Raw genomic sequence first — 57,671 nt, 5'->3', positions numbered from 1 at the left:
ACGTGCGGCACGACGAGGACTCCCGGGGCGCGCCACAGCGGGTGATCCTCGGGCAGGGGCTCGGGGTCGACGACGTCGAGCGCGGCGCGCAGCCGCTCAGACTCCAATTCGGCGACGAGCGCGTCGGTGTCGAGCACGGTGCCGCGCCCCACGTTGACGACGAGAGCGCCGTCGGGCAGCAGTGCGAGCTCGTCCGCTCCGATCAGACCCTTCGTCGGTTCACCGCCGGGAAGCGTGATCATGAGGATGTCGGTGCGCGGCAGAAGCTCGGGCAGCTCGTCGATGCCGTGGACGTGCACCCCGTCTTCGTCACGGGCGCGGGATGCGACCGGGACGACGGTCGTCTCGAACGGCAGCAGTCGGGATGCCACGGCCTTGCCGACCCCGCCGTAGCCGAGGACGAGAACGGTCCGATCGGCGACGCTGCGGCTGAACTGCGGCGCCCAGCGCGCCGACTCCTGGTTGCGGACGTAGTCGGCCAGGTCGCGTTGCGCGGCGATCGTGAGGCCAACCGCGATCTCGGCGGTGGCGGCCTCGTGGACGCTCGACGCGTTCGCGAGCCGTGTGCCCTCCGGCAGGAAGGAGCCCATGCCCTCGTAACCGATGGACTGACTCTGGAGCACGCCGACGCGGAGGCCCTCGAGCGCCGCGAGCAGTCGCTTGCCCGACATGTACGGCGGGACGACCATGTCGAACGCGTCGCGGGGCGCGGGGGAGCGGAGGTCCCACACCACCAGGTCGACGCCGTCGGGAACGGCGCCGATGTCGGCCGCCAGTTCGTCGGTGGCCACGCTGACGACGACGGTGCGGGGGGATTCGCTCATGCCCCCACGCTACCGACCCGGGCCGAAGTCCGGGTCGAGGTGCGCGCTCGGGCCGGGCTCAGACGCGCGCGAGGACCGCCGCGACGGCCGACGTGAAGAACGTCAACCCGTCCGTGCCCGAACGCATCGCGTCGGAGGTGTTCGGCCCGAAGCCCGGCTCGACGGCGTGCTCGGGGTGCGGCATCAGGCCCACGACGTTGCCGCGCTCGTTCGTGAGTCCGGCGATGTCGTCGAGCGAGCCGTTGGGGTTCACGCCGCGGTAGCGGAACGCCACGAGACCGTCGCCCTCGATCTGCTTCAGCGTCTCAGCCGAGCAGGTGAAGCCGCCGTCGGCGTTCTTCAGCGGGATGACGATCTCCTGGCCCGCTTCGAACCCGCTCGTCCATGCCGTGTCGGCATTCTCGACGACGAGGCGCTGGTCGCGGCGGATGAACTGCTGATGCGCATTCCGGATCAGACCGCCGGGCAGCAGGTGCGCCTCGACGAGCATCTGGAAGCCGTTGCAGATGCCGAGGATGGGCATGCCCTTCGCGGCGGCATCCTTCACCTCGGCCATGATCGGGGCGAGGGCGGCGATGGCGCCGGCGCGCAGATAGTCGCCGTAGCTGAAGCCACCGGGCAGCACGAGGGCATCGACGCCGTCGAGATCGTGCGAGCCGTGCCACAGGGCGACGGGCTCACCGCCGGCGAGGCGGACGGCGCGCTGCGCGTCGCGGTCGTCGAGCGATCCCGGGAAGGTGATGACTCCGACGCGCGCGGTCACTCCACGACCTCGATGTTCACGACATCCTCGATGACCGAGTTCGACAGGATCTCGTCGGCGATCCGACGCGCGGTCTCGAGCGTCGCGTCGTCGGTGCGGTCGACCGTCAGCTCGAAGCGCTTGCCGATGCGGACGTCGGAGAAGCCTGAGACGCCCAGGCGGCTGAGGGCACCCGATACCGCCTTGCCCTGCGGATCCAGCAGCTCGGCCTTGGGCATGACGTCGACGACGATGGTGGGCATTGCTCGCTCCGGAGGTCGCGGGATGGGTGCGCGACCAGTCTACGGGTGGGATGCGCGCCTCGTTCGCCGCATCCCGCCGGCCTCGTGACCAGATCGTGACCAACGCCTGCGGGATCACTCTCTTGTGGTCCTGGGAGCGCTCCCGTATGGTCATGGGCAATCGGTGAGAGCGCTCCCAAAGTCGGGTGCGCAGCGCCGCGCACCAGATACCGCAATCACGAAGGAGTGACACGTGAATTCACGCGCCCTGCGGCGGATCGGCCTCGTGGCCGGCGTCGCAACCACCTCGGCTATCGTCCTCGCCGGATGCTCGGGCGGGGGTGACCAGTCCGCATCCGGAGGCGACTCCGACACCGTCACCCTCGCGACGTTCAACGACTTCGGGTACACCGACGAGCTGCTCGCCGAGTTCACGGAGGAGACGGGCATCAAGGTCGTCCACAACAAGGCGGCGACCTCGAACGACGCACGCACCAACTTCTTCCAGAAGCTGGGCAAGACCGGCCTCGCCGACGTCGAAGGCGTCGAGGTCGACTGGTTCCCCGAGATGATGCAGTACTCCGACCTCGTCGCGCCCGTGCCCGACGACCTCGCCGGTCGCTGGCTGGACTGGAAGGAGAAGGCGGCGACCGATGCCGAGGGCAACCTCGTCGCCTACGGCACCGACGTCGGACCCCAGGCCATCTGCTACCGCTCGGACCTGTTCGAGGCGGCAGGCCTCCCGACCGATCGTGCCGAGGTCGCCGCGCTCTTCCCCACCTGGGACGCGTTCTTCCAGGTCGGCAGCGACTACGTCGCCAAGACCGGCCAGCCCTTCATCGACTCGGCCAACTCCGTCCTGCAGGGCGTCGTGAACCAGCTCGAGACCGCGTACGAGGAGCCGGACGGCACCGTCATCGCGACAGAGAACCCCGACATCCGCGCGGCGTACGACACCGTCGTCGACAAGGCGATCCCGATCGCCGCCTTCCCGGGCCAGTGGACCGAGGACTGGTACGCGTCGATGGCCAGCGGCGAGTTCGCGGCGATGCTGTGCCCGCCGTGGATGCACGGCATCATCGAGGGCGAAGCGCCCGACATCGCCGGCTGGGACATCGCCAACGCGTTCCCCGAGGGCGGCGGCAACTGGGGCGGCTCGTACCTCGTCGTCCCCGCAAACGGCAAGAACGTCTCGAACGCGCAGAAGCTCGCCGACTGGCTGACCTCGCCCGAGACGCAGATCAAGGCGTTCAACAACGCCGGCACGTTCCCGAGCCAGCCCGAGGCGCAGTCCAGCCCCGACCTGACCGGGTTCGTCAACGCGTACTTCAACGACGCGCCGACGGGTGAGATCGGGATCGACCGCGCCAACGCGATCACCGTGACGACCTTCAAGGGCCCGAAGTACTTCCAGTTCCACGACGCCCTGGGCAACGCGATCACCCGTGTCTTCGACGGCATCGAAGACAAGGAGACCTCCTGGAACACCTGGGTGAACGAGGTCGGAAGCTTCTGACCGGCACCCGCCGGGGCGCGCCGCACCGCCGGTGCGCCCCGGCGCTTCCCCCTCACGCACCCGAAGGACGATCGTGACCACGACTCAGCAGCGCCCGACGACGAGCGCCCCCCGAAACGACGACGGCGGTCGTCCTCCGCGAGTGATCTCGTTCTCGCAGAAGCTCAGCAAGTGGGATCTCCGCTTCTCGCCGTACCTCTACATCTCGCCCTTCTTCATCATGTTCGCGATCGTGGGGCTGTTCCCCATCGCGTACACCGCGGTGATCTCCTTCATGGACTGGGATCTCATCCGCGGCGAGGGCGAGTTCATCGGATTCGACCAGTACATCTGGATCCTCTCCCAGCCCCACTTCTGGACGGCGCTGCGGAACACCTTCAGCATCTTCCTGCTCTCGAGCGTGCCCCAGCTGGTGCTCGCGATCTTCATCGCTGCCGTGCTCGACCGGAACATCCGCGCCAAGACCTTCTGGCGCATGGCCGTGCTCGTGCCCTACGTCGTCGCCCCCATCGCCGTCGGCCTCATCTTCAACGCGATGTTCGCCGACCAGTCCGGCTTCATCAACGGCATCCTGCAGTCCATCGGCATCGGCGCCATCCCGTGGCATGTCGAGCCGTTCTGGAGCCACATCGCGATCGCGACGATGGTCAACTACCGCTGGATGGGCTACAACACCCTCATCCTGCTCGCGGCCATGCAAGCGGTGAACCGCGACTTCTACGAGGCCGCCACGGTCGACGGCGCGGGCCCCGTGCGCCAGTTCTTCTCGATCACCCTGCCCTCGCTGAAGCCCACGCTCATCTTCGTCATCATCACCGCCACCATCGGCGGCCTGCAGATCTTCGACGAGCCCCGCGTGTTCGACCAGGCCGGTCGCGGCGGGTCGGCGCAGCAGTGGCTGACCATCACCCTCTACCTCTACGACGTCGGTTGGGGCCAGTGGAACTTCGGTCGGGCCGCGGCCATGGCGTGGATCCTGTTCGTCATCATCGTGCTGATCGGTCTCGTCAACCTCGTCGTCACGCGCACCCTCGTCCGAGACGAGGGACTGCGCCGCGAGCTCAGCAAGCGGCAGCACAAGCAGCAGGCCAAGCAGGCGCAGCGCGCGCTGAAGGAGAACCAGGCATGAGCACCATCGGCACTCCCGCTCCCCTCGCCACGGTGGCGGACGGCATCCCGACCGCGCGCGAGCAGCGTCGCGGAGCCCGCACCCGCCGCATCCGGGGCAGCCGTCCGGGCTTCTGGACCTATGCCATCCTCGGCGCCGTGTTCCTGTCGGCGGTGTTCCCGCTCTACTGGTCGTACGTGATCGGGTCGGGCGACTCCACGACGCTGCGCAAGCCCTTCCCGTGGATCCCCGACGGAAACTTCATCGACAACGCCGTCTCGGTGATCAGCAACCCGGCGGTCAACTTCTGGCCCGCGCTGTGGAACTCGATCTACAGCTCGTTCCTCATCGCCGCAGCGGTCGTCATCACCTCGACGCTCGCGGGCTGGGCGTTCGCGAAGCTGCGCTTCCACGGGGGACCGGCGCTGCTGGTCTTCGTCATCGCGACGATGGCCGTGCCGCAGCAGCTGGGCGTCGTGCCGCTGTACATCCTGTTCTCCGAGCTCGGCTGGACGGGCCAGATCGGCGCGATCATCATCCCCGCCCTCACGAGCGCGTTCGGGGTGTTCTGGATGACGCAGTACCTGCGCCAGGCGGTGCCCGACGAGCTCATCGAGGCCGCGCGCGTCGACGGCGCGTCGATGATCCGCACGTTCTGGACCGTCGGCATGACGGCGGCGCGACCCGCGGCGGCGATGCTGTTCCTGTTCACCTTCGTGGGCGCGTGGAACAACTTCTTCTGGCCGTTCATCGTGCTCGACCGGCAGAACCCGACGCTTCCCGTGGCGCTGTCGCTGCTGCAGTCGAACTACTTCGTCGACTACTCGGTCGTGCTCGCGGGCGTCATCCTCGCCACCATCCCGCTGCTGCTGCTGTTCATCTTCGCGGGCAAGCAGCTCGTCAGTGGCATCATGGCCGGGGCGGTGAAGGGATGACCCTGAACCTCGACCGCACCCAGCAGGAGACCATGAACGTTTCGCGCAGCTTCCCGACCGGCTTCCTCTTCGGAGCAGCCACCGCGGCCTACCAGATCGAGGGCGCAGCCTTCGAGGACGGACGCACCGCATCGATCTGGGACGCGTTCGGCCGCGTCCCGGGCGCCGTCATCAACGCCGACAACGGCGACGTCGCCTGCGACCACTACCACCGGTACCGGGGCGACGTCGCGCTGATGAAGGACCTCGGTCTCGACACGTACCGGTTCTCGACGTCGTGGTCGCGCGTGCGTCCCGACGGCGGCGCCCTCAACCCGAAGGGCGTCGACTTCTACGAGCGGCTCGTCGACGAGCTCCTCGGCGCCGGCATCATCCCGTGGCTGACGCTCTACCACTGGGACCTGCCGCAGGCCATCGAGGACCGCGGCGGGTGGACGCTCCGCGAGACGGCTGACCGCTTCACCGAATACGCCCTCGACATGCACGACGCCCTCGGTGACCGTGTGCACCACTGGACGACGCTCAACGAGCCGTGGTGCTCGTCGTTCCTCAGCTACACCGCGGGCATCCACGCCCCCGGCCGGTTCGACATCGGCGACGGGATGCTCGCCGCGCACCACCTGCTGCTCGGCCACGGGCAGACCGTCGCCGAGCTGCGGGGGCGCGACGCCTCGCTGTCGCTCGGCATCACGCTGAACCTCACCGTCGCCGAACCGGCCGATCCCGCCGACGCGGCCGACGTCGACGCCGCGCGCCGTATCGACGGGCAGTTCAACCGCTGGTTCCTCGATCCGATCTTCCGCGCCTCCTACCCGGGTGACATCGTCGCCGACATCGAGAAGGTGGATGCCGCGGGCGTCGCGCGCTGGCGCGACGCCGTGCTCCCGGGCGACGAGGCCGTCATCGCCCAGCCGCTCGACGCGCTCGGCGTGAACTATTACCACGGCGAGTTCGTGGGCGGGCGGCCCGACCCGAACCCGCCGACGCCGGGGGATGCGCCGACCGACCGCGAGACGGGATCGCCGTGGCCGGCCGGACACGACATCCACTGGCACGAGCGGGGCCTGCCGCGCACGTCGATGCACTGGGAGGTGCAGCCCGCCGGGCTGACCCAGCTGCTCGAGCGCGTGTGGACCGAGTACGCGCAGCCGGCGGGGACGGTGCTCTACGTCACCGAGAACGGCGCCGCCTACGACGACGAGCTCGTGATCGACGGCGGGGAGAAGACCGTGCCCGACGCCGAGCGCACCGAGTTCCTGCGCGCGCACCTGGGCGCGATCCTCGATGCCCGGGATGCCGGTGTCGACGTGCGCGGATACTTCTACTGGTCGCTGCTCGACAACTTCGAATGGGCCTGGGGCTACGAGAAGCGCTTCGGCATCGTGCGGGTGGACTACGACACCCAGGAGCGCACTCTGAAGGACAGCGCGAAGGAGTATCGTCGGGTCATCGCAGCCCGTGCGATCGACGTTCCCGCTGCGGCGGACGCCGCCCGGACCGTCGTCCCGAGGTAGCCCACCTGTGATCTCCGACCAGAACCGGACGGCCGCGACCATCGAAGAGGTCGCGGCCGTCGCCGGTGTATCGCGCTCGACGGTGTCGCGCGTCGTCAACGGCTCGACCGCCGTCAGCCCCACGGCCCTCGAGTCGGTGCGCCGCGCGATCGCCGAGCTGAACTACGTGCCCAACCGCGCGGCGCGATCGCTCGCGAGCCGGTCGACGATGGCGATCGCGCTCGTCGTGCCCGAAGACACGACCAGGCTGTTCGGCGACCCGTTCTTCGCCTCGGTGGTGTCGGGCATCAACTCCCGCATCAGCCGGAGCGACTACGTGCTCAACCTGATCATGGCCAGCGCGGACCCCGGCGACAAGACCGCGCAGTACGTGCGTAGCGGCGCCGTCGACGGAGCCATCATCGTCTCGCACCACACGAGCGACACCTTCATCGAACGCATCGCCGCCGCGGTTCCCGTGGTCTACGGCGGTCGCCCGGTGCGCTCGCGCGGCGGCGACTACTACATCGACGTCGACAACGTCGCCGGTGCGCGGGATGCGACGGCGTACCTCGTCGGCCGCGGATGCCGTCACATCGGGGCGATCACGGGTCCGCCGTCGATGCCGGCCGGTGTGGACCGCGCGGAGGGTTACCGCATCGCGATCGCCGAGGCGGGGCTCGCTGCGGCACCCGTCGTGGAGGGCGACTTCACGGTCGAGTCGGGAGCCGTCGCGATGCGCGCGATCCTCGCCGCGGGCGAACCGCTCGACGGGCTCTTCGTCGCCAGCGACCTGATGGCGCGCGGCGCCATGCAGGTGCTCGCGGCCGAAGGCATCCGTGTTCCCGACGAGGTCGCGGTGATGGGCTTCGACGACTCTCCCGTCGCCCTGACCACCGAGCCGCAGCTCACGACGATGCGTCAGCCGTCGTTCACGCAGGGCGAGCGCATGGCCGACGTCCTCATCGCGCGGCTGGCGGGTATGTCACCGCCCGAGGTGACGATCCTCGACACCGAGCTCGTCATCCGCGGCTCCGCCTGACCCGGCCTGCGCTCAGCGCCGAGTGCACGGCTTAACGCCGAGCGCACGGCATCCGCACGCAGGGAACGCGTCCGCTCGGCGGCATCCCGTGCACTCGGAAGCGGGTGGCCGGGTCAGGCGACGGCGGCGTGGAGGGTGTTGTTCCAGGGGTCCTCGAACGCGAGGGTGCGACCGTCGTCGCGGATCGCGATGCCGTGGTGGCGGAGCCGCTCGGTGAGCGCGCCGAGGTCGTCGGATGCCGGCAGCGAGAGGTCGACGCGTCCGAGCCCGAGCGCGGGCATGCGGGGGCCCGCGCCGCGCGAGTTCCAGACGTTCATCGCCATGTGGTGGTGGTAGCCGCCCGCGCTCACGAACAGTGCCTGATCGCCGAGCGACGCGGTCGCATCGAAGCCGAGCGCGTCGATGTAGAAGGCGCGCGCCGTCGCCACATCGCCGACCGAGAGGTGTACGTGCCCCACACGGGCGGGATCGGATGCCGCCGGGCCGGCCCCCGCCGCCCTGTCCAGCGCCGCCGCGTCGAGGTGCTCGCTCAGGAACGCGTTCGGATCGAGGTACAGGGTGCCCATCTCGACCTGCCCGTGGGTCCACGACCAGGTGCTGCGGTCGCGGTCCCAGTAGAGCTCGATGCCGTTCCCCTCGGGGTCGGTGAAGTAGAACGCCTGGCTCACGAGGTGGTCCGCGCTCCCGGTGAACGTGGCAGGCGCGTGGCGCGCGACGCTGTAGAGGGCGGCGGCGAGGGCCGCCTGCGTCTCGAAGAGGATCGCCGTGTGGAACAGGCCCGCCGAGCCGGGGGTCGCGTGCCGCAGCGCGGGCTCGTGCCGGAGGATCACGACCGGCCGGCCGGCGCGCCCGAGGGTGACGGTGTCGCCCTCCGCGGCGATCACCTGCAGCGTGACGACGTCGCGGTAGTAGCGCGTCATGGCATCGAGGTCGCCGACCAGCAGGGTGACGGCGCCCATGGTCGTGGCATCCGCCAGCTTCTCATTCATGTGCATATACAACCGCGAGGCCCAGCCCCTCATTCCCCATGCCGCGGCCCCGAAAGCACGGCCTGACGCCGAATGCACGGCATCCCGGCGTCGGAAAGTCGTACTTTCGACAGGATGCCGTGCACTCGGGCTTGCGAGCGGGATGGGCCTACCGGGGGTCGCCGCCCAGGGGGCCGACCGCGGGGAGGGGGCCGCCGTCGTCGGCGCCGGTGTTGCGCAGGCGCGCGATCGCGTTGCCGGCGTGGTAGATCACGAGGGCGGCGATGGTGCCGAGGACGATCGCGCCGAACTGCAGTGCGCCGAGGTTCATCGCGAAGCCGGCGATGGCGATGACGAACGACACCGCGACGGTGTACTGGTTGACCGGGCGCGAGAAGTCCACGCGGTTGTCGACCCAGATCTTGATGCCGATGACGCCGATCAGGCCGTACAGGGCCGTGGTCACGCCGCCGAGCACGCCCGCCGGGATGGTGTTGAACACCGCCCCCACCTTGGGTGAGAAGGCGAGCAGGATCGCGACGATGCCCGCCACCCAGTACGCCGCCGTCGAGTAGACGCGCGTGGCTGCCATGACGCCGATGTTCTCGCCGTAGGTCGTGGTTCCCGAGCCGCCGAAGCCGCCGGCGAGGGTCGTCGCGACGCCGTCGGCGATGAGCGCGCGGCCGGTGTGCTTGTTGATCGACGGGTCGTCGGTCATCGTCGCGACGCCGCGGACGTGGCCGACGTTCTCGGCGATGAGCACGAGGACGACCGGCAGGAACATCGGCACGATCGACCAGGCCGCGGCATCCCCGATCGCCACGAGGTGGAAGTCGGGGAGCCCGAACCAGGCGGCCGCCTCGACGGCCTCGAACTCGACCTGACCGGTGACCGCGGCGACGACGTAGCCGACGATCACACCCAGGAAGATCGAGATGCGGCCGAGGAACCCGCGGAACAGCACGCTGAACAGGATGACGGCGCACAGGGTCACCGTGGCGATCTCGGGCTGCAGCTGGAAGTTGTTCCACGCGGCGGGCGCCAGGTTGAAGCCGATGAGCGCCACGATCGCACCGGCGACCACCGGCGGCATGAGCTTCTCGATCCAGCCCGTGCCGAAGGCCTGCACGATGAACCCGACGGCGGCGAGCAGCACGCCGGCGACGACGACGCCGAGGAGGGCCTGCGTGATCTGCTCGGCCGTCTCGAGGCGGTTGCCGCCGTTGAGCGCCGTGATCGGCGCGATGAACGCGAACGACGAGCCCAGGTAGCTGGGCAGCTTGTTGCGCGTGATCAGCAGGAAGACGAGCGTGCCGAGACCGGAGAAGAGCAGGGTCGTCGAGACGGGGAAGCCGGTGATGATCGGCACGAGGAACGTCGCACCGAACATCGCGACGACGTGCTGCGCACCGATGGCGATGGTGCCGGGCCAGTTCAGGCGCTCGCCGGGCTTGACGACGGCGCCGCGCGCGACGGTGCGACCGTCGCCGTGGAGGGACCAGATGGGCATGGGACTCCTCGGAAAGGATGAGCGATTCGGGATGGAGCGCGAGAGCGGCCCCACCCTACCTGGGAGATCCCTGGACGCCTGGTCGGCGCTCCGCGGAGTGCTGCAGGCGGGACGTCGCGGCTCAGCCCGGGCGGCTCAGCCCGCGAGCGTGTCGAGCAGCTCGCGGTACTTCGCCGCGGTGCGCTCGACGATGTCGTCGGGCAGCGCCGGGGGAGTGCCGGTCTTGTCCCACGCGTCCGCGAGCCAGTCGCGGACGATCTGCTTGTCGTAGCTCGCCATGCGCTCGGCCGGTGTCGAACCCGTGCGCCAGACCTCGGCATCCCAGTAGCGCGACGAGTCGCTCGTGAGCACCTCGTCGGCGAGGGTCAGCACACCGTCGGCGTCGAGGCCGAACTCGAACTTCGTGTCGGCGAGGATGAGGCCCTTCTTCTCGGCGAGGGCGGCGGCCCGGGTGTAGATCTCGAGCGAGGCGTCGCGCAGGGCCGCGGCGGTCTCGGCGCCGACGAGCTCGACGGAACGCTCGAACGAGATGTTCTCGTCGTGCTCCCCGAGCGGCGCCTTGTAGGCCGGGGTGTAGATGGGCTCGGGAAGGCGGTCGCCGTTCTGCAGGCCGTTCGGCAGCGGGATGCCGCACACGGTGCCGCTGGCCTGGTACTCGGCCCAGCCCGATCCGGTGAGGTAGCCGCGCACGACGCACTCGATCGGCTGCATGTCGAGTTCGCGAACGATCATGGCCCGGGCGGCGACCGCGGCCGGAGGTTCGAGGCCGAGGATGTGGTTGGGGATCGGGCGTCCGCCGTCGCGCCCGGCGAGCTGCGCGAACCACCACAGGCTCAGCCGGGTCAGCAGCTCGCCCTTGCCCGGGATGCCGGGCTCGAGCACGTGGTCGAACGCGCTGACGCGATCGCTCGCGACCACCAGCATCCGGTCGTTGACTCCGTCGGCGGGGCGGTACAGGTCGCGGACCTTGCCGGAGTAGACGTGCTTCCAGCCGGGCAGATCGAGGGCGCTCACCCGGCCATTATCCCGGAGCCGCCGTGGGTCTCGCGCGGTCGGTTCTGGCGCTCCAGAAAGGCGCGTATAGTCCACATGGACTAATCGAGAGGGGGGTGCCGTGCCGGATGCCGTCGACCGACTCACCCCGCTGGGGCTGATGCTGCTCGCGCTGCTGCACGAGGACGACATGCACGCCTACGAGATGGTCCGTCTGCTGCGCGAGCGCAAGGCCGATCGCCTCGTCGCGCTCACGCACGGCACGATCTACCACACCGTCGCGCGCCTCGAACGGCAGGGTCTCATCGAAGAGGTCGGTACGGACCGCGAGGGCAACCGTCCCGAGCGCACCACCTACCGGCTCACTGTCGCAGGTGCCGAGATGCTCTTGGCCTGGGTCCGGCGCGAGCTGCCCGCCATCGACCGCCCCGAGCGCTTCCGCGTCGCACTCGCCGAGGCGCACAACCTCGACCGCGCCGAGGTGGCCGCACTTCTCAGCGAGCGTCGTGACGCCCTCGCGGCATCCCTCGAGGCGCACCGCAACGCTCGCGATCACGCGATCGAGCGCGGTTCGTATCCCCAGTTCCTGATCGAGGTGCACCGCGAGACGGCTCTGCTGTCGGCGGATGTGGCCTGGCTCGACGAAGCGGTCGAGTTCATCCGTCGTCCCGACACCGTGTGGGGGGTCGTCGACCTGGCCCCCACCGACCGCTATCTGGCACAGAGAGAAGCCGCCCGCGCATGAGCGAGAAGACCAGCACCGCCCGCACCCCCGAGGGTGCAGCATCCCCCATAAATCCCTGGCCGGCCCTGTGGGCGATGGTCATCGGGTTCTTCATGATCCTCGTCGACACGACGATCGTGTCGGTCGCGAACCCGGCGATCAAAGCGGCGCTCGACCCGGCGACGAGCAACCTCGACAACGTCGTGTGGGTCACCTCGTCGTACCTGCTCGCGTACGCGGTGCCGCTTCTGGTCACCGGGCGTCTCGGCGACCGCTTCGGCCCGAAGAACATCTACCTGATCGGACTCGCGATCTTCACGATCGCCTCCCTCGCGTGCGGACTCTCCGGCTCGCTCGAGGTGCTCATCGTCGCTCGCGCCGTGCAGGGTCTCGGCGCCGCGCTCATGACCCCCCAGACCATGGCGGTCATCACACGGACCTTCCCGGCGGAACGCCGAGGCGCCGCGATGGGCCTCTGGGGCGCGACGGCCGGTGTCGCCACTCTCGTCGGTCCGCTCGCGGGCGGCCTGCTCGTCGACGGCTTCGGGTGGGAGTGGATCTTCTTCGTCAACATCCCCGTCGGCGTCGTCGCCTTCGTTCTCGCATGGCGCCTGGTGCCGCAGCTCGAGACGCACCCCCACCGCTTCGACATCGTCGGCGTGGTGCTCAGTGCGATCGGACTCTTCCTCATCGTCTTCGGCCTGCAGGAGGGCGAGCACTACGACTGGGCCGCCGGTGTCTGGATCATGATCGCGGCAGGGCTCGTCGTGATGGCGGTCTTCGTCTGGACGCAGGCCCGCACCAAGACCGAGCCCCTCGTGCCGCTCGGGCTCTTCCGCGACCGGAACTTCGCGATCTCCAACCTCGCGATCGCCGCGGTCGGCTTCACCGTCACGAGCATGGCCCTGCCGATGGCCTTCTTCACGCAGCTCGCACGCGGCCTCACCCCGACCGAGTCGGCGCTGCTCCTCGTGCCGATGGCGGTCCTCTCGGGTGCGCTCGCGCCCCTGGCCGGCCGCATCCTCGACCGCGTCGACCCGCGCCTGCTTCTCGTCCCCGGGCTCACACTCATGGTCGTGGGTCTCGTCGGCTATGCGCTGCTGATGAACACGGAGGCGCCGGTGCTGCTGCTGCTCATCCCCGCCGCGGTGATCGGCGTCGCCAACGCGGGGATGTGGGGCCCGCTCGCCACGACCGCGACGCGCAACCTGCCGCCGCGTCAGGCCGGCGCCGGCTCGGGCATCTACAACACGACCCGCACGGTCGGGTCGGTGATCGGATCGGCCGCCATCGCGGCGTACATGCAGTCGCGCCTCGAGGCGAACCTGCCGGGCGCCGGGGATGCGGCGGGCGGCGACTTCGGCGGGGGCGGCGCGATGCCTCCCACGATCGCCGAGGGGTTCTCCGCCGCGATGGCGCAGGCGATGGTGCTGCCCGCCGTCGTCATCGCGGTCGCTGTCGTGGTGGTGCTCTTCCTCAAGCGTCCCGCGCACCTCGCGCAGCGCTGACTCCGCCCGGATCGGACCCGCGGCCGCGCAGAACTCCTGCTGGCCGTGGGTCGGTCGTGTTGCCCATACGCTTACCCGGCGACGCGCGCGGCGATGTCGGTGCGGTGGTGCGAGCCCGCGAGCGTGATCTCCGAGAGAGCGCGGTAGGCGCGGTCGCGGGCTTCGGCGAAGTCGGCGCCGAGGGCGACGACGTTCAGCACGCGGCCGCCCGTGGCGACGAGCCCGTCGACCGTCTCTGCGGTGGCGGCGTGCGCGAGGTGCACGCCCTCGACGGATGCCGCGGCGTCGAGCCCCCCGAGCGGGCGTCCGGTCACGGGCTGCTCGGGGTAGCCCTCGCTCGCGAGCACCACGGTGACGGCGGCATCGCTCGAGAACGTCGGGTCGGGCTCGGACTCGAGGCGTCCGCTCGCCGCGGCCATCAGCAGCTCCGAAAGCGATGACGTCAGCCGCGCGAGCACGACCTGGGTCTCCGGGTCGCCGAAGCGCGCGTTGAACTCGATGACCTTGATCCCCGAGTCGGTGAGGATGAGGCCCGCATACAGCAACCCGATGAAGGGGGTGCCCTCGGAATCGAGATGGCTGATGACGGGGTCGGCGACGGTTCGGGTGACCTCGGCGACGAAGTCGGCCTCGCTCCCGAAGCGATCGGCGAGCCACGGCAGCGGCGAGTAGGCGCCCATGCCGCCGGTGTTCGGGCCGGCGTCGCCGTCGTACGCGCGCTTGTAGTCCTGCGCCGGGCTGAGCGCACGGACGGTGTCGCCGTCGGAGACGAAGAACAGCGACACCTCGGGGCCGGCGAGGAACTCCTCGATGAGCACCGGCCCGCTCGGAAGATAGGTGTCGGCGTGTGCGAGGGCGGCTTCGCGGTCGTCGGTGACGATCACGCCCTTGCCGGCAGCCAGGCCGTCGGCCTTGACGACGTGCGGAGCACCCAGCTGGTCGAGCGCGGTCTCGACCTCGGCGCGGCTGCGAGCGCGCACCGCGCGGCCGGTGGGGACGCCGGCCTCGTCCATGACGCGCTTGGCGAAGGCTTTCGAACCCTCGAGCTGGGCGGCGACCTTGCCCGGCCCGAACACGGGGATGCCGCGCTCGCGCAACGCGTCGGCGACGCCCGCGATCAGCGGTGCTTCCGGTCCGACGACGACGAGGTCGACGTTCGCGCTGCCGGCGAACTCCGTCACCGCCGCCGGGTCGTTCTGGTCGAGGCCCGGCACGAGTTCGGCGTCTCGGGCGATCCCGGCGTTGCCGGGAGCCGCCAGCAGTTCGTGGCCCGCTCCTTCCGCGGCGAGAGCGAGGATGATGGCGTGCTCGCGCGCGCCCGAGCCGAGGACCAGGATCTTCACCCGGCCAGCCTACCGACCGGGCTAGCGTGGAACCCATGGCCCGCAGCATCCTCACCGCCGACGGCCGCGCCGCGCTCGCTGCGGTCGCGGCTGCCGAGGCATCCGGCGACAAGCCCGCCCGCACTGACCTGGCCACGGCCGTGCGCTACCTGTTGCAGCTGCTCGTCGAGAAAGCGCCGGGCAATTCGGTCGAGATGCGCGTGCCGCCCTTCGGCGCCGTACAGGTCGTCGAGGGGCCGCGTCACACGCGCGGCACTCCGCCCAACGTCGTCGAGACGGATGCCGCGACCTGGATCGCGCTGGCCACGGGCGATCTGGCCTGGGCGGATGCCGCTGCGGCGGGCCGACTGCGCGCGTCGGGCACCCGGGCCGACCTCACTGCGCTGCTGCCGTTGCGCCCGTGAGCCGGCCGCGCCTGACCCGGCGCATCACGAGCAGGCCGGTCGCGACGATCGCCGCCGCGAGCGCGAGCAGTGCGTAGAGACTCCACGGCAGGGCGACGGTGCCGATGTCGACGGTCACCGGCGCGACCGATCCGGCGCCGAGTCCCACTCCTTCCGGAGTGACCGTGAGGGTGCCGCCGACCCAGCCGAGGGACATCACCGGCAGCTCGCGGCTGACCTCGACGATCGAACCCGGAATGATCTCGCGCAGCTGGACGGGCGCGGCATCCGCGTCGAAGAGTCCGAGCGGGCCCGCGACGGCGAGCGTCTCGACACCCGTGATGCGCGTGTTCCCCGGGTTCTCGAGGGCGTAGGACACCGAGAGGGTGCCGGAGGCGAAGGGGTTCCATGACGGCGTGTACACCGTCGACACGTCGGTGATCGCGGCTGCCGGGCTCAACTCGCCGGCGACGCGCAGGTTGACGCGGGTCCCGAGCCGGCGGTCCACCGACAGCGATGCGGAGGCGTCGGTCGTGACGAGAGAGGTGACGATGCCGGCGGCGTGGTCGCCGGGACGCGCGTCGGCGGGCACGGAGATGGTGAAGGCGATGTCGGCCTGCTGGCCGGGCTGGAGCTCGACGGCGGGGGAGCCGATGGTCACCCACGTGCCGGCGCCCTCGGAGGGCGTGCCGTCGACGAGCACATCGATCTCACCGCTCGAGGTGGTGAAGGCGTCGGCGGCGTACACCGACAGCGGCAGGGCCGCGGTACCGGTGTTGACGACGACCATGGTGTCGCTGATCACGGTGCCCGGCGCGACGTCGTAGGTGAAATTGCCGCGGCCGACGCCGTTGTCGTTGTCGGCCGTCTCGACGGTCCACCCGACCGTGCCTGCCGTGCTGGTCGGGGCTGTCGGGGCGTGCGTGCCGGAGGTGGCGATCGTGTCGGACGCGGCAGCGCCGGCGGGGAGTGCTCCCGTCGCGACGATGGCTCCGGCGACTGCCAGGGCGAGGAACGAGCGGATGCGGCGGCGTGCGGTCACGGACGTCTTTCGGGGTCGGAGGGGTCGGGGCCCCAGCACGATGCCAGGGCCCCGGGAGTGTCACTGCAGGGCGGTGACGGTGAGCTTGCTGGTGTAGGCGCCGGCGGGGGTGTCGCCGGGGATGACCAGGGACAGGTCGGCACCGACGGTCGCGCTGGCTGCGGCGGTCGAGGAGGCGAGCACGCGCGAGGACGCGAGGCCGGCGCCGCCGAGGCGCGACGAGGGCACGTCGGCTCCCTTGGCGACCGTCGCGCCGCCCTCGACGACCTTCGGCGTCCAGCCGAGCAGGTCTGCCGAGAACGATCCGCCGCCGGTCGAGGCGAAGTCGCTCGCCTGCCCGGAGATGCTCCAGGTGTAGGGCGACGTGCCACCGGTGCGGGTGTCGGTCACCACGATGTTGGTGAGCGACCCCGTCGCGACGAAGTTGCCGCCCTCCGCAGTCGCGGTGCCGAGGTCGGCCGGCGAGGATCCGTCGAAGCTCCAGCCGAACGAGCCGGTGGGCTCCTCGACCTGCTCCGGGACCTCGACGACGACATCGCTCGCGCCGGCGAAGGTGATCGGGGTGAACGTCTCGAAGGGCGCGTAGGTGGCACCGCTGCCGGCGTAGGTGTAGACCCCGTAGTTGCCGGCGAGCAGGTCGCGGGCCTCGGTGGACGAGACGTTCAGCTCGGCCGTGAAGGTGCCGTCGGCCGCGAGCTCGATCGCGCCGGCCGCGGCGCCGCCCACGGCGGCGTGGCTCTCGGCAGGCAGTGCCCACTTGGTGTCGACGCGTTCGGTCCGTGCCGAGGCGGGAGCTCCGGCCGAGGGCTTCCACACGTCGGCGAACTTGGCGAAGGTGACGTACGCGCCGACGAACTGGCCCGCGAGCGGCGGACGGCTGCCCGTCGTGGCGGCGCCGGCCGGCAGGAAGCCCGAACCGGTCACGGTGATCGTCTCACCGGCGCGGTCGATGCCCGAGGTCTTCGAGACGGTGACCGTGGGCGACGAGGGCTGAGCCGTGGCGGTGTACGACACCGAGAGCGGCGTCGTGGGCTTGCGCACATCCGCGGCACCGCCCGACGAGTACCAGTAGCTGCCCTGACCGGTCAGAACCTGGAAGTCGACGAACGGCTGCGGGAAGGCGCCGGCGGAGGCTCCGGTCGTCACCTGGGGGGTGCCCGACCCGGTGTCCACCGTCTTGCCGAGGTAGTCGGGCGTGACGGTGAAGCCGTCGGCGTCGACCTCCACCCCGGTGAGCGTCGCGATGACGACATCCTCGGCGGGGGCGATCTGCTCGAACAGGTCGGGGTCGTCCATCGAGGTGCCGTAGCCGCCGAGGGTGGCGGTGATCGTCCCGGTGCCGTCGGCGGCGACGCTCAGGTGCGGATCGGTGATCCACGACCGCGTCATGCCCGAGTAGTACGCCGACGTGAACGTGCCCGTCCACTGGATCTCGGCGGTGCCGGCGACGGGATCGACGGTGCCGGTGCCGGCCGCGATCTCGACGACATGGCCCGAGTTGTTGCCGGCGCCGGTGGTCAGGCGCGTGCCGTTCACGTCGGTGCTCAGACCCGCGAAGGTCGCGTCGGCGTAGCTGCCGTCGGGCTGCTGCTTGAGGATCTCGACGTTGCCCTCGGACTGCTTCCAGTTCGTGGCCGTGACCCGGTCGGCGGACGACGCAGCGCTGACGATGCCGGCGCTGAAGAGGTTGTAGGTGCCCGGTGCGAACGCCGCCGCGTGCGACTCGGCGTTGATGCCCCACCGGAAGACGGCATCGGAGACGGTGGTCTCGGCGGCGTTCGCCGGAGCGGCGACGAGCACGCCACCCAGGGCGAGCGCACTCGCGGTGACGAGGGCGGCGATCGGCCGCCCCCGTCGACCGCGACGCGTGGTCGGAGATTCCATGGTTGATCCCTTCGTGATCTGGCTGCCTCGGTCGCTCGGACATCGGGTACCGGCGACATGCGTGCGCATGCATCTGGGAGGCTAGGCAAGGCTCACCTAACCACGACGCGACGAGATGGTGCAAGATATAGGGCAGGCTTACCTAACCCGGGGGAGACGCATGGGCCGGAGAATGTCGCGCGCGGTCAGCGCGCTCGCCGTGGCGCTCGCCGCGACGCTGATGCTGTCGTCGTGCGACGCGGCTGGGCCGGCCGGGGGAGCGGACGCCCCCACGACGCCCCCGCTGGCGGAGGTCACCCCGCTGTCGGATCCCGCCGCGTGGGAAGGGCCGTCGACCGCTGTCGCAGCACAGGCGTCGGTCGACCCGATCACCGACGGCGAGCAGGTGCTGCCGGCCACCGTGATCGATGCGCAGGGCACCGAGGTGTCGATCACCGACACGTCGCGCATCCTCACGCTCGACATCTACGGGTCTCTCTCGCGCATCGTGTTCGAGCTCGGCCTGGGCGACTCGGTGGTCGCGCGAGACACCTCCAGCGGGTTCGCCGAGGCAGCCGGGCTGCCCGTCGTCACCGAGAACGGCCATGACCTCAACGCGGAGGCGATCCTGGACGCCGCGCCGACGGTCATCCTCACCGACACGAGCCTCGGTCCGTGGGACACGATCCTGCAGATGCGGGACGCGGGCATCCCGGTCGTCGTGGTCGACTCCCACCGCTCGCTCGAGAACATCGGCGATCTCGTGCAGCAGGTCGCGGGCGCTCTCGGCGTACCGGAGCGCGGCGCGGCCCTGGCCGCGCGCACGACCGCGGAGGTGGACGCGAAGATCGCCGAGATCGCCGCCGTCGCGCCCGCGGACCCGGCGGAGAAGCTGCGGATGATGTTCCTCTACGTGCGCGGCCAGTCCGGCGTCTACTACCTCTTCGGCGAGGAGTCCGGCGCCGACAGCCTGATCGAGGCGCTCGGAGGCATCGACATCGCCGGCGAGATCGGGTGGCAGGGCATGCGTCCGGTCACCGACGAGGCGCTGGTCGACGCGAACCCCGACCTGCTGATCATGATGACGAAGGGCCTCGAGTCCGTCGGCGGCGTCGACGGACTCGTCGAGCACCTGCCCGCGGTCGCTCAGACCGAGGCCGGACGGCACCGCCGCATCGTCGACATGTCCGACACGACGGTCCTCAGCTTCGGCCCCGCCGCGGCGAGTGTGCTCGATGCGCTCGCCGTCGCCGTCTACGCGCCCGAGGCGGCCGGGTGAGCGTGGTCGCCTCCGAACCGATCGCGCCCGAGCCGGTCGACGCGACACGCGCCCTGCGCGGCGCGGCGCATCCGTCCGGGGCGCGGAAGCGTCGGATCCCGGTGCTGGCCACCGGTGTCTTCACCGGGATGACGCTCGCCCTCATCGCCCTCGCGGTCGTCTCGGCCGGGAGCGGTCAGCTCGTGATCCCGCCCGATCAGGTCGTGGGGGCATTCGCCCGCGCCTGGAACGACGCGATGAGCGCGGCGGGGCTCGGCGCCCTGTCGGTGCCCGACGGCGCGGCGATGTCCCACGTCAACGGCGAGGCGACGCTCTGGCTCATCCGGATGCCGCGGCTCATCATGGCCGTGCTCGTCGGCGCGACCCTCGCCACGGCCGGCGTCGTCATGCAGGGAGTGTTCCGCAACCCGCTCGCCGAGCCCGGGGTGATCGGGATCTCGTCGGGGGCCGCGGTCGGCGCGTCCGCCGCGATCGTCTTCGGGCTCACCTTCGCCGGCCCGCTCACCCTGCCGCTGCTGGCGTTCGTGGGAGGACTCGCCGCCACCGTCATCGTGTACTCCTCGGCCCGTGCCGACGGGCGTACCGAGGTCGTCACGCTCGTGCTCACCGGCATCGCGGTCAACGCCGTCGGCGGCGCGGCGATCGCGCTGTTCACCTACCTCGGCTCGACGCAGGAGCGCGAGCAGATCGTCTTCTGGCAGCTCGGATCGCTCAACGGCACGCGTTGGCAGGACCTCGCGGTCGTCGCGCCGCTGGCGCTCGTCGGCATCGTCGCGTGCTTCTTCTTCGCCGGCAGCCTCGACCTGCTCGCCCTCGGCGAGCGGCAGGCCGAGCATCTCGGGGTGCGCGTCGAGCGCCTGCGAGTGGCGGCGATCGTCGTCATCGCGCTGCTCACGTGCGCCGCAGTCGCCTTCGTCGGCATCATCGGGTTCGTCGGGCTGGTCGTGCCGCACCTCATGCGGATGATCCTCGGCCCGGCGCACCGGCTGCTGCTGCCCGCATGTGCGCTGGGCGGGTCGGTGCTCCTGCTCGCCGCAGACCTCGTGGCGCGCACAGCGGTCCCGGGATCCGAGCTGCCGATCGGCATGATCACCGCGCTCATCGGCGGGCCGTTCTTCTTCTGGCTGCTCCGCCGCACCCGCCGCCGCTCGGGGGGATGGGGATGAACGTCGTCCTGCGAGCCCGGGGCGTGTCGGCCGAGGTCGGCGGACGACGCGTGCTCGAGGGAATCGATCTCGAGCTGCGGGCCGGCGAGGTCCTCGTCCTCGTCGGGCCCAACGGCGCCGGCAAGTCGACCCTCCTCGCCGTGCTCGCAGGAGATCGCGCTCCCCGCGAGGGCACGGTCGAGCTCGACGGCGCGGTCCTGGACACGTGGCCGGTCGCCGAGCGCGCCCGGCGGCGATCGGTGCTGACCCAGAGCAACGACGTGTCGTTCCCCTTCCTCGCGCACGACGTCGTGCGGATGGGGCGCGCGCCCTGGCGTCGCCGCCCGGAAGCCGAGCGCGACGACCTGGCGGTCGCCGAGGCCGTCGTCGCGGGAGAGGTCGAGCGCTTCGCGGATCGGCCGGTGACCGGGCTCTCGGGCGGGGAGCGGGCGCGCGTCGCCTTCGCGCGCTCGTACGCCCAGGAGTGTCGGATCGCGCTGCTCGATGAGCCGACGGCGAGCCTCGACATCCGTCATCAGCACCGGGTGCTCCAGCGCACGCGTCAGCGGGCTGCCGCCGGCGGCGCCGCGATCGTCGTGCTGCACGATCTCGGCCTCGCGGGCGCGTACGGCGACCGCATCGCCCTGCTCGAGAACGGCCGTCTCGCCGCCCACGGGACACCGCGCGAGGTGCTCGATCCGGCGATCCTGACGCGGGTGTACCGGCATCCCATCGACGTCATCGAGGGTCCGCGCGGCGCGCTGCTCGTGCTCGCCGACACCGATGCCCCCGACCGCGGCGAGCCCCAGCCCGCCGCCCCGTCCGCGGATCCCGCCGCGACCCAGACCCCGTCACCGATCGAGGAGCGCACCCCATGAGACCCCTGCCCCGTTTCGTCGCGGCGATCACCGCCGCCCTCGTCGCGTGCGCCGTGGGGCTCGTCGGGGCTCCCGCGGCCTGGGCTGCAGCATCCGTCTCGATCGGCACCGCCGACGGGAGCGGCAGCGTCGCCGCCGACGGCGCCACGGAGGTCACCGTGTCGGGCTCGGGCTTCCAGGCGATCCGGGGCGGGTTCGGCGGGATCTACGTGCTCTTCGGCTGGGTGGACGACCCCGCCGGGGGGTCGTGGAAGCCGAGCGCCGGCGGAGCGGTCGGTGAGGACTACCGGTACGTGCCCGACGCCGAGGCGGCCGACAACAACGGCTTCCAGCGATTCATCGCCTTCGAAGGCAGCCAGACCGAGAGCTCGGCGAACGGCGTCATCGCAGCCGACGGCTCCTGGTCGATCGACATGGTCGTGCCGGGCGCGACGTTCGAGAGCACCGATCGGGAGGGCCAGGTGACGCCGGTTGACTGCCGTGAGGTGACGTGCGGGATCATCACCATCGGGGCGCACGGCGTCAAGAACGCCAACAACGAGACCTTCACCCCGATCTCGTTCCGCGCCGAGGCCGCACCCGCGGGCACCGACGCTGCAGCCCCGATCGCCGGCACGGCCGCGGCCGGAGCCGTTCGCGTGGGCGTCGCGTCGGCGAGCGTAACCGCCGGCACCTCGATCGTCTTCACCGGTCAGGGCTTCACGCCCGGCGAGCAGGTGGTGGCTTCCCTCGATGGCGGCCTGACCGCGGTGGGCCCGCTCACCGCCGGAGCGCAGGGCGAGGTCGCGGCGGCGCTCGCGGTGCCCCGCGACATCCGTGACGGCACGCATCTGGTCACGCTGAGCGGCGCCGCCTCGGGCGCCGTCGCCGAGGCGGAGGTGACCGTCTCGGGCGGCTCGATGACCGATGCCGCCGCGAGCGCGACGGATCAGCCGCCGCAGTGGGCGCTCGTGGTCATGCTCGTGTCGCTGCTGGTCTCGGCGCTCCTCATCGTGGCGAGCATCGTCGCGGCTGCGGCCCGTGCCCGCGCCCGCCGGCGCGCACGCCGGTCGGCTGTGCCGCCACCGGTCGCCGCCCGCTCCGGGCAGCCGGCGGGTGCACGGTGACCGGCCGGACACGGCGGATGCGGCGGCGCCGGGTCGCCGGGAGCATCACCGCGGTCGTCCTGGCGTGGGCCCTCGCGGCGGCGCCCGCCGTCGCCCTCGCGGACGGCCCCGACGACGTCATCGTCACGATTCCCGACACCGGCGGGAACCCGCCCGTGACGCCCCCTGTCACACCCCCGGCGGGCGGCGACCGCATCACCAACGCTCAGCTGAGGTGGGGTCTCAACGCCGAATCCGGCGGGGGAGCCTTCGCGGGCGGGTGCAACTTCCTCAGCGCCGGGCGGGCCGGCGACTCCGGCGGAGCTCGCGTGTGGACGGCCGCGGACGGACTCTACGCCCCGACGAACGGGGCCGTGCGCATCGAGAAGCCGACCGCGGACGGCGGGTGGACGGCGGCGTCGTGGGACACGAAATGCCTCGATCCGCGAGGCGCGGCGGTCACCACCGCCTCGACCGCGAGCGCGACGGGCAACCAGGTCGTCATCGACGGGGGCGCGGGCAGCCGGAGCGCCGACGGCCTGGAGATCCGCTGGTCCGGGTCGTTCACCGTCGCCTTCTACGGCGGCATGACCTACTGGAGCATCACCGACCCCGTGCTCTCGCTCGACGCCGGCGGCTCGGGGCGGCTCACCGGCACCGCCAGCGGTTACGGCACGTCGATGGACGACATGACCCGTTGGGAGCCGATCGCCGACACCCCTGTCGTGCTGGCCGAGATCCGCGGTGCCTCGGGTGAGCGCGGCTTCACCGTCACGCCCGAGTACCTCGGGGTCGCCACGGCCGGTGCTGGGCAGGTGCCGCGCACTCCCCAGAATGCGGCGTACTGGGGGTCGTTCCCGCAGTCGTTCGTCGACTTCCACCGCCTCACCGGGCAGCAGGGCTACTGGCTCACGACCAACGGCGTGCGGGATGCCGCCAAGCCCGCCTCGCCGGTCACCGTCAGCTACGACGCCGCAGCGCCGGTGGTCGCGCCGCCGCCGACCGCAGGCGGCGTGGCCGCGCCGGGCGCCACGCCGTCGAACCCGCTGCGGCTCCCCGCCGCCGTCGCTGCGGCGGTTCCCGATGCTCCGCCCATCGTCGCGGCGAACGCGCCGCTGTCGACGGTGCCGCAGGCGGCGGGCCTGGTTCCCCAGGCATCGGCCCGGTGGTCGCCGCTCGTCCTGCCGCTGCTGGCGTCGGGCTCCGCACTCGGCCTCGCCGTCATCGCGGTGCTCAGCATGCTCCAACTGCTCCCGTGGCAACGGGCATGACCGCCCCTCGCGCCGCCCGTACGCTCATGGGCGGTGAGAGAATGGATGCATGGCTGAGCAGATCACCGAACGGGTCGAGTCGGCGCGCGTGCGTCGCGTGCCCAAGTACAGCGTGTTCCTCCTGCTCGGCGCCGCTGCGGGCATCATCGTCGCGTTGGCCCTGACGTTCGGCATCCCGGACGACGGCGTGAGCACCAGCACCGGCCTGCAGTACTCCGCAGGTCAGGTCTTCGGTTTCATCGCACTCGGCGCGATCCCGATCGGCATGGCCGTCGCGGGCCTCGTCGCCCTCGTGCTCGACCGCGCCGCTCGTCGCCGATCGCGCGAGGTGCGGATCGTGCACGAGCGCGTCCGCACTGTCGACGACGCCTGACGCGGGCTCGGTTCTCGCGGGCCGCGGGTCGGGCGCACTTACGCGCCTCGACCGCAGTTCGATCCGCGCCTCATCCCCGCAAGTGCGCTTCTTGCGCGGGCGCGGCAGTGGGGATGCCGCGGGTCAGGCGATCTCGGCGATGATCGGGGCGATCGCGGCGTCGAAGGCCACGACGTCGCTGCGCAGGCCGTCGGTGACCGCGATCGTCAGCGACCCGATCGACCACACGCCGCGCTGGCTCAGCGGCAGCACCTGCACGTTCAGCTCGAACGAGTGCGCGCGTCGGCCGACGCGGCGTTCGTGTTGCGCGAGCGCGCCGGCGTAGGCGCGATAGGCGAGGGCTCCCGCGCCCGAGCTGCGCGCGGCGTATCGGTCGTGGACATCGCGCGCGAAGGCGACGGCCTCTGCTGCGTGGGGCAGCATCTCGCGCTCGAGCCGTTCGAAGCCCTCCGTGGGCAGGGCGACGAGGGTGTCGAAGCCGCTGACGAGGTCGAGCGGCACGGGTGAGGGATGCGCGAGCGGTTCGACCGTCATCTCCCAGTACGCCCGCCACTGCGATTCGAGCTCGGCCTGTGCCTCGGCGTCGCGTTCGAGCGGTGCGGTCCGGATGCCGCGCAGGTGGGGCAGCTCCTCAGGAGCCCGTATGCCGAGCACCTGGCGCAGGTAGAGCGCGACGACGGCGGCGGGAGGGGCATCCTCCCGCACCACCCACTCCGGAGTCCTCGCCGCGTTCATGGCGTCAGTTTAGAGCGGGGGTGAAGCGAGGCGGCCGGTGCCGAGGCGATCGTGCTCGGCACCGGCCGGCGCTCAGTCGAACTCGACCGTGGCGTTGTGGTTGTTGAGGACGATCACCGGGGTGATGGACGAGTACCCCGCGCCGCGGATCACGGCGGTGTCGATGCGGAGCAGCGGGTGCCCCGCCCGCACGCTCTCTCCCTGCTGGACGAGCGCCTGGAACCCGCGGCCCTTCAGGTCGACCGTGTCGATGCCGACGTGGATCAGCAGCTCGGTGCCGTCGTCGAGAGTCATCCCCACGGCGTGGCCGGTCGGGAAGACGGTCGTCACGACGCCGTCGGCGGGGGCGACGATGGTGTCTCCCGTCGGATCGATCGCGAGGCCCGGGCCCATCGTGCCCTGCGAGAACATCGGGTCGGGCACCTGTGCCAGTGGCACGACGGTTCCGGCGATGGGTCTGCGCAGTCGCACGACCGCGGGCGCGGTAGTCGTCGCAGTACCGACGCCGCCGGATGCGGGGGCGGCTGCGGGGGGCTCGACCTCTCGCCCGGCGAGCACGTCGTCCATGGCATCCTTCACGAATTGCACGTTGAGCCCGTAGACCACCTGCACCGACCTCGCGCCGGAGATCATCGTGCCCGCGGCCCCGGCCCGCTTGAGCGCATCGCTGTCGACGCGGGAGGTATCGCCGACCTCGAGTCGCAGACGGGTGGCGCAGTTGTCGAGCTGGACGATGTTGTCCTTGCCGCCGAGGCCCGCGATCATCTTCTCCGCGGTGGGGCCGTAACCCGAGCTGCGGCCCGCGGTGCCGGCATCCGCGTCGAGCATGTCGTCGTCCTCGCGGCCCGGCGTCTTCAGGCGGAACTTCAGGATGAGGAAGCGGAACACGACGAAGTACACCGCGAACCAGAAGACGCCCATCACGGGGATCATCCAGGGGTTCTGCGCCAGGGGGTTCACCCAGCCGAGCACGAGGTCGATGAAACCAGCCGAGAAGCCGAAGCCCATCCGGGTCGGGAGCAGCGCCGAGATGAACAGCGAGATGCCCGTGAACGCCGCATGCACGAGGTAGAGCCAGGGCGCGAGGAACATGAAGGCGAACTCGAGCGGCTCGGTGATGCCGACGAAGAAGGCCGCGACCGCCGAGGAGAGCAGGATGCCCGCGACGACCTTCTTGCGCGTGCTCTTCGCGGTGACGTACATCGCGAGGGCGGCCCCGGGCAGGCCGAACATCATGATCGGGAAGAACCCGGTCATGTACTGGCCCGTCACGCCGTAGACCCCGTCGCCGTTCGCGCCGCCGAGGAAGTTGTTGAGGTCGTTGATACCGGCCACGTCGAACCAGAAGACGGAGTTCAGCGCGTGATGGAGGCCGAACGGGATCAGCAGGCGATTGAGGAACCCGTAGATGCCGGCGCCAACGGGCCCCAGGGTCGAGATCCACTCGCCGAAGGTCACGAGGCCGCCGTAGACGACCGGCCACACGAACAGCAGTGCGACGGCGACGACGAGCGAGATGCCCGCCGTGACGATCGCCACGGAGCGCTTGCCCGAGAAGAACGACAGCGCGTCGGGCAGCTTCACGTCCTTGAAGCGGTTGTACGCCCACGCGCCGATGAGACCGCAGATGATGCCGACGAAGACGTTCTTGATGTTGCCGAATGCCGGGTCGACATCGGCGACGTCCTCGAGGCCGAGGAAGTTGCCGACGGTCGCGGGGGCGAGAAGCGTCGTGACGGTGAGCCAGGAGACCAGGCCCGCAAGCGCCGAGGTGCCGTCCGACTTATTGGCCATGCCGATCGAGATGCCGATCGCGAACAGGAGGGCCATGTTGTCGAGCACGGTACCGCCGGCCGCGAGGAGGAAGGTCGAGGCGATGTTCGCACCGGCGGCCGCGACGATCCAGTTGCCGATGCCCATGAGGATGGCGGCGACGGGAAGCACGGCGACCGGCAGCATGATCGACCGGCCGAGTCGTTGGAAGAATTTCACGGGTCACTCCGATGTGCGCAAGGGAACGGGGTTCTGCCAGTATTGGTTAAGAACGTTTCCGAATTATTTCTCGGGAACTGTACTCGATCGAGGAGCGGATGACTACGACGTCAGCGGAAGGCGGCGCTTCCACGCGAACGCGGGGCCGCCGCATCCGTCCCGAGGATGCGCGCAGCAACAACCGGCGCCTCGTCCTGCAGGCGCTCCATCGCGAAGACGGCCTGTCACGGGCCGACATCGCCCGCGCGACGGGGCTCTCGCAGGTGACGATCTCCGACCTCGTCGGCGAGCTCGTCGGCGAGCAGCTGGTCGTCGAGAGCGGCCGCGGTCGCAGGTCCGGACCCGGTGCTCCCTCCCGAGCTCTCGCGTTGGCGCGGTCGGCGCGCAACGTCGTGGCGGTGTCGATCTCCAGCGGCGACACCTTCGAGGGCGTCGTGGTCGACCTCGCCGGCACCGTGCTCTTCCGCGAGGTCGTCGAGCGCCGCGGCGCGACCGGCCCGGCTGCCGTGACGCTGCTCGGCGAACTCATCGACCGCCTGGTCGCGCGCGCCGAGGCGCCCATCCTCGGCGTCGGGGTCTCGACGCCCGGCGTCGTCGACGGGACGGGCACCGTGCGCGAGTCGTCGCATCTGGACTGGCACGACGTCGCGCTGCGCGGCATCCTGCACGAGCGCACCGGTCTGCCGGTCGCCGTCGCGAACGGGCTGAACGCCGCGGGCGTCGGAGAGCTCAGCTACGGCCAGGTCGATCACGATCTGCTGCTCGTGCGCATCGGAGCCGGTGTCGGGGCCGCGGTCATCATCAACGGCGCGGTCGTCCACGGTCGCAACTGGGCCGCCGGCGAGATCGGCCACGTCGTCGTGACCGAGGGATCCGGCCCCGTCTGCGCCTGCGGCCGCACCGGATGCCTCGAGGCTTGGGTCTCCGTGCCGCGGCTCACAGCACGCGTGGCCGAGGCCGCCGACGCGGATGCCGCCGCTCGCATCCGCCGAGAAGCCGGCCGGTGCCTCGGCATCGCGCTCGCCCCGCTCGTGGCCACGCTGGGCTTGACCGACGTCGTCCTGAGCGGACCGGCCGAACTGCTCGGCGGCGTCCTCATCGATGCAGCCCGCGAGGCCGTCGGGGCCCGGGTGCTGCCGATCGTCTTCGACGATCTCGTCATACGTCTCGCCGAGGCCGACGGCGACCTGCGGCTGCGGGGGGCGATCGCCCTCGTGCTGGCCGAGACCCTCGGCGTGACCTGACCGAACCGGCACCACCAGACACACCCACACAGGAAGGCATCGCCATGGCAGAAGTCGTCATCGTCCCCGGTGAGCAGGAGGCCGGCCGGCTGGTCGGCGACGCGATCGTCGAGCTCATCCGCCGCCGTCACGATGCGGTGCTGGGCCTCGCGACGGGATCGACGCCGCTCGCGGTATACCGCCACCTCGCCGAGCGCGTGCGTCGCGAGAGCATCGACGTCTCGCAGGTGCGCGGCTTCGCCCTCGACGAGTACGTCGGACTGCCCGCCGGGCACCCCGAGAGCTACCGCCGCGTCATCGAGCGCGAGGTCGTCGAGCCGGTGGGCTTCGATCCGGCGCGGATCGAGGTGCCGCACGGCGACCTCGACGGCATCGAGACCGCGGGCGAGGAGTACGAGGCTGCGATCCGCGCGGCCGGCGGCATCGACCTGCAGATCCTCGGGATCGGGCGCACCGGGCACATCGGATTCAATGAGCCCGGCAGCTCGCTCGCCTCGGCGACGCGCGTCAAGACGCTGACGGAGGAGACCCGCGCCGACAACGCCCGCTTCTTCGACTCGCCCGACGACGTGCCGATGCACTGCATCACCCAGGGCATCGGCACCATCCTGCGCGCCCGGCACCTCGTGCTGCTCGCGTTCGGCGAGGCGAAGGCGGATGCCGTCGCCGCCGCCGTCGAGGGACCGGTGAGCACCTCGGCGCCCGGGTCGGCGGTGCAGCTGCATCCGCACGTCACCGTCGTCGTGGACGAAGCCGCCGCGGGCGCCCTCGCCCAGACGCCCTACTACCGGCACGCGTGGGCGAACAAGCCGTCGTGGCAGGGCATCTGATCGCGTCCCAAAGGCCGGCACCCCCCGGGCGGCACTCGGGCCCCGCGCGGGCCGGTACTCTGGATGCCGTGGCCTCGAGTCCCACTGATCCCTATACCCAAGCCGGCGTCGACACCGCGGCGGGAGACCTCGCCGTCGAATTGATGAAGTCGGCGGTCCGGCGAACCCACGGCGATGAAGTCCTCGGAGGTGTCGGCGGTTTCGCCGGCCTCTTCGACGCGACGGCGCTGCTCGGCTACACGAAGCCGCTGCTGGCGACCTCGACCGACGGTGTCGGCACGAAGGTCGCGATCGCGCAGGCCATCGACAAGCACGACACGATCGGGCAGGACCTCGTCGGCATGGTCGTCGACGACATCGTCGTGGTGGGCGCGAAGCCGCTGTTCATGACCGACTACATCGCCTGCGGCAAGGTCGTTCCCGAGCGCATCGCCGACATCGTCCGGGGCATCGCCGACGGATGCTCGGCCACCGGCACGGCGCTGGTCGGCGGGGAAACGGCCGAGCACCCGGGCCTGCTGGGCGTGAACGACTACGACGTCGCGGGCGCCGCGACCGGCGTCGTCGAATCCTCGCAGGTGCTGGGCGCCGACCGGGTGCGGGACGGCGACGTCGTCCTCGCGCTGGCGTCGAGCGGCCCCCATTCCAACGGGTACTCGCTCATCCGCCACATCATCACGGGGGCGGGAATCGGCTACGGCGACCAGGCCGCGGACTTCGGCCGCACCTGGGGCGAGCAGCTCCTCGAGCCGACGCGCCTGTACACCTCGCCGCTGCTGCGCCTGATCGCCGAGCTCGGCGACGGCATCCACTCCCTCAGCCACGTCACCGGCGGCGGGATCGCGGCGAACCTCGCCCGCGTCCTGCCGAAGGGCACCTGGGTCGACGTCGACCGCGCCACCTGGTCGCCGTCGCCGGTCTTCCGCGTGCTCGCCGACCTCGGCGACCTCGAGATCGAGCGCACCGAGGGCACCTGGAACCTCGGCATCGGCTTCTTCGCCGTCGTGTCGCCGGCTGCCGCGGATGCCGCGATCGCGGCCCTCCGCGCCGACGGCATCGACACGTGGCAGGTCGGCGTGGTCTCGACGGGTCCGCGTCCCGAGGGCGAGTACGAACAGGGCGCCAAGGGCGTCGACGGCGGAGCCGTGCGCCTCGTCGGCGGTTACCGCGAAGCAGGAGCGAACTAACACCCCATGTGTGGAATCGTCGGAATCGTCGGGCAGTCCCCGGCGAACCAGGAGATCTACGACGCCCTCCTGCTGCTGCAGCATCGCGGCCAGGACTCGACGGGCATCGCCACGGCCGAGAACAGCGGCGTCTTCCACATCTTCAAGGCCAACGGGCAGGTGCGCGAGGCGGTGCGCACGCGCGACATGCGCTCGCTGCTGGGCAATATCGGGCTCGGCCATGTGCGCTACGCCACGAAGGGCACCGCGTCGAGCGAGGAAGAGGCGCAGCCCTTCTACGTCAACGCGCCCTACGGCATCGTGCTCGTGCACAACGGCAACCTCACCAACACGCGTGAGCTGACCGACGAGCTCTTCCGCAAGGACCGCCGGCACCTGAACACCAGTTCCGACACCGAGCTGCTCGTCAACGTGCTCGCAAACGAGCTGCAGTCGACGATCTCGGGTCTCGCCCTCGACCCCGATCAGGTGTTCCAGGCCGTCGAGCGCGTCCACGAGCGCGTCGAGGGCTCCTATGCCGCGATCGCGCTCATCGCCGGTCACGGGCTGCTCGCGTTCCGCGACCCGTTCGGCATCCGCCCCCTCATCCTCGGTAAGCGCCGCGCCGAGAACGGCCGCGACGAGTGGACCGTCGCGTCGGAGTCGCTCGTGCTCGAGAACGGCGGCTTCGATGTCGTCCGCGATGTCGACCCGGGCGAAGCGGTCTTCATCGACGTCGATGGCAACCTGCACGCGCGCCAGTGCGCCCAGCAGACCCAGCTGGCCCCCTGCTCGTTCGAGTACGTCTACCTCGCGCGCCCCGACTCGATCATGAACGGCATCTCGGTCTACGAGGCTCGGCTGCGCATGGGCGAGCGCCTCGCCGACACGATCGCGAAGTACACTCCGCAGGGCGCGATCGACGTCGTCATGCCGATCCCCGACTCCTCGCGTCCGGCGGCCATGCAGGTCGCGCGCAAACTTGGGATCGAGTACCGCGAGGGCTTCTACAAGAACCGCTACGTCGGCCGGACGTTCATCATGCCGGGCCAGGCGGTGCGCAAGAAGAGCGTGCGTCAGAAGCTGAACGCGATGTCGAGCGAGTTCAAGGGCAAGAACGTGCTCCTCATCGACGACTCGATCGTGCGCGGCACGACGTCGAAGGAGATCATCCAGATGGCCCGGGATGCCGGTGCCAAGAGCGTCACGTTCGCGTCGGCGGCCCCGCCGGTGCGCTACCCCCACGTGTACGGCATCAACATGCCGTCGCGGCACGAGCTGATCGCGCACGGTCGGACGATCCCCGAGATCGCCCAGGAGCTCGGCTGCGACTACCTCGTCTATCAGGAGATCGACGACCTCAAGGCGGCGATCGTCGACGGCACCGACATCGCCGACCTCGACATGAGCTGCTTCGACGGTCGCTACGTCACCGGAACGGTGACCGAGGAGTATCTGAACTGGGTAGAGGGCACCCAGCAGTCGTGAGTTCGCTCTGGCGCGGACGCGTCCTCGCATTCCTCGGCGTCATCCTCGTCGCCTTCTCGCTGCGCTCGGCCGTCGCGTCGCTTTCGCCGATCCTCACCGAGATCGACGCCGACCTGGGAGTGCCGTCGTGGGTGGCGGGACTCATCGGGGCGGCGCCCCCGGTGTGCTTCGCGATCTTCGGCGTGATCACGCCCGTGCTCGAACGCCGGTTCGGCCTGCAGCGGCTCGCGGTCGCAGCGATGATCCTGGCTGCCGCGGCTCTTCTTGCTCGCGCGCTCGCACCCGACGCGGGCACGCTGCTGATCGCCACCACCGTGCTCTTCGCCGCCATCAGCACCGGCAACGTCGTTCTGCCGCCGCTGATCAAGACCTACTTCCCCGACCGGGTCGGCACGATGACGGCGGTCTACTCCACGATGCTCGCGGTGGCCGCTTTCGTGCCCCCGCTGGTCGCGGTGCCCATCGCCGACACCGCCGGTTGGCGGTTCTCCCTCGGGCTGTGGTCGGTGTTCGCGGCTCTGGCGATCATCCCGTGGCTCGTGACGCTGCGGCGCTCGCGCATCGCCGCGGCTGCCGCCGACGCCGCGGTCGCCCCGCCGCCCTCGCCGAACGTGCTCGGCAGGCTCGTGCGTCTGCCGACGGCCTGGGCGATCGCGGTGACCTTCGCGGTGTCGGCATCCAGCGTGTACGCCTCGTTCGCCTGGCTGCCGATCATCCTCGTCGATCTCGCCGGCGTCTCGCATGCTGCGGCGGGGTCGTTGCTGGCCCTGTTCGGCGGCATGGGCCTGCCCTGGTCGATCCTGGTGCCCCTCGTCATCACCCGCTGGCGCCGGCTCGGCGTGATCTACGCCGTGGCCGCGTCGGCCGGGCTCGTCGCGGTCGCGGGACTGCTCATCGCCCCCGGCTCAGCCGTCGTGCTCTGGGTCATCCTCCTGGGGACGCCGCAGATGCTGTTCCCCGCCGCGCTGGTGTTCATCCAGCGCAAGACTCGGACGCACGAGGGCACGGTGGCGCTCAGCGGATTCGCGCAGAGCGTCGGCTACGCCGTGGCCGCGATCTTCCCCATCTCGTTCGCGCTGCTGCACGAGGCGACGGGGGACTGGACCGCGCCGCTCATCATGGTCGGGGTGCTGATGCTCGCAGCGATCCCCGCGGGGATCGTGGTCACGCGCCCCCACACGATCGAGGACGAGTGGGAGCAGCGCCACGGCGCATGGTGATGAGGCCGGTCAGGCCTTCTCGTCTTCGTACTCGTCGGAGTACTGGTCGGCCCACTTGTCGACGTATTGTTCGTCGTCCGAGTGGCCGAGCTCCTTCTCGAGCGAAGAGAAGTTGACATTGTAGGTGTCGTACTTCAGCTCACGCGCGATCTTGGTGTGCTTCGCCTTTTGACGGCCACGCCCCATGCGAGACCCCCTCATTTCTGAGTCACGGGCTGTTCAGCGATGCCCGGAGCATTTCACGATCCGGCGCTGCGCCGGGGAAGAGTAGCATTCAGAATAACACGGGGGCCCCGAGCCATCGCCGGTGCCGCCGCTGAGACAGGGGGCGAGCATGACCGAGCAGCACTCCGCGGGTGACGAGAAGCGACTTCCGCGCACACCCGTCATCGTCGGCGTCATTCCCGGGCAGTCATCCCGCGTGATCGTCGAGGCCGCTCGGTACGCATCGCTGCTGGGCGTCGGGCTGATCGTGGTGCATGTCGACGTCACCCGATTCGTCACCTACGAAGACCCCGACGGCTACGTGCACACGGCCCCCATCGACCTCGGCGCCGTCTCGAGTGCCGCGCAGTTCGAAGAGATCCGGGCCGCGGCGGCGGAGGCTCTCGCGTCGTCGCCCGTCGATTGGACCGCCCACCAGCTCGTCGGCGACCCGGCGCTGGCGATCAAGCACCTCGCCGACCGGCTCGACGCCAGGCTGCTCGTGGTCGGCACACGCCGGCGCGGTCTCGGCGAGTCGATCCGCGAGTTCTTCACCGGTTCGGTCGCGGCTCGGCTGGCGCACCGCCAACAGCGCCCGATCCTCGTCGTCCCGCAGGGACAGGCCGCCGCAGACGACGAGGACCTCTGGCCCGAACCCTGAGCGGGCGGGAGCCAGAGGCCCTGGGTGCCGTGCCGCGTCAGCCTCGCAGGACGCGCAGCAGGTCTTCGCGCGCGCGGCCGAGGGTGTCGACGAGGTCGTCGATGACGGATGCCGGAATGTCGCCGTCCCGAGCGACGTGCGACCGGAGGTCGGCCTTGACGTCGGCGCGGAATTCGGTGATCGCGGCATCGGCCCGTTGCGCCTCGGCGCGGGCTTCGGCGCGCGTCTCGGAGCGCGGATTCTCCGGGCGCGGCGCACGGGTGGCCGACTCTCGGTCGGAGCTGGCCGCCGCGGCCAGGTCGGCCTGCAGGCTCTTCATCGCCGCGCGCACACTGCCGCGCACCTCGTCGGCGATGAGCCGGACGCTGTCGGCGAGGCCGGCCTGGATGCCGTCGAGCTCGTGTCGTCGCGAATCGAGCTGCTGACGTCCGGCGTCCGTGATCTCGTAGACGGTCTTGCGCCCATCGACGGCCTTGGTCACGAGGCCTTCGTCCTCGAGCTTGGCCAGCCGCGGGTAGATCGTCCCGGCGCTCGGGGAGTAGGTACCGCCCGTGCGCTCGGTGAGGGCCTGCATGAGGTCGTAGCCGTGGCGCGGTGACTCGTCGAGGAGCGACAGGAGGTAGAGGCGGAGATCTCCGTGAGAGAAGACGGGGGGCATCACGGCTCCTGGTGGGGGTGCGTGTCGTCGCCCGCCGCCGTCGGGTGTGCCGGCGTGGTCGGTTCTGCCGCGGGGGTCGGTTCTGCCGCGGGGGTCGGTTCTGCCGCGGGGGTCGGTTCTGCCGCGGGGGTCGGTTCTGCCGCCGAGGCGGGTGCTGCTGCAGTGGTCGCTCCTGCGGGTTCTGCCGCGGGGGCGGTGTCGCCTGAGACCGCGGTGGCGTCCGAGCCTGCGACGTCGCCGCCGGAAGCCGCGGGGCGGCGCAGCACGGTCAGGTCACCCGAGACCGAGTTCGAGCGGACATCGACGAACGACCCGCTGAGCTCGCCCGTCGAACCGGCGAAGCTCGTGAGCGGCCCGGCGCCCTGTCCGGAGCGCACGACGCCGTCGATGAGAACGCGACCGCTGACGCTGCGCACCTGGTAGTTGGCAGGCAGGGTCTCGTCGAGTCGCACGGTGGCGTCGCCGCCCACGGTGTGCAGCGAGATGGATTGGATCGGTCCGGACGAGTCGATCAGCATGGCTCCGGAGACCGTGTCGATGTCGGCCGCACGCAGCGTGCCGAGCGCCGCCACGTCGCCCGATACGGACTTCGCGCTCAATGCTCCGGTCAGCTCGCGGACCTGCACGTCGCCGGAGACGGCATTGGCGTTCACATCGCCCGTGATGCCGTCGATGATGATGTCGCCGGAGACGGTGTTGACCCGCGCGTCGGCGGCGAGCCCCGACACGAGCGCGCTGGCGCTGACGACCCCGAGCGTGAGATCCGTGCCCCGGGGAACGGCGACGCTGATCTCAGCCTTGGGGCCGGCCGAGCCGAAGTTGCGGAAGACCTGCGTGAAGTTGTCCCAGCGCAGCTGCGGGTGGTCGATCTCGACCGCGTCGCCGGTCGCCTCGATGCGCAGGTCCTTGCCGGTGACGGCGTGCACCTCGATGCGGACGCCGGGCTCGTCGTGGGCGACGATGTCGATCTGGCCGCCGACCATGCTGACTTTGAGCTTTCGGATGTCGTCGACGTCGATGACCCGAGTCTCGCCGGGGTGGACGATCCACTTCTGAAGTGTCATGGCATTCCCTCTGTTCAGGCGACGGTTGCCGCATCAGGTTCGCGATATATCGCGTATTCGGAGGCTAACACGATATATCGCGAGTGTCGACACGTCTCCGAAGTGGCAGGTCACCTGGCTGGGAAAAGCAGAACGCCCCCACCCGGAGGTGGAGGCGTTCGCGCAGTGCGGCGGCGGTCAGGCTCGCTTGTTGCCGCTGATCACTCGGAAGAGGAACGCGATGAGCGCGATCACACCGACGATCAGCGCGACCCAGAGCAGCCAGCTCAGTGCGCTGTTCAGGCCGCTGACGATCGCGAGCACGATCGCAACAACGATGATGATGATGAGGAAGATGTTCATGGGGGCTCCTTGTCTGTCTCCCAATGTCCGTCCCACTGCGAGACGTTCAGACCCCGGTGAGGGCTGACAGCTACGTTAGAGATTGCCGTGGGTGGGTCGCCACGTCTTGACGACGGGATCCGCGCAGTGGTAGTCGCCTGGCCGCACATTCCGACAGTGTCCGTCCGCCGGGCGCGCATCGGCGCGGTGGTAGCTGTTCTGGCGCATCCGCGCAGGCGTGCCGCCACCGGGCGCGCCGACACGGGGCGCGCTGCCGGGGCGCGCCGCCACCGGTCGTGCTGCCGCGGGCGCGCTGCTGCGGGGCGCGCGTTCATTGGGCGCGCTGCCGGGGCGCGCTGCGACCGAGCGTGTTGCCATCAGCACGCCGGGTACCCGGACGTCGGTCAGAACGGTGGCGAGTCGGGCGGCACGGTTCGCCGCGATGAGCTCGATGGTTCCGGTGGTCTCGAGGGCTTCCGCGAGTGCGGCGGCTCCGGGTTTCCCGGTGGCCCTTGCGATGGTGAAGGCGACGAGGGGTGGTGGTGCGTCTTCGCGGTAGATCCGCCCTGTCGGCGAGGTCCACACGAGCCTTCCGCCCGGGAGTTGTCGAAGGTGCCATCTGGTGTGGTGTTTGACGTCGTGGTGTCTCTTGCACAGGTGGGCGAGGTTGCAGACGTGGGTGGGTCCGCCGTGGGAGGCGGCGGTGGTGTGGTCGATTTCGCACCGGATGGCGGGTTGCCGGCATCCGGGGAACCGGCAGTGCCGGTCGCGCGCCCGCAGCAGCCGCACCATCGCGGCGGTGGGCCGGTAGGAGTCGCATTCGAGGACGGTGCCGGTGACGGGGTGGGTGAGGAGGCGGTCCCACGAGCTGGCGTCGCCGGCGAGCTCGCGTGCGGTGGCGGCATCGATGGGGGAGCGCCCGGCCAGATCGGCCGGGCCGTCGTCTTGTCCGATGAGCGTGAGCGCGGACACGGCGACCTGCACATGGGCACGGATCGCGCCGAGGGTCCCGTCGCCGTCACCGGTGGCGGTGGGGTCGAGGGCGGGCGTTCCGGCGAGGAGGAGGTCGGAGAACACGTCCGCCCGGACCTGATCGATGGTGCGCGTGTCGCCCATGAACGACGACCGCTCCGTGCCGGCGGTCCCGAGCAATTCCGTGTCGCCGAACGGCGATCCGTCGAACGCGCCGCCCGCAGCATCCGCGCCGATCGCGGCGTCCACCGCATGCGCGCCATCCGCCGCATCCGCGGCACCCGCCGCATCCGCGTGGGGCCGGGCGTTGATGATCTCTCGTGCCTGCCGGGTCAGGCGGTCGACGATCCCGTCCGCGATGACGGTGGGCAGCGTCGCGATCAAATCCGACATCCCGTCCGGCCCCGCCTGGGCGCGGACGCAGCGCCCTGCGGCAGCTTCTTCGTGGCGTTCGGTGAACGTGCGCGGGTGCAGGCGCTGCGCGAGAAATTCCAAGGAGGCCCGCACCCGGTTCGGCGTCTCACCCTCGCACTTCTCGATCGCGAGCCGCTCGAACTCCTCGCGCGCGTTCGCGGGGATGATGCATCCCACGTCCTGGATGACGCGCACGTGCCCCCGCACGATCCGCCCTTCCGCCCATGCAGTCATCGTCAGCGGATAGTTCTCCACGAGATCCCTGGACTCGTCGATCCGCCGCTGCAACGTCCGATCGGTCGCCACGAACACCCCGGCCAGTTCCGCCGCAATGCCACGCAACGCCATGTCACGGGCCTTCACCTTCTCCGAAGCGCCCGCCGACTGCTTCTCGGCGAGCACTCCCGCGGCGGCGAGCACCCGTACTTCGTAGATCTGCGCAGCGCGTCCCGCATCCGCAGCCGTCTCGGCGTCCGCGACGAGTTGGGCGAGGGCGTCCATGTCGCCGTCGCTTCCCATCCCGCCGCCCGATCCGCCGTTCGAATGCATGTTCGAATCTTGTCACGGACCTCCGACATCGGACCCCGACTCTCCACAACCCGGGCAGCCGATCCCACCTGCGGGAAAGCGTCCCGACGAGCGTCGATTACGCCTTCCCGCGAACACCTGTCAAGCACCTGCAGTGGCAGCCGCGACAGCCGTACCTTCGGACGATCGACGAGGGGAGATCGCCATGCCACAGGGACGCGGATCGAACAGCCTGAAAGACCCCGAACTGTACGAGGAGCTGCGCGAGGACGGCGCATCCAAAGAGAAGGCCGCCCGCATCTCGAACGCCGCCGCCCGCGACGGCCGCGAGAAAGTCGGCAGCCGCGGCGGGAAGTCCGGTGACTACGACGACTGGACCGTCGACGAGCTGAAGAAGCGTGCCAAGGAACTGGGCATCTCGGGATACTCGGGCAAGAAGAAGGCGCAGATCATCTCGATGCTGCGCGACCACTGACGTGGCCCGACTCGTCCGGGTCCGCCCCGACGTGGATGCCGGCATCCGCCGCATCCGCTCGGGCAAGGGATTCCGGTACACGGATGCCGCCGGCGCGGCGGTCGGTCGTCGCGACCGCGCCCGCATCCGCACGATCGTCATCCCGCCGGCCTGGCAGGACGTGTGGATCTGCGCCGATCCGCAGGGGCACATCCAGGTCGTCGGGACCGACGACGCGGGCCGGCGCCAGTACATCTACCACCCCGAGTGGACGCGCAGCCGCGACAAGGGCAAGTACGCCCGCGCGCTCCAGCTGGCCGAGTCGCTGCCGCGTGCGCGGTCGCGCGCGACGGCCTCGTTGCGTCGCGCCGACCTCGATCGCGAGCGGGTGCTCGCGGCGGCCTTCCGTCTGCTCGATCGGTCGGCCCTGCGCATCGGGTCGCAGCGCTATCTGCTGCAGCACGGCAGCCGCGGCCTGACGACGCTCCGCCGTCGCGATGCCTCGGTCGCCGACACCATCGTCAGCCTCGCGTTCTCGGGTAAGAGCGGTCAGCGCCAGGCGCTCGAGATCCCCGACCCCGATCTCGCGACGGCCATCATGCTCCTGATCGAGGGGCGGCCGTCCTCGCCCCTGCTGGCATGGCAGCGCGAGCGCCGGCGGGTGCCGCTCACGCCGACCGAGGTGAACGCCTACGTGCGCGCGCTGACGGGCGGCCCGTTCACGGCGAAGGACTTCCGGACGCTCCGCGGCACGGTGGTCGCCGCGGACGCCCTCGCCCGCATCGGCATCGCCGAAACCGCGCGAGCCGTGCACCAGGCGGAGGTCGAGGCCGTGCGCGCCGCCGCCACCGCGCTCGGCAACACCCCGGCGGTCGCGCGCAGCTCGTACATCGACCCTCGGGTGTTCGAGCGCTATCGCTCCGGGATGCTGCTCGACACATCGGTCTCGCCCGAGACGGCCATCCGCTCGCTCGTCCTCGGCTGACCCGCTCGCGAACCGGTGTGGCGGCGTCACCGCGTACGACCTCGGGTCTACCGTGGGCGGCGTGGTCGAGCGGGCGCGTGTCTCGCCGCTCACGCTGATCCTCGTGATGATCGGTGGCGCGGCGGGCGTCGCCGTGCGAGCGGCCGTCACGCTTCCGTTCGCCGGATGGACGCATCCTCTCGTCGTCCCGGCCCTCACCGTGGGCTGCAACCTGCTGGGGTCATTCCTGCTGGGTGTCGTCGTGGGGCGCTGGGGAACCGCCCGGCCCCGCCTGCGCGCGTTCGCGGGCACGGGAGTGCTCGGCGGGTTCACCACCTACAGCGCGTTCGCCGTGCAGTCGATCCAGGTCGCGACCAACGCGCCGGTGGTCGGACTGCTCCTCGTTCTCGTGACCCTCGCAGGGGGCCTCGTCGCCGCCGCGCTCGGTCTGTCCGTCGGAACGCGCCGCGAGGCCGAGGCATGACCGCGATGAGCGGGGGGATGCTGGCAGCCCTGATCGCCGCGGGCGGGGCCGGTGCCGGCATCCGCTACGTCCTCGACGTGCTGCTCACTGGCGGACGCCGCGACGCCTTCCCCGTCGGCATCCTGGTGGTCAACGTCACCGGTTCGGGTCTGCTGGGTCTTCTCACCGGGATGGGCTCGATCGTGGCACCCGACTGGCTGGCCGTGCTCGGGGTGGGACTGCTCGGCGGATACACGACTTTCAGCACCGTCTCGGTGGACAGTGTGCGCCTCGCGCGCCGCGGTCGCCGCGACTGGGCGGTCGTGAACCTCGCCGGCACCCTGATCGCCGCGGTGCTCGCGGCGGCGATCGGCCTCACCGTCGGCGGGCTGCTGCCCCGCTGAGCACGCACCCGCCGGGCGGCGCCGTGGGATACTGAGCGTCGATACATTCCTGTATCGACGAGCGCCGACGCGCTCGGGCCTGAATCACATCGACTGCGCCGGTTCTGGCGCTCCGAGGGATACCGTGTCGAAACTCGCCGTCCTGAGCTTGAAGAACCGCGCGCTGATCGCGCTCATCACGATCGTCGCCGCGGTGTTCGGTGGCCTCGCCCTGACGAACCTCAAGCAGGAGCTGATCCCCTCGATCGAGCTGCCGCAGCTCTCGGTGGTCACGACCTACCCGGGCGCGTCGCCGGAGGTGGTCAACACGGATGTGTCGACTCCCATCGAGACCGCCATCCAGGGCGTTCCCGGTCTCGAGTCGACGACGGCGACGAGTTCGACGAACGCGTCGATCATCCAGGCCTCGTTCACGTACGGCACCGACCTGGCGACCGCCGAGCAGAAGATCCTGCAGGCGATCAACCGCATCGACAGCCAGCTTCCCGACGGGATCACCCCCAGCGTGCTGAGCTTCTCGCTCGACGACCTCCCGGTGATCCAGCTCGCCGTCACCGGGTACGACGACGAGGAGTCCGTTCAGGCGCGGCTCGAGAGCACCGTCATCCCCGACCTCGAGGACGTCGACGGCGTCAACGCGGCCCAGGTCGTCGGCGGTCGCGTCGAGCGCATCACGATCACGCCCGACCAGGCCGCGCTCGCCGAGTCGGGCTTCACCCAGCAGGCCATCCGCGACGCCCTCGATCAGAACGGCGTCCTCTTCCCCGGTGGCGAGATCACCGAGGGCGACGAGTCGCTGACGGTGCAGACCGGCGCGAAGATCGCGTCGGTCGAGGAGCTGTCGGCCCTGCCGCTCGTGCCGACGGACGCCGCGCAGCTCGCCGGGGGGACGACCACGATCGGCGACGTCGCCGCGGTCGCGCAGGAGCCGTCTCCCATCACCTCCATCTCGCGCGTCGACGGTGAGCCGGCGCTCACGATCGCGGTCACGAAATTGCCCGCGGCCAACACCGTCGACGTCTCGCACGGTGTGCTCGACGCCCTTCCCGCGCTCGAGGACGACCTGGGCGGCGACGCCCAGTTCACCGTCGTGTTCGATCAGGCGCCGTTCATCGAGCAGTCGATCGAGGCCCTCGCTCAGGAGGGGCTGCTGGGACTCGTCTTCGCGGTGCTCGTCATCCTGCTGTTCCTGCTGTCTGTGCGCTCGACGATCGTCACCGCGATCTCGATCCCCACGAGCGTGCTCATCACCTTCGTCGGCATCCAGGCGTTCGGCTACTCGCTGAACATCCTCACCCTCGGTGCGCTGACGATCGCGATCGGTCGCGTCGTCGACGACTCGATCGTCGTCATCGAGAACATCAAGAGGCACTACGTCGAGGGCGCCGACAAGCTCGCGTCGATCACTCTCGCCGTCCGCGAGGTCGCCGCCGCCATCACGGCGTCGACCATCACGACGGTCGCTGTGTTCCTGCCGATCGCTTTCGTCGGCGACCTGACCGGCGAGCTCTTCCGCCCGTTCGCGCTGACCGTCACGATCGCGATGTCGGCGTCGCTGTTCGTCTCGCTGACGATCGTGCCGGTGCTCGCGTACTGGTTCCTGCGCCCGGGCAAGCCCGTCGTCACCGCCGACGGCCGCCGCATCGATCCCGAGCACCCCGACGCGCCGCCCTCGCGCCTTCAGAAGGCGTACCTGCCGGTGCTGCGCTGGACGCTGCGCCACTCGGCGATCACCCTCGTGCTCGCCGTGCTCGTCCTCGGCGGCACGCTCGCCGCCGTGCCCTTCATGAAGACGAACTTCCTGGGCGATTCGGGGCAGAACACCTTCACCATGACCCAGACGCTCGGGCCGGCGGCATCCCTCGACGCGGAGGATGCCGCGGCGCAGCGCGTCGAGGACGCGATCACCGGCCTCGAGGGCATCGATGCCGTGCAGGTGTCGATCGGATCGTCGGGATCCCAGCTCCGCGACGCGTTCTCGGGCGGGGGCGGCGGCGTGACGTACTCGATCACGACCGACAGCTCGGCCGATCAGCTCGAGGTGCGCGACCGCGTGCAGCGCGCCGTCGCCGATCTCGACGACGTCGGCGACATCCAGATCGCAGCGGGAGGCGGCGGCTTCGGCTCGAGCGACATCGAGATCGACGTCACCGCGCCCGATCAGACGGCGCTGGGCGATGCCGCCGACGCCGTCATCGCCTCTCTCGAGGGGACCGACGGGATCAGCCAGGTGACGTCGAACCTCTCGGCCTCGCTTCCCTATATCGCCGTCACGGTCGACCGCGGCGCCGCGGCTTCTCTCGGCCTGTCGGAGGTCGCCGTCGGCGGCATCGTCTCGGGCACGATGCAGCCGCAGTCCATCGGCACGGTCGAGATCGACGACACCTCGCTCACGGTCTACCTCGCGGCGTCGCAGGCGCCCGCGTCGATCGACGAGCTGCGACAGCTGACGATCCCCACCGCCGGCGGGCCCATCCCGCTTCAGGATGTCGCCACGGTCGAGCAGAGCGAGGGCCCGACGTCGATCACGACGCAGCGCGGACAGCGCACGGCGACCGTGACGGTGACGCCGGCGGGCGACGACCTCAACACCGCATCCGCGACGGTCTCGGACGCCCTCGAGAACGTGGAGCTGCCGCAGGGCGCGGACGCCGAGATCGGCGGCGTGCTGACGCAGCAGCAGGATGCCTTCGCGCAGCTCGGACTCGCGGCGCTGGCGGCCATCCTCATCGTCTACATCGTGATGGTCGCGACCTTCAAGTCGCTCCGTCAGCCGCTGCTGCTGCTGATCTCGGTGCCGTTCGCGGCTACCGGCGCCATCCTGCTGCAGATCGCCACGGGCGTTCCGCTCGGCGTGGCCTCGCTCATCGGCGTGCTGATGCTCATCGGCATCGTCGTGACCAACGCCATCGTGCTCATCGACCTCGTCAACCAGTACCGCGAGAAGGGGCTCTCGGCGCACGACGCGACCATGGCCGGAGGATCGCGTCGTCTGCGACCGATCCTCATGACCGCGCTCGCGACGATCTTCGCCCTGACGCCCATGGGCCTCGGGATCACCGGGCACGGCGGGTTCATCTCGCAGCCGCTCGCCATCGTCGTCATCGGCGGACTGATCTCGTCGACGTTGCTGACCCTGCTCGTGCTGCCGACGCTCTACAACCTCGTCGAGGGCGCACGCGAGCGTCGCGAGGCGCGGCGCCGCGGGGACGTCATCGCCGGTGCCGGCGCGGACGGGGAAGACGACGGCCGCGGCGGTCGCGACGGCTCGGCGGTGCCGAAGACCCGCCGAGAGCGTCGTCTCGCCGAGGCCGCGACCGCGGAGCCGACGCACCTCGTCGTCCCGGTCGACGGTTCGCCCGATGCCCCGACTCATCTCGTCATCCCGGTTGCGGCGGACGAGCACGATCTCGCTCACGCCGATGAGACTCTTCGGGCCGCGGGATCCGGTGTGCCGGGGGACGGGTCGTCCCGTCGACGGGCTCAGCGCATTCCGGGGCCTTCTCGCGGACCCCGCCGCCGCCGTCTGGCCTGACCGCCGCACCCCTCCGTACCCGGGGGCTGCCGGGCTGGGCTGGGCCGCCGGTCTGCGCTGGGGCCTGCGGGTGGCCGAGTGCCGGGATGCAATGAATCGTTTGCGGCGCGCCGCGAACGAGGGCTCGACACCGGCGTGTCGCCCGGAATCCATTGCATCCCGGCATCCGGCATCCGGCATCCCGACTCGCCGGATTCCCAGGCGGATGCCGTATCGTTGGCGGGTCGGCTCTGGACAGCGCGTGATCGCGACAGGTTTTGTGAGTCCATGGGGCCGATGGTGAGCGCCGATCGGCGCGCATGACCATCATGTGAATGGCCCCCGGCCGACGGATGTCCGGGTTTGCCCGCGTGCGCGCGGGCGCTGTTCTCGTGCAGAGAACCCAGAAGGACACGCCCATGCCCAAGAACAAGAAGCCGGCCGGCGGCCGCGCTCAGAACTTCGAGCCGCGATTCGGCAAGAAGACCTCGTACCAGGACGCCAAGCGTCGCCCCGGCCAGTCGTCGGCGGGAACGGCCGGCAGCAAGAGCCCGGGCCACCGCGGCTACCGCGCCGAAAGCGAGGACACCGGCCGCAAGAACCGCTGGTCCTCGCAGGAGCGTGCCGGTCGCGACGAAGCCCGCGGCATCCGCTCGCAGGCCCGTGACGACCGCGGCGCGCGTGGCGAGCGGAGCGAGCGCCCGTTCCGCGACGACCGCGCACCCCGCGAGCAGCGCGGCTTCGGCGGCGACCGCCGTTCGGATGCCGGAGGCCGCCGCCCCTACGAGGCGCAGCCGCGCGACGACCGTCGCACCTTCGGCGACGCTCGCCCCTCGTTCCGCGACGACCGTCCGCGTCGTGACTTCGGCGACCGCCCGAACCGTGATGACCGTCCCCGTCGCGAGGACCGTCCGGCCCGGTCGTTCGATGACCGCCCGCGTCCCGACTTCGGCGACCGCCCGAACCGTGATGACCGTCCGCGGCGTGACTTCGGCGATCGCCCCAACCGTGATGACCGTCCGCGCCGTGACGACCGTCCGGCTCGTTCGTTCGATGACCGTCCTCGTCGTGACTTCGGCGATCGCCCGAACCGTGATGATCGTCCGCGTCGTGACTTCGGCGACCGGCCGAACCGTGATGACCGTCCGCGTCGTGACTTCGGCGACCGCCCCAACCGCGATGACCGTCCGGCTCGTTCGTTCGACGACCGTCCCCGTCGTGACTTCGGCGACCGCCCCAACCGCGATGACCGCCCCAACCGCGATGACCGTCCGAACCGTGACGACCGTCCTCGCCGGGATGACCGTCCGGCGCGTTCGCTCGACGACCGTCCTCGTCGGGACTTCTCCGACCGCCCGAACCGTGACGACCGTCCTCGTCGGGACTTCTCCGACCGCCCGAATCGCGACGACCGTCCGCGCCGTGACGACCGTCCGGCCCGGTCGTTCGATGACCGTCCCCGTCGTGACTTCTCCGAGCGTCCGGCCCGCGACGACCGTCCGCGTCGCACCGACGGACCGAACCGTTCGGACTGGAACGCCGAGACGAAGTCGAAGGCGCACCAGGACCACGTCGACACCGTCCACGAGCGCCTGCAGGCCGAAGCCGTCGACGCGGCATCCGTCGCGCAGTCGTCGTTCGGCGACCTCGGACTGGGCGACAACATCGTCCGTCAGCTCGAAGCTCTCGGTGCGGCATCCCCGTTCCCGATCCAGGCGGCCACGATTCCGTCGATCCTCGAGGGCAAGGACGTCCTGGCCCGCGGCCGCACCGGCTCGGGCAAGACGATCGCCTTCGGTGCGCCCCTGGTCGAGTCGATCCTGCGCAGCCAGGCCGGCAAGCGCCGCGAGTTCGGTCGTTCGCCGAAGGCGCTGATCCTCGCTCCGACCCGCGAGCTCGCACTGCAGATCGACCGCACGGTGCAGGCGATCGCGCGCAGCGTCGGCCTGTTCACGACGCAGATCTACGGCGGAGTTCCGCAGGCGCGTCAGGTCGGTGCGCTCAAGAAGGGCGTCGACATCATCATCGGCACCCCCGGACGCATCGAGGACCTGCAGAACCAGGGCAAGCTCGACCTCTCGGAGGTGGGAATCGTCGTGCTCGACGAGGCCGACCACATGAGCGAGCTCGGGTTCCTCGAGCCGATGCAGCGCATCCTCCGTCTCGTGCAGGACGGCGCGCAGAAGCTGCTGTTCTCCGCGACGCTCGACCGCGAGGTCGCCGCTCTGGTCGACGAGTTCCTCGTCGAGCCCGCCGTCTACGAGGTCGCGGGCGAGAGCCAGGACACGTCGACGATCGACCACCGCGTGCTCGTCCTCGACCACCGCGACAAGGCTGAGATCCTCAACTCGCTCGTCGACCGGGACGGCAAGACGCTCGTCTTCGCCCGCACCCGCGCGTACACCGAGATGCTCGCGGAGCAGTTCGAGGACGTCGGTATCGCGGCGGTCGCGCTCCACGGCGACCTCAACCAGGCCAAGCGCACACGCAACCTGCAGCGGTTGACCGACGGCAAGGTGCGCGTCCTCGTCGCGACGGATGTGGCAGCCCGCGGCATCCACGTCGACGACATCGATCTGGTGATCCAGGCCGATGCGCCCGACGAGTACAAGACGTACCTGCACCGGTCGGGCCGTACGGGTCGCGCCGGTCGCTCGGGTGCCGTCGTGACGCTGATCACGCGTCAGCGTCGTCGTCGCATGACCGAGATGCTCGAGCGTGCTGAGATCGACGCCCCGTTCGACGATGTGCGCCCCGGCGACGATGTCCTCGAAGAGGTCTCGGGCCGGCAGCTCTCGAACGTCGACGCCTGATCTGACGCCCCGCGCCGACGCGGCATCGCGAAGCCCGCGAGTCTCCCCGACTCGCGGGCTTTCGCGAGCGCGCGGCGTGGGTGCGGGGGTGTGGGGGTGGGCCGGTGCGCGGGCGGGGCGAGGCTCGGCTGCTGCGGTGACGCGCGGCGTCCGCGGTGAGAATCGCGTTGCCGCGTGGATTTTGGCCGCAGATCGCTAATCTCACCCGGCCGTGGCGATGCGGGCGTGGGTGCGGGTGCGGCGGCGAGGTGCGCGGGCGGGGCCGGGGCTCAGCTTCCGCGGCCACGTGCGGCGTCCGCGGTGAGACTCGCGTTGCCGCGCGGATTCTCGCGGCGGATCGCGAGTCTCACCCGGTCGTGGCGATGCGGGCGCGGGGCGCGGGTGCGGCGGCGGGGGTGCGGGGGCGGGGCTCGGCTGCTGCGGCAACGCGCAGCGTCTGCGGTGAGACTCGCGATGCTGCGCGAATTCTCGCCGCAGATCACGAGTCTCACCCGCTCGTCGCGTTGCCGCGCGGATTCTCGCCGCAGATCGCGATTCTCGCGGCCGGGCGGAACGCTAACCGGTCAGAAGAGCGTGGGGGCGGATGCCGTGGCGGCGCGGCCGCGCGAGGTCGTGACGACCGGGCCGGGGCGGAACCGCCGCGTGCTGGGCTGTGCCTCTTCCTCCTCGAGCCCACCGCGGAGCCGATGCCGCGCGAGCAGAGGCCGCACCCGTGCGGCGAGCATCCGCCGGTAGCCCTGCGGTGCCTGCACCGCAGCTCCCGGGTACAGGCCGCGGTATGCCGGCACGAGGTCGGGGCGTTCGCGCGCGAGCCACTGCTGGAACCACGGCTTCACGCCCGGCCGCAGGTGCATCGCGCCGTAGACGACACGGGCGGCGCCGGCATCCGCGATCCGGCTGAGCGCGTCGTCGAGCACCTCCACCGAGTCGGTGAGGTGCGGCACGATCGGCATGAGGAACACCGTCACGCGGAACCCGGCGGCGCTGGCCGCCCGCACGGTGTCGAGGCGCGCGGCGAACGTCGGCGCGCCGGCCTCGAGCAGCTGCCGAAGCGGCTCGTCCAGCACGGCGATCGACATCGCGAGGTCGACCGGCACGGCGGCGGCCGCCTCCGTCAGCAGCGGGAGGTCACGGCGCAGCAACGTGCCCTTCGTGAGCACCGAGAAGGGCGTTCCGCTGTCGACGAGCGCGGTGATGATGCCGGGCATGAGCCGATAGCGGCCCTCCGCGCGCTGATACGGATCGGTGTTCGTGCCGAGTGCCACCTGCTCGCGAGCCCAGGTCGGCTTCGCGAGCTCGCGACGCAGCACGTCGGCGACGTTGAGCTTAACGACGATCTGGGAGTCGAAGTCGGCGCCGGCATCCATGTCGAGGTACTCGTGCGTGCCGCGCGCGAAGCAGTAGACGCAGGCGTGCGTGCATCCGCGGTACGGGTTGACCGTCCAGTCGAAGGGCATCGCCGAGGGTCCGGGCACGCGGTTGAGCGCGGACTTCGACATGACCTCGTGAAACGTCACCCCGGCGAACTCCGGCGTGGTCACCGAGCGCACGAGACCGTTCAGCGTCTCGAGGCCGGGCAGCGCTGCGGCATCCGCCACGCCCATCTGCTGTCCCTGCCATCGCATGAGAAGATTCGAACAGAGATTCGAAGCGATGTCAATCGGGAGTCGCGTGGCACCGGCAATCGCCCGGTGCTCAGGGCAGAATGGGGGCGTGGCGCACCCGACCGAGCCCGAGACGCGTCGCTCGCGACGCGAACGGACGCCGGCGACGCACCCGCTGCCGAGCCGTCGTGCGCTGCGGGAGCGCGCCGTCGCCACCGCGACACCTCGCGGCACCGCTCCCGCTCCCCGCTCGGCGACCGCGGAACCAACCGGGGCGGAAGCAACCGAAGCGGATGCAACCGAGGCTTCCACCGCGACCCTGCGGCTCCCCGTATCCGTCTATGCGCGCCGACGGGCGGTCGCGGTCGTCGCCGGGCTCGCGGTCGTCGCGCTCGTCATCGCCGGAGCCATCGGGATCGCCTCGCTGCTGACCGGGGCGTCGGATCCCGCGCCCGTGGATCCCGTCGCCGCCGCCGTGGGAGCGCCTCCGGAAGACGTGCCGAGCGCGACGGCGATCCCCGCTCCGGCTCAGTCCGGCACCGCTGCGGCCCAGCAGCCCGTCGTCGACGCCGGCGCGGGGGTGCAGACCTCGGGCGCCGCCGACCCCTGTGCGGATCCCGCATTCCAGCAGGCGCTCGCATCCGGCTCGGATGCCGATGCCATCGCCGCGGCAGGCGGGGCCGAGTCGTTCCGCGCTGCTATCGCCGGCGGCACCGCCCCATGCATCGACCTGCACGAGGCCGGGCGCACCTGGGTCGTCGTCAACAAGCTCAACGCGCTCGACCCGATCGACTACTGGCCCGAGCCGCAGGCGCGCGCCGACGGCGTCGAGCGGACGAGCGGCGGGCACATGCGCGCCGATGTCGCCGCATCCCTTTCGCAGCTTGCGGCCGCCGCGCGCGACGAGGGCGCCGGGACGATCGGCGTGAACAGCGGATTCCGCTCCTATGACCTGCAGGTATCGACCTACCGCAACTACGTCGGGCAGCTCGGTCAGCAGAACGCCGACCTCACGAGCGCGCGCCCCGGGCACAGCGAGCATCAGACCGGCCTCGCCGTCGATGTCGTCGCATGCGACGGCGGATGCGGCTCGATCGAGCGGTTCGGCGGCACGGCGCAGTCCGACTGGGTCGCCGCCAACGCGCATCGCTTCGGCTTCATCATCCGATACCCCGATGGCTACACCGACACGACCGGGTACGAGTACGAGCCCTGGCACCTGCGCTACATCGGCCCGGAGCTCGCGACGCTCTACGCCGAGGGCGGCTACCGCACTCTCGAAGACTTCTTCGGGATGCCGCCAGCCCCGACCTACGCCGGCTGACCCGGCGACAGGAGGGCAGGGGCGCGGGTCAGGCGGGCGTGCGGCGGCGGGCGAGGGTCGCGACGCCGGCGGCGCGCAACCGGTCGCCGATCAGGATGCCGAGCCACGTGGCCGCGACGCAGCTCGCGATGCACAGGGCGACGAACCCGATGAGCACGGGTGGGGCCATGCTCCACAGGTCGAACGACTGCGCCGCGAGGGCGGGGTACGTCGCGCCGATGATCGCGGCACCGGCGTAATGCAGCCACGTGTTCCAGCGTCGGTAGAGCGTGGCGAGGAACGGCAACTCGGGGAAGAACGACCAGTAGAGCATCGTCGCGACCGATCCGATCGTGAAGAACGGCGCGAGCACGAGGCCCGAGATGAGCCCCACGAGCATTCCTGCGCCCGGCCGCTGCAGCAGCCGGAGGGCGATGACGGCGGGAAGCACCCACAGCCCCGCGATCGCGACGGTCGCGAACGGCACCGTGAGGAACAAGGTCGACGACGCGACCCAGGCGGGGGCGAGCAGCGCGCTCGCAGCGACCCCGATCGCAGCGCAGGTGAGCAGGTACGCCGTCGACACGCGAGCGGCGCGTGGCCGGGGATCTGCGGTCATCGCCCGTCCCGTCCGTCGTGCTCCGTCGCCGCCTGCGACTTCGGGGTCGGCGAGCTCGCTCCCTGGCGCCAGTAGCCGATGAAGCTGATCTGCTCTTTCGGGATGCCGTGATCGGCGACGAGCATCCGCCGGGCTGTGGTCGGCAGCGACTGCTCACCAACGACGAACGCGTGGAGGGGCTGCGCGGGCAGCCCGTCGGCGCCGAGCGCGGCGAGAGCCTCGAGGGCGGCCGACCCCGGTTTCGCGTGCGGGTCGCGGACGAGCCAGCGCACCTCGATGCCCGCGGGTGCCTCGAACTCCAGGATGTCGTCGCTCGACGGCGCCTCGATGAGCGCGACCCCGGATGCCGTACCCGGAAGCGCCGCGCAGATAGAGGCCACGGCCGGAGCACCGGTCTCGTCGGCGACGAGCAGCACCCGGTCGACACCTCGCTCGGGGTTGAAGCGCAGTCCCTCATCGATGATGACGACGCTCTCGCCCGCGTGGGCCTGCGAGGCCCAGCGCGAGGCGGGGCCCGCGGTGGGTCCCGAGCCGTGGAGCACGAAGTCGACGTCGAGCTCGGCATCGCCCGACGGCCCCGACGGGCGGTATGCCCGCACCGAGTAGTTGCGCATGACGGGGCGCTCGCCGGTCGGGATGCGGAGGTACTTCAGGTAGCCGAGCAGCGTGTTCGCCTTCTCGGGGATGCGCTCGAGGGCGCCGCCGCCGAGGGGAAGGAAGAGGCGGAACCACTGGTCGTAGCCGAGCGGCACGAATCGGTCGATGTCGCCGCGACCGAACGTCACCCGCATCCAGTGCGGGCCGAGCCGTTCGGCGCGCACGACCTCCAGATGGAGCAGGCCGGGCGTCGCCGGCTTGACGAGGGCGCTGGTCCGAGTCATGTGCGTTCCTTCCGGGGATCGACGGGGTGAAGGTGGGGGCAGGGCATCACGCGGCCCACGGGAAGAGGGCGACGAGGATCGCGGCGGAGGCGAGCCAGAACGCCGCGATGAAGACGATGTCGCGCCGCCGGAACGGGACGAGGTGCCGCTCGGTGCGGTCGCGGTGGGCGCCGAAGGCGCGCGAGTCCATGGCCAGCGCTACCCGCTCGGCGTGACGGATGGCCCCGGCCAGCAGCGGGACGACGTACCCGCCCCACCGGGCGACCGCGGCGAACGGGCCGCGCCCACCATGTGCACCGCGTACCCGGTGCGCCTGCCGGATGAGCTCGAGCTCGTAGCCGAACCGCGGAACGAACCGGAACGCCGCGAGTGCCGTGTAACCGACGCGGTACGGCACCCGCAGCTGCTGGACGGTCGCCCGGACGAGGTCCGGCCCCGTCGTGGTGAGCCCCGCGATGAACGCCAGGGCGGCAATCGCGCCGAGCCGCAGCCCGGTCGCCATGCCCGTCTGCACCGCGCCCGCGTGCAGGGTCCAAGCGCCGATCTGCAGCAGCGCGGGGGTGTCCGCCACGCGTGCGGCGTCGACCCACAGCGACATCCCGGCGCCCACGAGCAGGATGCCGAGGGGGAGGGCGATCACGAGCAGCAGCGCTGTACGGAGACTCCAGCGCGCCCCGACGAGGAGCACCGCGTAGGCGAGCGCGAGCAGCGCCAGAGGCGTGGCGAGATCGCGGGTGAAGATGAGCGCCACCATCGCGGGGACGGGGGCGGCGAGCTTCGCCAGCGGGTTGAGCCGGAACAGCAGCCGCCGCGAGGGCGCCGCCGCGTAGGGATCGAGCGCCGTGCTCGCGGTCGCGGTCATCGCGGCTCCCGCGGCAGGTCGCGCAGGCGTGCGATGCCCGAGAGCTCCGGGAACCCGTCGAGCCCGTGCAGGGCGCGGCGCAGCGGCGGCATCCGCAGGGCGGCGGAGCGCAGCAGCTCGTCATCGCCGAGGATGTCGGCGGTCGGGCCGTCGGCGACGACGCGGCCCCCACCGACGACGACGCAGCGCTCGGCGTATTCGCTGACGAGCTGCATGTCGTGCGTGACGACGAGGATCGTCGTGCCGTCGCGGTTGAGGTCTCGCAGCACGTGCAGCAGCTCGTCGGCGCGGGCGCGGTCCTGGCCGAACGTGGGCTCGTCGAGGGCGAGCACCGGGGCTCCGGCGATCAGGGCCGTGCCGACCGACAGGCGGCGCTTCTGGCCGCCGGAGAGCAGGAACGGATGCCGGTCGGCATGCGCTTCGAGGCCGAAGCGGCGCAGCATCCCGTCGACGCGCTCGCGCACCTCGTCGCCGGACATCCACTGGCGACGCAGGCCGTGGGCGAGCTCGTCGAAGACCGTGTGCGCGACGAACTGATGCTCGGGGTTCTGGAAGACGAATCCGACGCGCTCGGCCACCGAACGGGGGTCGGCCCGGGTCGGATCGAGCCCGCCGACGTCGATGCGCCCGCGGGGACCTCGGACCACGCCGGCGATCGCCTGGATGAGGCTCGTCTTACCCGCCCCGTTGGCGCCGACGATCGCGACGAACTCGCCGGCCGCGACTTCGAGATCGACGTCGTGGAGCACGGTCGTCCGGCCTCGCCGGAGGGTCAGATCGCGCACCGAGACCGCCGGCGTGCGCGCCGGGACCGGCGGCGTCGTCGCGTACGTCGGAGAATCGCGCGTACTCCGGACAGAACCGGCGGAGGTCTCCGACGGTGACGCAATTCTCCGATTCTCGTCACCGGATGCCGCTGCCTCGAGCCCAGCGCGCAGCTCTGCCGGCGTCAGGGGGAGCGGGTCGAGCAGGTACCCGGCCTCGCGCAGGCGCAACGCCGCGAGGGCCGAGACCGGCAGCCATACGCCGATCTCATGAAGCTCGGCCGCGCGCTCGCGCAGCACCGCCCCGATCGGCCCGTCGGCGATGGTCCTGCCGTCGTGGTCGAGGACGACGACGCGGTCGGTGAACCCGATGGCGGCGTCGAGATTGTGCTCGACGAGCAGGATCGCCCGGTCGCCCGCCGCGGCGATCTCGCCCAGAGCGGCGTAGACGTCTTCGATGCCCTCGGGGTCGAGGTTGGCAGTCGGCTCGTCGAGAACGAGCAGGGGTGAGTCCATCGCGAGCGCGCACGCGATCGCCAGTCGCTGCCGTCCGCCGCCGGAGAGCCGGTCGGGGTTCTCGTGGCGGCGCTCCCACAGGCCCATGCGCCGCAGCGCGTGCTCGGCGCGGGCGAGAACCTCATCGACGGGCAGCCGCAGGTTCTCGGGACCGAAGGCGACTTCGTCGAGCAGCGTGCCCGTGACCAGCTGCGCGTCGGGGTCTTGGAAGACCATGCCGACCCGCGTGCTCAGTCGGGCGATGGGCGTCACCGTGGCGTCGTCGCCCGACACGTGCACCGACCCCTCGACCGTCGCGGGGATCGCCTGCGGGATCAGCCCGTTCGTCGTCAGCGCCACGGTCGACTTCCCCGACCCGCTGGGACCGAGCAGGAGCACCACCTCGCCCGGCGAGATCGTGAACGTCGCCCCCCGCGTCGCGGCGGCATCCGAGCCCTCGTACGTCACCGCGAGCTCGCGCACGGCGAGCAGGGGCGGGGGCGTGTGTGCGGCGACGGGCGTTCCCGCCGTGGCCGCCCCGGATGCGGCGGATGTCACGGGCGTCCTCGGGTCGGATTGAGCCGTTCCAGCTTAGCTTAGCCGAGCCTAACTTCACCGGTTCCGGACCGCTGGCCCCCTCGTCGCTTTGCAGCTCGCCCTCGCCTCAGTCCCGGCGGGCTCAGTCGAGCGCGGGGATGAGCAGCACCTTGCCGGCGTCTCCCGTGAGCAGGTGCACGGCCTCGTCGGCTTGGCGGAGGGGCAGGCGATGCGTCACCAACCAGTCGAGGTCGACCCGACCCGACTCGATGAGAAGCAGCAGCTGGTCCCAGCTCTCCCAGAGCTTCCGGCCGTAGATGCCGCGGAGGGTGATGCCTTTCTTGTTGATGTACTTCGCGATATCGATCGGTGCCGGCTCGCTCGGGTGGCCGATGGTGATGAGCGTCGCCTCGCGCCGGAGCGCCTCGAACAGCGGAGGGAGCACACCGCGTACGCCGGAGACCTCGTACGCGACGTCGAAGCCGCCGCGGCTGCCGGAGATCTCCTGGCAGATGCCGGCGATGTCCTCGGTCGGATGCAGCACGCGTGCGCCCAGCGAGCGGGCCTGCTCCTGGCGGAACGGGTTCGGCTCGACGGCGATGACGTTCGCCGCGCCGAGGGTGAGCGCGAGCTTGGCGATGACGAGTCCGACCGGGCCGCATCCGTTGATCAGGACGTTCTGGCCGGCGACGGCATAGTCGGCGCGCTGGATGGCGTGCATCGCGACGCCGGCGCCCTCCAGGAGCGCTCCGGTCTCGAGCGAGATGCTGTCGGGCAGCTTCACGCAGATGTCGGCGGGGACGGCGACCTGCTCGGCGAACACCCCGTCGATGTGCATGCCCAGGATGCGGGTGTTCTCGCATGCGTTCGCGCCGCCCGAGCGGCACGCGTGGCAGTGCCCGCAGATGAGATGACTCTCCATCGCGACGCGATCGCCCACCGCGAAGCGGTCGACGCCCTCGCCGACGGCGACGATCGTGCCCGACCCCTCGTGGCCGAGCACCACCGGCAGCGAGAGCGCGAATGCCTGCGCCGAGGGCGTCCACTCGTAGAGCTCGCGGTCGGTTCCGCACAGCGACGCCGCCGCCACCTTGACGAGCACCTGGCCGGGGCCGGCCTCCGGCTCCGGGTAGTCCGCGCGGTAGTCCAGGCCCTTCTCGGCTGATGACTTCAGGACGGCTCTCATGATGTTCCTTTCGGGGATGCGGGAGCGCCGACGAAACGGCGCAGGATGTCGACGGGGCCGACCTGACCGCCCTTGAGGAGCAGTCGGCAGTCGGCGACGGGGGAGCGGTCATCGGCCCGACAGATCGGGCCGGCGGTGACGAACTGCTCGCTGACGCGCAGCTCGGTGACGCCGAGGGCGAGGAGAGCGTGGCTGGAGGTGTCGCCGCCGAAGATGGCGATGTCGCGAGTGAGACCTCGCTCGACCATCGTCCTCGCGAGGCGGCCGATCGTTCCGCCCACGTCGCCCGAGTCGAACGCGCCGAGGCGCATCCGCGGGTCCTCGGTGCCTCGCAGCGTGTGCGCGATGACGTTCCGGCCGTCGCGAAGGGCCGCCGCGGTGGCGTCGACCCACGCTCCCGCGGGCGTCGGCTGATCGAACGCCTCGCCGGGGACAGCGATCTCGACCCAGCCGGCGGCGACGGCATCCTCGATCTGATCCGCTGTCGTCGCCGAGGCGGAAGCGCTCACGGCGAGCGCCGGACCGCTCGCGGAGGTCACCCCGGTCGCGCGGACCGCCCCCCTGCCGCGTCGCCGGGCGAGCGCAGCCATGATGCCCCCGGAACCGACGACGACGGCGCGGTCGATGTCGGCGAGGAGTGCCGCGGCCACCTCATCCATGTGCCCGGGATCGACCGCGTCGACGACGAAGGCACCCGCCCCGGCGCGGCGCTGGCGCCACTGCCCGGCGAACGTGCCGTCGCTGTAGGCCGGCAGGTGGATCTGCTCGACGAGGGCGGGGGCGCTCTGCTGGGCGGCGATGACGGCGCGCAGGTCCGCTTCGTCCATCGGAGTCGCGGGGTGGCGACTCATGACGGGGTGGCGATCCAGCCGGTACACCTCGCCGTTGTAGAGGCCGAAGTGCTGGCTGAACGCGGTGTAGCGGCCGAACTCGGGCTGCGCCGGCGCGACCGCGATCGCCCCGTGTTCCGGCCACTGCTCATGGAGGAGCTCGATGGCCCGGCCGATGTTGCCGACCGTGGGCGATGAGTCGAACGTCGAGCACACCTTGTAGAGGAACACGTCGAGGTCCTCGTCGGCGAAGGGGCGCAGTCCCTCCCGGACGGCGGCCTCGAGCGCCTCTCCGGCGAGCGCGCGCGACGGGCCCGCGATGCCGACGACGTCGGCGGCGCCCGGAAGGGGTCCGTGCGGATCGAGCGAGAGTGCGGCATCCAACCCCTGTGCGTGCGCCTGCGCGAGCACGTCGGCTGCGCCGGTGAGGTCGTCGGCGAGGAATCCGATGCGGCTCATCGTGCGCCGGCTCCGAAGAACTCGACGGCGCGGGCGAGGGGCTCGTTCCGCCGCGCTGCCGCCTCGAGCGACTCGCCCGCCACGGCGGCGGCCCACGACTCTCGGAGGCTCTCGATCCCCGCCGCCGCGCCGCCGGGGTGCGCAGCGATGCCGCCGCCGGCGAGCATGAGGAGGTCTGTCGTGTGCAGGGCTTTCCAGGTCGGGTGCGGCGTGAAGACGTTCTGCCCCGACGACAGGGTCGGCAGCACTCGCTCACCGCGGCCGAGCGGGGTCAGGAGGTGGCGGACGTTCTCGCTGACCTCGGCGTCGCGCTCGTAGAACTTGCTGCCCAGCCCGCTCACGTGAAGATGATCGGCGCCCGCGAGCCGGGCGAGCTTCTGCCACGCCGCATACGACACACCGAGCCCGGGGTGACGCATCGACGCCGCGAGCCCGCCCCGGTGACCGTGGATCGGCACGCTCGCGAACGAGCGGAGGTACGCGAGCGCCGGCAGCCCCATCACCGGGATGGTCAGCATCACGCACGTGCCCCCGGCGTCGACGACCAGGTCGTGCCGCTCGCGCAGACCGGCGATGTCGCCGGTGATGTTGAAGGCGTACATCGTGCGCTTGCCGGTGACCTGCTCGGCGGCCGTGATCTCCTCCATCGCCACTCGTACGCGGGTGGCGAGCGGGAGGTATTCGGGATCGGTCATCAGCTCGTCGTCCTTGATCAGGTCGATCGACGCCCGCGCCAGGTCGCGCACGACCTGGCGGTACTCCGCCTCTTTGAGCCCGACGTTCGGCTTGACGATCGTCCCGACCACGACACCGTCGTCGAGCCCGATCAGCTCGCGGGTGCCCCGGACGCCGTACGCCGCACCCGGGTGGGCGTCGACGAACGCGTCGGGCAGGTCCAGCGCCTGCAGCCGGCAGGCGAACAGGTCGCCGAGCTCGAACAGGTTGCCGGCGACCGCCGTCAGGGTGGTCGCGAGGTCGCTGCCGACGTTCTCCATCGGGAACTCGAGCTCGATCTCGGCCGCCGTCACCTTTTCGGGGGCCGTCCGCGACGGAAGGGAAGGCGCGACCGTTCCGAGCACGCGCACCGCGGTGACCTCGGCGCCGTGGCGCGACCGGAGCTCGTCGGACTCACCGGGCACCTGCACGAAGGTGCCGCTGGATTGCTCCCCGGCGAGCAGGGCGGCTGCCCGCTCGGGCTCGATGCTGGATTCGATGGAGTAACGCGCGGTCAGGCGGCGGGGGTCTCGCATGGTTCTTCCAATACTCGGGATCAGTCGGATGCGGTGGAGGTCTTGATCGACCCCGTCACCGCGACATTGTTCTTCAGGCCGCCCTCGGCCTTCATCACGAACGCGGCCACGAGGGGCGCGAGGATCGCGGTGACGAGCACGGCGGCGGCGGCCTGGGCGCTCGCCGCGCCGACGAACGGCTCGAACGCCGGGTCGGCGACGGCCACGACAGCCGGGACGGCGACGGCATTGCCGGCGGTCGTGCCGGCCGCGAACCCGATGCCGCTCTGGTTGCCGCGTTTGAGGACGAATTTGTAGCCGAGGTAGGTGAGGCCTCCCGTCAGGATGACCACCATGACGCCGAGCACGATGCCCGCGAGCCCTCCCGTGAGGACGTTGCTGATGCTGATGCCGGTGCCGACGCAGAAGGACATGAAGGGGATGGTGATGGCGGCGGCGCCGTTGAGGACCTTCGTCCACTCGCGGTCGACCGCGCCGATGATGAGGCCCAGGATGAACGGCACGA

General features: G+C 70.9%; 50 protein-coding genes and 2 pseudogenes (2 of these 52 only partly in view). 27 read left to right on the top strand and 25 right to left on the bottom strand.

The features are described from left to right. The 3 genes in view from ACPYN5_RS12830 to purS are tightly spaced (at most 58 nt apart) and all read right to left on the bottom strand, a layout consistent with a single transcriptional unit that may run on beyond the window. On the bottom strand, positions 1-824 hold the 5' portion of the coding sequence (locus ACPYN5_RS12830) for a 2-hydroxyacid dehydrogenase (RefSeq protein ID WP_424449375.1). Its footprint begins 106 nt before the window's first position; 824 of the gene's 930 nt are visible here — the first part of the coding sequence; its start codon is at positions 822-824; its stop codon lies beyond the left edge, outside the window. A gap of 58 nt (positions 825-882) precedes the next feature. After that, the gene (purQ, locus tag ACPYN5_RS12825) at positions 883-1,587 is read right to left on the bottom strand and encodes a phosphoribosylformylglycinamidine synthase subunit PurQ (protein WP_424449374.1); all 705 of its coding nucleotides are present in this window, start codon (positions 1,585-1,587) and stop codon (positions 883-885) included. Beyond that, positions 1,584-1,829: a phosphoribosylformylglycinamidine synthase subunit PurS gene (purS, locus tag ACPYN5_RS12820; protein WP_424449373.1), complete on the bottom strand. Its 246-nt coding sequence runs from the start codon at positions 1,827-1,829 to the stop codon at positions 1,584-1,586. Before purS ends, purQ begins: the two co-directional genes overlap by 4 nt. A gap of 232 nt (positions 1,830-2,061) precedes the next feature. Between purS and ACPYN5_RS12815 the strand changes: the two genes are divergently transcribed. From ACPYN5_RS12815 to ACPYN5_RS12795, 5 genes are all read left to right on the top strand, one after another. Then, on the top strand, positions 2,062-3,324 hold the full coding sequence (locus tag ACPYN5_RS12815) for an ABC transporter substrate-binding protein (RefSeq protein WP_424449372.1): 1,263 nt from the start codon (positions 2,062-2,064) through the stop codon (positions 3,322-3,324). 73 nt (positions 3,325-3,397) lie between these two features. Further along, complete coding sequence (locus tag ACPYN5_RS12810) at positions 3,398-4,453, top strand: carbohydrate ABC transporter permease (protein WP_424449371.1); 1,056 nt, start codon at positions 3,398-3,400, stop codon at positions 4,451-4,453. Next, positions 4,450-5,367 (top strand): carbohydrate ABC transporter permease, encoded by a 918-nt coding sequence (locus ACPYN5_RS12805; RefSeq protein WP_424449370.1) that lies wholly within the window; start codon positions 4,450-4,452, stop codon positions 5,365-5,367. The genes ACPYN5_RS12810 and ACPYN5_RS12805 overlap by 4 nt, the downstream gene beginning before the upstream one ends. After that, the gene (locus tag ACPYN5_RS12800; protein ID WP_424449369.1) at positions 5,364-6,881 is read left to right on the top strand and encodes a GH1 family beta-glucosidase; all 1,518 of its coding nucleotides are present in this window, start codon (positions 5,364-5,366) and stop codon (positions 6,879-6,881) included. Before ACPYN5_RS12805 ends, ACPYN5_RS12800 begins: the two co-directional genes overlap by 4 nt. Positions 6,882-6,888: 7 nt before the next feature. Continuing rightward, the gene (locus tag ACPYN5_RS12795) at positions 6,889-7,902 is read left to right on the top strand and encodes a LacI family DNA-binding transcriptional regulator (RefSeq protein WP_424449368.1); all 1,014 of its coding nucleotides are present in this window, start codon (positions 6,889-6,891) and stop codon (positions 7,900-7,902) included. 113 nt (positions 7,903-8,015) lie between these two features. Here ACPYN5_RS12795 and ACPYN5_RS12790 read toward each other — a convergent pair whose 3' ends face one another. The 3 genes from ACPYN5_RS12790 to ACPYN5_RS12780 form a co-directional block, all read right to left on the bottom strand. Beyond that, positions 8,016-8,891, bottom strand: a complete 876-nt coding sequence (locus ACPYN5_RS12790) for a VOC family protein (RefSeq protein WP_424449367.1) — start codon at positions 8,889-8,891, stop codon at positions 8,016-8,018. 148 nt (positions 8,892-9,039) lie between these two features. Next, positions 9,040-10,380, bottom strand: coding sequence for a uracil-xanthine permease family protein (locus ACPYN5_RS12785; RefSeq protein ID WP_424449366.1), 1,341 nt, complete (start codon positions 10,378-10,380; stop codon positions 9,040-9,042). Between the two features lie 135 nt (positions 10,381-10,515). Beyond that, positions 10,516-11,394, bottom strand: a complete 879-nt coding sequence (locus ACPYN5_RS12780) for a phosphoribosylaminoimidazolesuccinocarboxamide synthase (protein ID WP_424449365.1) — start codon at positions 11,392-11,394, stop codon at positions 10,516-10,518. Between the two features lie 100 nt (positions 11,395-11,494). Here ACPYN5_RS12780 and ACPYN5_RS12775 point away from each other — a divergent pair, with 100 nt between their 5' ends. Together ACPYN5_RS12775 and ACPYN5_RS12770 are read left to right on the top strand one after the other, a co-directional pair. Beyond that, a complete protein-coding gene (locus tag ACPYN5_RS12775) occupies positions 11,495-12,118 on the top strand; it encodes a PadR family transcriptional regulator (protein WP_424449364.1) in 624 nt (207 codons plus the stop codon). Beyond that, on the top strand, positions 12,115-13,605 hold the full coding sequence (locus tag ACPYN5_RS12770; protein ID WP_424449363.1) for a DHA2 family efflux MFS transporter permease subunit: 1,491 nt from the start codon (positions 12,115-12,117) through the stop codon (positions 13,603-13,605). The genes ACPYN5_RS12775 and ACPYN5_RS12770 overlap by 4 nt, the downstream gene beginning before the upstream one ends. Positions 13,606-13,676: 71 nt before the next feature. On the opposite strand, the gene purD is transcribed toward ACPYN5_RS12770, so the two are convergent. After that, the gene (gene purD / locus ACPYN5_RS12765) at positions 13,677-14,948 is read right to left on the bottom strand and encodes a phosphoribosylamine--glycine ligase (protein WP_424449362.1); all 1,272 of its coding nucleotides are present in this window, start codon (positions 14,946-14,948) and stop codon (positions 13,677-13,679) included. A 35-nt stretch (positions 14,949-14,983) separates the two neighbouring features. Here purD and ACPYN5_RS12760 point away from each other — a divergent pair, with 35 nt between their 5' ends. Then, positions 14,984-15,352, top strand: a complete 369-nt coding sequence (locus ACPYN5_RS12760) for a sterol carrier family protein (protein WP_424449361.1) — start codon at positions 14,984-14,986, stop codon at positions 15,350-15,352. Here the strand turns inward: ACPYN5_RS12760 and ACPYN5_RS12755 are convergent. Then, positions 15,324-16,373: a WxL protein peptidoglycan domain-containing protein gene (locus ACPYN5_RS12755; protein ID WP_424449360.1), complete on the bottom strand. Its 1,050-nt coding sequence runs from the start codon at positions 16,371-16,373 to the stop codon at positions 15,324-15,326. The genes ACPYN5_RS12760 and ACPYN5_RS12755 overlap by 29 nt on opposite strands. Positions 16,374-16,433: 60 nt before the next feature. Next, positions 16,434-18,257 carry a hypothetical protein gene (locus ACPYN5_RS12750; RefSeq protein ID WP_424449359.1) on the bottom strand — a complete coding sequence of 608 codons (1,824 nt, stop codon included), beginning with the start codon at positions 18,255-18,257 and terminating at the stop codon, positions 16,434-16,436. A 172-nt stretch (positions 18,258-18,429) separates the two neighbouring features. Between ACPYN5_RS12750 and ACPYN5_RS12745 the strand changes: the two genes are divergently transcribed. From ACPYN5_RS12745 to ACPYN5_RS12720, 6 genes are all read left to right on the top strand, one after another. Then, positions 18,430-19,515: a heme/hemin ABC transporter substrate-binding protein gene (locus ACPYN5_RS12745; RefSeq protein WP_424449358.1), complete on the top strand. Its 1,086-nt coding sequence runs from the start codon at positions 18,430-18,432 to the stop codon at positions 19,513-19,515. A 128-nt stretch (positions 19,516-19,643) separates the two neighbouring features. Then, a complete protein-coding gene (locus tag ACPYN5_RS12740; protein WP_424449455.1) occupies positions 19,644-20,681 on the top strand; it encodes a FecCD family ABC transporter permease in 1,038 nt (345 codons plus the stop codon). Continuing rightward, positions 20,678-21,538: a heme ABC transporter ATP-binding protein gene (locus ACPYN5_RS12735; protein WP_424449357.1), complete on the top strand. Its 861-nt coding sequence runs from the start codon at positions 20,678-20,680 to the stop codon at positions 21,536-21,538. The genes ACPYN5_RS12740 and ACPYN5_RS12735 overlap by 4 nt, the downstream gene beginning before the upstream one ends. Continuing rightward, positions 21,535-22,644, top strand: coding sequence for a hypothetical protein (locus tag ACPYN5_RS12730; protein ID WP_424449356.1), 1,110 nt, complete (start codon positions 21,535-21,537; stop codon positions 22,642-22,644). Before ACPYN5_RS12735 ends, ACPYN5_RS12730 begins: the two co-directional genes overlap by 4 nt. Further along, positions 22,641-23,894, top strand: a complete 1,254-nt coding sequence (locus ACPYN5_RS12725; protein WP_424449355.1) for a hypothetical protein — start codon at positions 22,641-22,643, stop codon at positions 23,892-23,894. The genes ACPYN5_RS12730 and ACPYN5_RS12725 overlap by 4 nt, the downstream gene beginning before the upstream one ends. Positions 23,895-23,943: 49 nt before the next feature. Next, entirely contained in the window at positions 23,944-24,267 is a 324-nt protein-coding gene (locus tag ACPYN5_RS12720) for a potassium transporter Trk (RefSeq protein WP_424449354.1), read from the top strand. 123 nt (positions 24,268-24,390) lie between these two features. Here ACPYN5_RS12720 and ACPYN5_RS12715 read toward each other — a convergent pair whose 3' ends face one another. After that, entirely contained in the window at positions 24,391-25,002 is a 612-nt protein-coding gene (locus tag ACPYN5_RS12715; RefSeq protein ID WP_424449353.1) for a zinc-binding alcohol dehydrogenase, read from the bottom strand. A 72-nt stretch (positions 25,003-25,074) separates the two neighbouring features. Next, on the bottom strand, positions 25,075-26,994 hold the full coding sequence (gene nagE / locus ACPYN5_RS12710; RefSeq protein WP_424449352.1) for an N-acetylglucosamine-specific PTS transporter subunit IIBC: 1,920 nt from the start codon (positions 26,992-26,994) through the stop codon (positions 25,075-25,077). Positions 26,995-27,092: 98 nt separating this feature from the next. Here nagE and ACPYN5_RS12705 point away from each other — a divergent pair, with 98 nt between their 5' ends. From ACPYN5_RS12705 to ACPYN5_RS12685, 5 genes are all read left to right on the top strand, one after another. Next, complete coding sequence (locus tag ACPYN5_RS12705; protein ID WP_424449351.1) at positions 27,093-28,238, top strand: ROK family transcriptional regulator; 1,146 nt, start codon at positions 27,093-27,095, stop codon at positions 28,236-28,238. A gap of 44 nt (positions 28,239-28,282) precedes the next feature. Then, complete coding sequence (gene nagB, locus ACPYN5_RS12700) at positions 28,283-29,068, top strand: glucosamine-6-phosphate deaminase (RefSeq protein WP_424449350.1); 786 nt, start codon at positions 28,283-28,285, stop codon at positions 29,066-29,068. Positions 29,069-29,136: 68 nt separating this feature from the next. Further along, positions 29,137-30,255: a phosphoribosylformylglycinamidine cyclo-ligase gene (gene purM, locus ACPYN5_RS12695; protein ID WP_424449349.1), complete on the top strand. Its 1,119-nt coding sequence runs from the start codon at positions 29,137-29,139 to the stop codon at positions 30,253-30,255. Positions 30,256-30,261: 6 nt separating this feature from the next. Further along, a complete protein-coding gene (gene purF, locus ACPYN5_RS12690) occupies positions 30,262-31,722 on the top strand; it encodes an amidophosphoribosyltransferase (protein WP_424449348.1) in 1,461 nt (486 codons plus the stop codon). After that, positions 31,719-32,942, top strand: coding sequence for an MFS transporter (locus ACPYN5_RS12685; RefSeq protein WP_424449347.1), 1,224 nt, complete (start codon positions 31,719-31,721; stop codon positions 32,940-32,942). Before purF ends, ACPYN5_RS12685 begins: the two co-directional genes overlap by 4 nt. A gap of 9 nt (positions 32,943-32,951) precedes the next feature. On the opposite strand, the gene ACPYN5_RS12680 is transcribed toward ACPYN5_RS12685, so the two are convergent. Further along, positions 32,952-33,128 (bottom strand): DUF3073 family protein, encoded by a 177-nt coding sequence (locus ACPYN5_RS12680; RefSeq protein ID WP_424449346.1) that lies wholly within the window; start codon positions 33,126-33,128, stop codon positions 32,952-32,954. Positions 33,129-33,276: 148 nt separating this feature from the next. Between ACPYN5_RS12680 and ACPYN5_RS12675 the strand changes: the two genes are divergently transcribed. Continuing rightward, positions 33,277-33,807, top strand: a complete 531-nt coding sequence (locus ACPYN5_RS12675; protein ID WP_424449345.1) for a universal stress protein — start codon at positions 33,277-33,279, stop codon at positions 33,805-33,807. Positions 33,808-33,844: 37 nt separating this feature from the next. Here the strand turns inward: ACPYN5_RS12675 and ACPYN5_RS12670 are convergent, their stop codons facing one another. From ACPYN5_RS12670 to ACPYN5_RS12655, 4 genes and pseudogenes are all read right to left on the bottom strand, one after another. Then, a complete protein-coding gene (locus ACPYN5_RS12670) occupies positions 33,845-34,465 on the bottom strand; it encodes a PadR family transcriptional regulator (protein WP_424449344.1) in 621 nt (206 codons plus the stop codon). A 227-nt stretch (positions 34,466-34,692) separates the two neighbouring features. Beyond that, positions 34,693-35,529: pseudogene (locus tag ACPYN5_RS12665) on the bottom strand (DUF4097 family beta strand repeat-containing protein); the annotation flags it as partial. Positions 35,530-35,706: 177 nt separating this feature from the next. Further along, on the bottom strand, positions 35,707-35,871 hold the full coding sequence (locus ACPYN5_RS12660; RefSeq protein WP_176786877.1) for a hypothetical protein: 165 nt from the start codon (positions 35,869-35,871) through the stop codon (positions 35,707-35,709). Positions 35,872-36,338: 467 nt separating this feature from the next. Next, a pseudogene (locus ACPYN5_RS12655) lies at positions 36,339-37,755 on the bottom strand (HNH endonuclease signature motif containing protein); the annotation flags it as partial. Positions 37,756-37,969: 214 nt separating this feature from the next. On the opposite strand from ACPYN5_RS12655, the gene ACPYN5_RS12650 reads away from it, so the two are divergent. The 6 genes from ACPYN5_RS12650 (at position 37,970) to ACPYN5_RS12625 (ending at position 46,376) form a co-directional block, all read left to right on the top strand. Next, positions 37,970-38,239 (top strand): DUF7218 family protein, encoded by a 270-nt coding sequence (locus tag ACPYN5_RS12650; RefSeq protein WP_424449342.1) that lies wholly within the window; start codon positions 37,970-37,972, stop codon positions 38,237-38,239. A gap of 1 nt (position 38,240) precedes the next feature. Next, on the top strand, positions 38,241-39,203 hold the full coding sequence (locus ACPYN5_RS12645) for a DNA topoisomerase IB (protein ID WP_424449341.1): 963 nt from the start codon (positions 38,241-38,243) through the stop codon (positions 39,201-39,203). Between the two features lie 61 nt (positions 39,204-39,264). Next, positions 39,265-39,666, top strand: coding sequence for a fluoride efflux transporter FluC (locus ACPYN5_RS12640; RefSeq protein WP_424449340.1), 402 nt, complete (start codon positions 39,265-39,267; stop codon positions 39,664-39,666). Further along, on the top strand, positions 39,663-40,049 hold the full coding sequence (locus ACPYN5_RS12635) for a fluoride efflux transporter FluC (RefSeq protein ID WP_424449339.1): 387 nt from the start codon (positions 39,663-39,665) through the stop codon (positions 40,047-40,049). Before ACPYN5_RS12640 ends, ACPYN5_RS12635 begins: the two co-directional genes overlap by 4 nt. Positions 40,050-40,173: 124 nt before the next feature. Further along, positions 40,174-43,584, top strand: coding sequence for an efflux RND transporter permease subunit (locus tag ACPYN5_RS12630; RefSeq protein ID WP_424449338.1), 3,411 nt, complete (start codon positions 40,174-40,176; stop codon positions 43,582-43,584). A 398-nt stretch (positions 43,585-43,982) separates the two neighbouring features. After that, on the top strand, positions 43,983-46,376 hold the full coding sequence (locus ACPYN5_RS12625) for a DEAD/DEAH box helicase (protein ID WP_424449337.1): 2,394 nt from the start codon (positions 43,983-43,985) through the stop codon (positions 46,374-46,376). 563 nt (positions 46,377-46,939) lie between these two features. Here the strand turns inward: ACPYN5_RS12625 and ACPYN5_RS12620 are convergent. Beyond that, a complete protein-coding gene (locus tag ACPYN5_RS12620) occupies positions 46,940-48,001 on the bottom strand; it encodes an Rv2578c family radical SAM protein (protein WP_424449336.1) in 1,062 nt (353 codons plus the stop codon). 88 nt (positions 48,002-48,089) lie between these two features. On the opposite strand from ACPYN5_RS12620, the gene ACPYN5_RS12615 reads away from it, so the two are divergent. After that, positions 48,090-49,304, top strand: coding sequence for a M15 family metallopeptidase (locus tag ACPYN5_RS12615; protein WP_424449335.1), 1,215 nt, complete (start codon positions 48,090-48,092; stop codon positions 49,302-49,304). Between the two features lie 28 nt (positions 49,305-49,332). On the opposite strand, the gene ACPYN5_RS12610 is transcribed toward ACPYN5_RS12615, so the two are convergent. The 8 genes from ACPYN5_RS12610 to ACPYN5_RS12575 form a co-directional block, all read right to left on the bottom strand. Further along, positions 49,333-49,902 (bottom strand): ECF transporter S component, encoded by a 570-nt coding sequence (locus ACPYN5_RS12610; RefSeq protein WP_424449334.1) that lies wholly within the window; start codon positions 49,900-49,902, stop codon positions 49,333-49,335. Then, positions 49,899-50,783 (bottom strand): siderophore-interacting protein, encoded by an 885-nt coding sequence (locus tag ACPYN5_RS12605; protein ID WP_424449333.1) that lies wholly within the window; start codon positions 50,781-50,783, stop codon positions 49,899-49,901. The genes ACPYN5_RS12610 and ACPYN5_RS12605 overlap by 4 nt, the downstream gene beginning before the upstream one ends. 46 nt (positions 50,784-50,829) lie before the next feature. After that, the gene (locus tag ACPYN5_RS12600) at positions 50,830-51,645 is read right to left on the bottom strand and encodes an energy-coupling factor transporter transmembrane component T (RefSeq protein ID WP_424449332.1); all 816 of its coding nucleotides are present in this window, start codon (positions 51,643-51,645) and stop codon (positions 50,830-50,832) included. Then, positions 51,642-53,462: an ABC transporter ATP-binding protein gene (locus tag ACPYN5_RS12595; RefSeq protein ID WP_424449331.1), complete on the bottom strand. Its 1,821-nt coding sequence runs from the start codon at positions 53,460-53,462 to the stop codon at positions 51,642-51,644. Before ACPYN5_RS12595 ends, ACPYN5_RS12600 begins: the two co-directional genes overlap by 4 nt. A 121-nt stretch (positions 53,463-53,583) precedes the next feature. Next, positions 53,584-54,627, bottom strand: coding sequence for an alcohol dehydrogenase catalytic domain-containing protein (locus ACPYN5_RS12590; protein WP_424449330.1), 1,044 nt, complete (start codon positions 54,625-54,627; stop codon positions 53,584-53,586). Further along, on the bottom strand, positions 54,624-55,916 hold the full coding sequence (locus tag ACPYN5_RS12585) for a four-carbon acid sugar kinase family protein (protein ID WP_424449329.1): 1,293 nt from the start codon (positions 55,914-55,916) through the stop codon (positions 54,624-54,626). Before ACPYN5_RS12585 ends, ACPYN5_RS12590 begins: the two co-directional genes overlap by 4 nt. After that, on the bottom strand, positions 55,913-57,166 hold the full coding sequence (locus ACPYN5_RS12580) for a RuBisCO large subunit C-terminal-like domain-containing protein (protein WP_424449328.1): 1,254 nt from the start codon (positions 57,164-57,166) through the stop codon (positions 55,913-55,915). Before ACPYN5_RS12580 ends, ACPYN5_RS12585 begins: the two co-directional genes overlap by 4 nt. 20 nt (positions 57,167-57,186) lie before the next feature. Beyond that, on the bottom strand, positions 57,187-57,671 hold the end of the coding sequence (locus ACPYN5_RS12575; protein WP_424449454.1) for a 2-keto-3-deoxygluconate permease. The gene runs 544 nt beyond the window's last position; only the last 485 of its 1,029 coding nucleotides appear in the window; the start codon falls outside the window, past its right edge; its stop codon occupies positions 57,187-57,189.

Source organism: Microbacterium arborescens (genome assembly GCF_049707515.1).
In the GTDB taxonomy this organism is placed as follows: domain Bacteria; phylum Actinomycetota; class Actinomycetes; order Actinomycetales; family Microbacteriaceae; genus Microbacterium; species Microbacterium arborescens_B.
This window is presented reverse-complemented; position numbering and strand designations above follow the sequence as displayed.

Bases quoted from the DNA above. Each gene is read 5' to 3' on its own strand.
- purS (WP_424449373.1), bottom strand. From the start codon at position 1,829: ATGCCCACCATCGTCGTCGACGTCATGCCCAAGGCCGAGCTGCTGGAT.
- ACPYN5_RS12805 (WP_424449370.1), top strand. From the start codon at position 4,450: ATGAGCACCATCGGCACTCCCGCTCCCCTCGCCACGGTGGCGGACGGC.
- ACPYN5_RS12800 (WP_424449369.1), top strand. From the start codon at position 5,364: ATGACCCTGAACCTCGACCGCACCCAGCAGGAGACCATGAACGTTTCG.
- ACPYN5_RS12790 (WP_424449367.1), bottom strand. From the start codon at position 8,891: ATGAATGAGAAGCTGGCGGATGCCACGACCATGGGCGCCGTCACCCTG.
- ACPYN5_RS12785 (WP_424449366.1), bottom strand. From the start codon at position 10,380: ATGCCCATCTGGTCCCTCCACGGCGACGGTCGCACCGTCGCGCGCGGC.
- ACPYN5_RS12770 (WP_424449363.1), top strand. From the start codon at position 12,115: ATGAGCGAGAAGACCAGCACCGCCCGCACCCCCGAGGGTGCAGCATCC.
- ACPYN5_RS12760 (WP_424449361.1), top strand. From the start codon at position 14,984: ATGGCCCGCAGCATCCTCACCGCCGACGGCCGCGCCGCGCTCGCTGCG.
- ACPYN5_RS12750 (WP_424449359.1), bottom strand. From the start codon at position 18,257: ATGGAATCTCCGACCACGCGTCGCGGTCGACGGGGGCGGCCGATCGCC.
- ACPYN5_RS12745 (WP_424449358.1), top strand. From the start codon at position 18,430: ATGTCGCGCGCGGTCAGCGCGCTCGCCGTGGCGCTCGCCGCGACGCTG.
- ACPYN5_RS12740 (WP_424449455.1), top strand. From the start codon at position 19,644: ATGACGCTCGCCCTCATCGCCCTCGCGGTCGTCTCGGCCGGGAGCGGT.
- ACPYN5_RS12735 (WP_424449357.1), top strand. From the start codon at position 20,678: ATGAACGTCGTCCTGCGAGCCCGGGGCGTGTCGGCCGAGGTCGGCGGA.
- ACPYN5_RS12730 (WP_424449356.1), top strand. From the start codon at position 21,535: ATGAGACCCCTGCCCCGTTTCGTCGCGGCGATCACCGCCGCCCTCGTC.
- ACPYN5_RS12720 (WP_424449354.1), top strand. From the start codon at position 23,944: ATGGCTGAGCAGATCACCGAACGGGTCGAGTCGGCGCGCGTGCGTCGC.
- ACPYN5_RS12715 (WP_424449353.1), bottom strand. From the start codon at position 25,002: ATGAACGCGGCGAGGACTCCGGAGTGGGTGGTGCGGGAGGATGCCCCT.
- ACPYN5_RS12705 (WP_424449351.1), top strand. From the start codon at position 27,093: ATGACTACGACGTCAGCGGAAGGCGGCGCTTCCACGCGAACGCGGGGC.
- nagB (WP_424449350.1), top strand. From the start codon at position 28,283: ATGGCAGAAGTCGTCATCGTCCCCGGTGAGCAGGAGGCCGGCCGGCTG.
- purF (WP_424449348.1), top strand. From the start codon at position 30,262: ATGTGTGGAATCGTCGGAATCGTCGGGCAGTCCCCGGCGAACCAGGAG.
- ACPYN5_RS12680 (WP_424449346.1), bottom strand. From the start codon at position 33,128: ATGGGGCGTGGCCGTCAAAAGGCGAAGCACACCAAGATCGCGCGTGAG.
- ACPYN5_RS12675 (WP_424449345.1), top strand. From the start codon at position 33,277: ATGACCGAGCAGCACTCCGCGGGTGACGAGAAGCGACTTCCGCGCACA.
- ACPYN5_RS12670 (WP_424449344.1), bottom strand. From the start codon at position 34,465: ATGCCCCCCGTCTTCTCTCACGGAGATCTCCGCCTCTACCTCCTGTCG.
- ACPYN5_RS12660 (WP_176786877.1), bottom strand. From the start codon at position 35,871: ATGAACATCTTCCTCATCATCATCATCGTTGTTGCGATCGTGCTCGCG.
- ACPYN5_RS12650 (WP_424449342.1), top strand. From the start codon at position 37,970: ATGCCACAGGGACGCGGATCGAACAGCCTGAAAGACCCCGAACTGTAC.
- ACPYN5_RS12635 (WP_424449339.1), top strand. From the start codon at position 39,663: ATGACCGCGATGAGCGGGGGGATGCTGGCAGCCCTGATCGCCGCGGGC.
- ACPYN5_RS12625 (WP_424449337.1), top strand. From the start codon at position 43,983: ATGCCCAAGAACAAGAAGCCGGCCGGCGGCCGCGCTCAGAACTTCGAG.
- ACPYN5_RS12620 (WP_424449336.1), bottom strand. From the start codon at position 48,001: ATGCGATGGCAGGGACAGCAGATGGGCGTGGCGGATGCCGCAGCGCTG.
- ACPYN5_RS12610 (WP_424449334.1), bottom strand. From the start codon at position 49,902: ATGACCGCAGATCCCCGGCCACGCGCCGCTCGCGTGTCGACGGCGTAC.
- ACPYN5_RS12605 (WP_424449333.1), bottom strand. From the start codon at position 50,783: ATGACTCGGACCAGCGCCCTCGTCAAGCCGGCGACGCCCGGCCTGCTC.
- ACPYN5_RS12600 (WP_424449332.1), bottom strand. From the start codon at position 51,645: ATGACCGCGACCGCGAGCACGGCGCTCGATCCCTACGCGGCGGCGCCC.
- ACPYN5_RS12590 (WP_424449330.1), bottom strand. From the start codon at position 54,627: ATGAGAGCCGTCCTGAAGTCATCAGCCGAGAAGGGCCTGGACTACCGC.
- ACPYN5_RS12585 (WP_424449329.1), bottom strand. From the start codon at position 55,916: ATGAGCCGCATCGGATTCCTCGCCGACGACCTCACCGGCGCAGCCGAC.
- ACPYN5_RS12580 (WP_424449328.1), bottom strand. From the start codon at position 57,166: ATGCGAGACCCCCGCCGCCTGACCGCGCGTTACTCCATCGAATCCAGC.